Annotated in this window: 54 protein-coding genes, 1 other RNA gene and 1 pseudogene (1 of these 56 running past the window's edge); 30 read left to right on the top strand and 26 right to left on the bottom strand. The window is 65.7% G+C overall.

Features of this window, described 5'->3' with window-relative positions:
• From M3I53_RS29780 to M3I53_RS29800, 5 genes and pseudogenes are all read left to right on the top strand, one after another.
• Positions 1 to 161, top strand: a pseudogene (locus M3I53_RS29780) (group II intron reverse transcriptase/maturase); the annotation flags it as partial.
• Positions 162 to 336: 175 nt separating this feature from the next.
• Complete coding sequence (waaC, locus tag M3I53_RS29785) at positions 337 to 1,338, top strand: lipopolysaccharide heptosyltransferase I (protein WP_254319395.1); 1,002 nt, start codon at positions 337 to 339, stop codon at positions 1,336 to 1,338.
• Between the two features lie 239 nt (positions 1,339 to 1,577).
• On the top strand, positions 1,578 to 2,462 hold the full coding sequence (locus M3I53_RS29790) for a Kdo hydroxylase family protein (protein ID WP_254319396.1): 885 nt from the start codon (positions 1,578 to 1,580) through the stop codon (positions 2,460 to 2,462).
• Between the two features lie 85 nt (positions 2,463 to 2,547).
• Positions 2,548 to 3,873: a lipid IV(A) 3-deoxy-D-manno-octulosonic acid transferase gene (waaA, locus tag M3I53_RS29795; RefSeq protein WP_254319397.1), complete on the top strand. Its 1,326-nt coding sequence runs from the start codon at positions 2,548 to 2,550 to the stop codon at positions 3,871 to 3,873.
• 455 nt (positions 3,874 to 4,328) lie between these two features.
• A complete protein-coding gene (locus M3I53_RS29800; protein WP_254319398.1) occupies positions 4,329 to 6,332 on the top strand; it encodes an acyltransferase family protein in 2,004 nt (667 codons plus the stop codon).
• 27 nt (positions 6,333 to 6,359) lie between these two features.
• Here the strand turns inward: M3I53_RS29800 and ureG are convergent, their stop codons facing one another.
• The 7 genes from ureG to M3I53_RS29835 all read right to left on the bottom strand — a co-directional run bounded on the left by ureG (position 6,360) and on the right by M3I53_RS29835 (position 11,877).
• On the bottom strand, positions 6,360 to 7,010 hold the full coding sequence (gene ureG / locus M3I53_RS29805) for an urease accessory protein UreG (RefSeq protein WP_254319399.1): 651 nt from the start codon (positions 7,008 to 7,010) through the stop codon (positions 6,360 to 6,362).
• A 14-nt stretch (positions 7,011 to 7,024) separates the two neighbouring features.
• The gene (locus tag M3I53_RS29810; RefSeq protein WP_254319451.1) at positions 7,025 to 7,705 is read right to left on the bottom strand and encodes an urease accessory protein UreF; all 681 of its coding nucleotides are present in this window, start codon (positions 7,703 to 7,705) and stop codon (positions 7,025 to 7,027) included.
• The gene (ureE, locus tag M3I53_RS29815) at positions 7,692 to 8,336 is read right to left on the bottom strand and encodes an urease accessory protein UreE (protein ID WP_254319400.1); all 645 of its coding nucleotides are present in this window, start codon (positions 8,334 to 8,336) and stop codon (positions 7,692 to 7,694) included. Before ureE ends, M3I53_RS29810 begins: the two co-directional genes overlap by 14 nt.
• 9 nt (positions 8,337 to 8,345) lie before the next feature.
• Positions 8,346 to 10,052: an urease subunit alpha gene (gene ureC / locus M3I53_RS29820; RefSeq protein ID WP_254319401.1), complete on the bottom strand. Its 1,707-nt coding sequence runs from the start codon at positions 10,050 to 10,052 to the stop codon at positions 8,346 to 8,348.
• Between the two features lie 41 nt (positions 10,053 to 10,093).
• Positions 10,094 to 10,399, bottom strand: coding sequence for an urease subunit beta (locus M3I53_RS29825; RefSeq protein WP_254319402.1), 306 nt, complete (start codon positions 10,397 to 10,399; stop codon positions 10,094 to 10,096).
• A gap of 17 nt (positions 10,400 to 10,416) precedes the next feature.
• Entirely contained in the window at positions 10,417 to 10,719 is a 303-nt protein-coding gene (gene ureA, locus M3I53_RS29830) for an urease subunit gamma (protein ID WP_028208480.1), read from the bottom strand.
• Between the two features lie 252 nt (positions 10,720 to 10,971).
• The gene (locus tag M3I53_RS29835; RefSeq protein WP_254319403.1) at positions 10,972 to 11,877 is read right to left on the bottom strand and encodes an urease accessory protein UreD; all 906 of its coding nucleotides are present in this window, start codon (positions 11,875 to 11,877) and stop codon (positions 10,972 to 10,974) included.
• A gap of 552 nt (positions 11,878 to 12,429) precedes the next feature.
• Between M3I53_RS29835 and M3I53_RS29840 the strand changes: the two genes are divergently transcribed.
• Positions 12,430 to 13,971, top strand: coding sequence for a Fic family protein (locus tag M3I53_RS29840; RefSeq protein WP_254319404.1), 1,542 nt, complete (start codon positions 12,430 to 12,432; stop codon positions 13,969 to 13,971).
• A gap of 218 nt (positions 13,972 to 14,189) precedes the next feature.
• Here M3I53_RS29840 and urtE read toward each other — a convergent pair whose 3' ends face one another.
• The 7 genes from urtE to M3I53_RS29875 form a co-directional block, all read right to left on the bottom strand.
• Entirely contained in the window at positions 14,190 to 14,885 is a 696-nt protein-coding gene (gene urtE, locus M3I53_RS29845) for an urea ABC transporter ATP-binding subunit UrtE (protein WP_254319405.1), read from the bottom strand.
• A gap of 26 nt (positions 14,886 to 14,911) precedes the next feature.
• A complete protein-coding gene (urtD, locus tag M3I53_RS29850; RefSeq protein WP_254319406.1) occupies positions 14,912 to 15,793 on the bottom strand; it encodes an urea ABC transporter ATP-binding protein UrtD in 882 nt (293 codons plus the stop codon).
• Complete coding sequence (gene urtC, locus M3I53_RS29855) at positions 15,790 to 16,983, bottom strand: urea ABC transporter permease subunit UrtC (protein ID WP_254319407.1); 1,194 nt, start codon at positions 16,981 to 16,983, stop codon at positions 15,790 to 15,792. Before urtC ends, urtD begins: the two co-directional genes overlap by 4 nt.
• Position 16,984: 1 nt before the next feature.
• The gene (gene urtB, locus M3I53_RS29860) at positions 16,985 to 18,634 is read right to left on the bottom strand and encodes an urea ABC transporter permease subunit UrtB (protein WP_254319408.1); all 1,650 of its coding nucleotides are present in this window, start codon (positions 18,632 to 18,634) and stop codon (positions 16,985 to 16,987) included.
• Positions 18,635 to 18,748: 114 nt separating this feature from the next.
• Positions 18,749 to 20,053, bottom strand: coding sequence for an urea ABC transporter substrate-binding protein (gene urtA, locus M3I53_RS29865; protein WP_254319409.1), 1,305 nt, complete (start codon positions 20,051 to 20,053; stop codon positions 18,749 to 18,751).
• A gap of 421 nt (positions 20,054 to 20,474) precedes the next feature.
• Positions 20,475 to 20,798: a rhodanese-like domain-containing protein gene (locus M3I53_RS29870; protein ID WP_254319410.1), complete on the bottom strand. Its 324-nt coding sequence runs from the start codon at positions 20,796 to 20,798 to the stop codon at positions 20,475 to 20,477.
• A gap of 72 nt (positions 20,799 to 20,870) precedes the next feature.
• Positions 20,871 to 21,524 (bottom strand): protein-L-isoaspartate O-methyltransferase, encoded by a 654-nt coding sequence (locus M3I53_RS29875; protein ID WP_254319411.1) that lies wholly within the window; start codon positions 21,522 to 21,524, stop codon positions 20,871 to 20,873.
• Positions 21,525 to 21,808: 284 nt separating this feature from the next.
• Here M3I53_RS29875 and M3I53_RS29880 point away from each other — a divergent pair, with 284 nt between their 5' ends.
• The 8 genes from M3I53_RS29880 to M3I53_RS29915 all read left to right on the top strand — a co-directional run bounded on the left by M3I53_RS29880 (position 21,809) and on the right by M3I53_RS29915 (position 29,650).
• Positions 21,809 to 22,900 carry a LacI family DNA-binding transcriptional regulator gene (locus M3I53_RS29880; protein ID WP_254319412.1) on the top strand — a complete coding sequence of 364 codons (1,092 nt, stop codon included), beginning with the start codon at positions 21,809 to 21,811 and terminating at the stop codon, positions 22,898 to 22,900.
• Positions 22,901 to 23,068: 168 nt separating this feature from the next.
• A complete protein-coding gene (locus tag M3I53_RS29885; protein ID WP_254319413.1) occupies positions 23,069 to 24,556 on the top strand; it encodes a sugar ABC transporter ATP-binding protein in 1,488 nt (495 codons plus the stop codon).
• The gene (locus tag M3I53_RS29890; protein WP_254319414.1) at positions 24,537 to 25,559 is read left to right on the top strand and encodes an ABC transporter permease; all 1,023 of its coding nucleotides are present in this window, start codon (positions 24,537 to 24,539) and stop codon (positions 25,557 to 25,559) included. Before M3I53_RS29885 ends, M3I53_RS29890 begins: the two co-directional genes overlap by 20 nt.
• A gap of 101 nt (positions 25,560 to 25,660) precedes the next feature.
• On the top strand, positions 25,661 to 26,629 hold the full coding sequence (locus tag M3I53_RS29895; protein WP_254319415.1) for a substrate-binding domain-containing protein: 969 nt from the start codon (positions 25,661 to 25,663) through the stop codon (positions 26,627 to 26,629).
• A gap of 14 nt (positions 26,630 to 26,643) precedes the next feature.
• Positions 26,644 to 27,693 (top strand): sugar phosphate isomerase/epimerase, encoded by a 1,050-nt coding sequence (locus M3I53_RS29900; RefSeq protein WP_254319416.1) that lies wholly within the window; start codon positions 26,644 to 26,646, stop codon positions 27,691 to 27,693.
• A 25-nt stretch (positions 27,694 to 27,718) separates the two neighbouring features.
• On the top strand, positions 27,719 to 28,867 hold the full coding sequence (locus M3I53_RS29905) for a Gfo/Idh/MocA family protein (RefSeq protein WP_254319417.1): 1,149 nt from the start codon (positions 27,719 to 27,721) through the stop codon (positions 28,865 to 28,867).
• A gap of 175 nt (positions 28,868 to 29,042) precedes the next feature.
• Positions 29,043 to 29,366 carry a type II toxin-antitoxin system RelB/DinJ family antitoxin gene (locus M3I53_RS29910; protein ID WP_254319418.1) on the top strand — a complete coding sequence of 108 codons (324 nt, stop codon included), beginning with the start codon at positions 29,043 to 29,045 and terminating at the stop codon, positions 29,364 to 29,366.
• Entirely contained in the window at positions 29,363 to 29,650 is a 288-nt protein-coding gene (locus M3I53_RS29915) for a type II toxin-antitoxin system RelE/ParE family toxin (RefSeq protein WP_254319419.1), read from the top strand. Before M3I53_RS29910 ends, M3I53_RS29915 begins: the two co-directional genes overlap by 4 nt.
• A gap of 30 nt (positions 29,651 to 29,680) precedes the next feature.
• Here M3I53_RS29915 and M3I53_RS29920 read toward each other — a convergent pair whose 3' ends face one another.
• Both M3I53_RS29920 and M3I53_RS29925 read right to left on the bottom strand, forming a co-directional pair.
• The gene (locus M3I53_RS29920; RefSeq protein WP_254319420.1) at positions 29,681 to 30,847 is read right to left on the bottom strand and encodes an ABC transporter substrate-binding protein; all 1,167 of its coding nucleotides are present in this window, start codon (positions 30,845 to 30,847) and stop codon (positions 29,681 to 29,683) included.
• A gap of 92 nt (positions 30,848 to 30,939) precedes the next feature.
• Entirely contained in the window at positions 30,940 to 31,881 is a 942-nt protein-coding gene (locus M3I53_RS29925; RefSeq protein WP_028210583.1) for a CysB family HTH-type transcriptional regulator, read from the bottom strand.
• 248 nt (positions 31,882 to 32,129) lie between these two features.
• Between M3I53_RS29925 and M3I53_RS29930 the strand changes: the two genes are divergently transcribed.
• The 6 genes from M3I53_RS29930 (at position 32,130) to cobA (ending at position 38,371) form a co-directional block, all read left to right on the top strand.
• Complete coding sequence (locus M3I53_RS29930; RefSeq protein ID WP_254319421.1) at positions 32,130 to 33,800, top strand: nitrite/sulfite reductase; 1,671 nt, start codon at positions 32,130 to 32,132, stop codon at positions 33,798 to 33,800.
• Between the two features lie 30 nt (positions 33,801 to 33,830).
• A complete protein-coding gene (locus M3I53_RS29935) occupies positions 33,831 to 34,376 on the top strand; it encodes a DUF934 domain-containing protein (protein WP_254319422.1) in 546 nt (181 codons plus the stop codon).
• On the top strand, positions 34,373 to 35,140 hold the full coding sequence (locus M3I53_RS29940; RefSeq protein ID WP_254319423.1) for a phosphoadenylyl-sulfate reductase: 768 nt from the start codon (positions 34,373 to 34,375) through the stop codon (positions 35,138 to 35,140). The genes M3I53_RS29935 and M3I53_RS29940 overlap by 4 nt, the downstream gene beginning before the upstream one ends.
• Before the next feature lie 99 nt (positions 35,141 to 35,239).
• Positions 35,240 to 36,202 (top strand): sulfate adenylyltransferase subunit CysD, encoded by a 963-nt coding sequence (gene cysD, locus M3I53_RS29945; protein ID WP_069265465.1) that lies wholly within the window; start codon positions 35,240 to 35,242, stop codon positions 36,200 to 36,202.
• A 25-nt stretch (positions 36,203 to 36,227) separates the two neighbouring features.
• A complete protein-coding gene (locus tag M3I53_RS29950; RefSeq protein ID WP_254319424.1) occupies positions 36,228 to 37,544 on the top strand; it encodes a sulfate adenylyltransferase subunit 1 in 1,317 nt (438 codons plus the stop codon).
• Between the two features lie 53 nt (positions 37,545 to 37,597).
• Positions 37,598 to 38,371, top strand: coding sequence for a uroporphyrinogen-III C-methyltransferase (gene cobA, locus M3I53_RS29955; protein WP_254319425.1), 774 nt, complete (start codon positions 37,598 to 37,600; stop codon positions 38,369 to 38,371).
• Between the two features lie 75 nt (positions 38,372 to 38,446).
• Here the strand turns inward: cobA and M3I53_RS29960 are convergent, their stop codons facing one another.
• Genes M3I53_RS29960 through lptF form a run of 3 tightly spaced genes read right to left on the bottom strand, consistent with a single transcriptional unit; the run spans position 38,447 to position 41,142 of the window.
• Entirely contained in the window at positions 38,447 to 38,824 is a 378-nt protein-coding gene (locus M3I53_RS29960) for a sirohydrochlorin chelatase (RefSeq protein WP_254319426.1), read from the bottom strand.
• A gap of 53 nt (positions 38,825 to 38,877) precedes the next feature.
• On the bottom strand, positions 38,878 to 40,026 hold the full coding sequence (lptG, locus tag M3I53_RS29965; protein ID WP_254319427.1) for an LPS export ABC transporter permease LptG: 1,149 nt from the start codon (positions 40,024 to 40,026) through the stop codon (positions 38,878 to 38,880).
• A 15-nt stretch (positions 40,027 to 40,041) separates the two neighbouring features.
• Positions 40,042 to 41,142, bottom strand: a complete 1,101-nt coding sequence (gene lptF, locus M3I53_RS29970; RefSeq protein WP_254319428.1) for an LPS export ABC transporter permease LptF — start codon at positions 41,140 to 41,142, stop codon at positions 40,042 to 40,044.
• 134 nt (positions 41,143 to 41,276) lie between these two features.
• On the opposite strand from lptF, the gene M3I53_RS29975 reads away from it, so the two are divergent.
• The 3 genes from M3I53_RS29975 to M3I53_RS29985 are packed head-to-tail and all read left to right on the top strand — an operon-like array spanning position 41,277 to position 43,718.
• The gene (locus tag M3I53_RS29975) at positions 41,277 to 42,788 is read left to right on the top strand and encodes a leucyl aminopeptidase (protein ID WP_069265459.1); all 1,512 of its coding nucleotides are present in this window, start codon (positions 41,277 to 41,279) and stop codon (positions 42,786 to 42,788) included.
• 52 nt (positions 42,789 to 42,840) lie between these two features.
• A complete protein-coding gene (locus M3I53_RS29980; RefSeq protein ID WP_254319429.1) occupies positions 42,841 to 43,257 on the top strand; it encodes a DNA polymerase III subunit chi in 417 nt (138 codons plus the stop codon).
• Positions 43,258 to 43,316: 59 nt separating this feature from the next.
• Positions 43,317 to 43,718 carry a DUF2486 family protein gene (locus M3I53_RS29985; protein ID WP_254319430.1) on the top strand — a complete coding sequence of 134 codons (402 nt, stop codon included), beginning with the start codon at positions 43,317 to 43,319 and terminating at the stop codon, positions 43,716 to 43,718.
• A 60-nt stretch (positions 43,719 to 43,778) separates the two neighbouring features.
• Here the strand turns inward: M3I53_RS29985 and M3I53_RS29990 are convergent, their stop codons facing one another.
• Together M3I53_RS29990 and ilvD are read right to left on the bottom strand one after the other, a co-directional pair.
• Positions 43,779 to 44,138 carry a c-type cytochrome gene (locus tag M3I53_RS29990; protein WP_254319431.1) on the bottom strand — a complete coding sequence of 120 codons (360 nt, stop codon included), beginning with the start codon at positions 44,136 to 44,138 and terminating at the stop codon, positions 43,779 to 43,781.
• Between the two features lie 122 nt (positions 44,139 to 44,260).
• Positions 44,261 to 45,934, bottom strand: a complete 1,674-nt coding sequence (gene ilvD, locus M3I53_RS29995) for a dihydroxy-acid dehydratase (RefSeq protein ID WP_254319432.1) — start codon at positions 45,932 to 45,934, stop codon at positions 44,261 to 44,263.
• 173 nt (positions 45,935 to 46,107) lie between these two features.
• On the opposite strand from ilvD, the gene M3I53_RS30000 reads away from it, so the two are divergent.
• Both M3I53_RS30000 and lgt read left to right on the top strand, forming a co-directional pair.
• Positions 46,108 to 47,067 carry a LysR family transcriptional regulator gene (locus tag M3I53_RS30000; RefSeq protein ID WP_254319433.1) on the top strand — a complete coding sequence of 320 codons (960 nt, stop codon included), beginning with the start codon at positions 46,108 to 46,110 and terminating at the stop codon, positions 47,065 to 47,067.
• Between the two features lie 234 nt (positions 47,068 to 47,301).
• The gene (lgt, locus tag M3I53_RS30005) at positions 47,302 to 48,225 is read left to right on the top strand and encodes a prolipoprotein diacylglyceryl transferase (protein WP_254319434.1); all 924 of its coding nucleotides are present in this window, start codon (positions 47,302 to 47,304) and stop codon (positions 48,223 to 48,225) included.
• A 100-nt stretch (positions 48,226 to 48,325) separates the two neighbouring features.
• Here the strand turns inward: lgt and M3I53_RS30010 are convergent, their stop codons facing one another.
• The 5 genes from M3I53_RS30010 to M3I53_RS30030 all read right to left on the bottom strand — a co-directional run bounded on the left by M3I53_RS30010 (position 48,326) and on the right by M3I53_RS30030 (position 50,727).
• Positions 48,326 to 49,060: an SIMPL domain-containing protein gene (locus M3I53_RS30010; RefSeq protein WP_254319435.1), complete on the bottom strand. Its 735-nt coding sequence runs from the start codon at positions 49,058 to 49,060 to the stop codon at positions 48,326 to 48,328.
• Between the two features lie 122 nt (positions 49,061 to 49,182).
• On the bottom strand, positions 49,183 to 49,641 hold the full coding sequence (locus tag M3I53_RS30015) for an EVE domain-containing protein (RefSeq protein ID WP_254319436.1): 459 nt from the start codon (positions 49,639 to 49,641) through the stop codon (positions 49,183 to 49,185).
• Between the two features lie 113 nt (positions 49,642 to 49,754).
• A non-coding RNA gene (ssrS, locus tag M3I53_RS30020) (6S RNA) lies at positions 49,755 to 49,936 on the bottom strand.
• 126 nt (positions 49,937 to 50,062) lie between these two features.
• Positions 50,063 to 50,377, bottom strand: a complete 315-nt coding sequence (locus M3I53_RS30025) for a cell division protein ZapA (protein WP_042268772.1) — start codon at positions 50,375 to 50,377, stop codon at positions 50,063 to 50,065.
• Complete coding sequence (locus M3I53_RS30030) at positions 50,374 to 50,727, bottom strand: ATPase (RefSeq protein WP_254319437.1); 354 nt, start codon at positions 50,725 to 50,727, stop codon at positions 50,374 to 50,376. Before M3I53_RS30030 ends, M3I53_RS30025 begins: the two co-directional genes overlap by 4 nt.
• A 389-nt stretch (positions 50,728 to 51,116) precedes the next feature.
• Here M3I53_RS30030 and M3I53_RS30035 point away from each other — a divergent pair, with 389 nt between their 5' ends.
• The 5 genes in view from M3I53_RS30035 to cobC are tightly spaced (at most 41 nt apart) and all read left to right on the top strand, a layout consistent with a single transcriptional unit that may run on beyond the window.
• On the top strand, positions 51,117 to 52,184 hold the full coding sequence (locus M3I53_RS30035; protein WP_254319438.1) for an iron ABC transporter permease: 1,068 nt from the start codon (positions 51,117 to 51,119) through the stop codon (positions 52,182 to 52,184).
• On the top strand, positions 52,181 to 53,014 hold the full coding sequence (locus tag M3I53_RS30040) for an ABC transporter ATP-binding protein (protein ID WP_254319439.1): 834 nt from the start codon (positions 52,181 to 52,183) through the stop codon (positions 53,012 to 53,014). Before M3I53_RS30035 ends, M3I53_RS30040 begins: the two co-directional genes overlap by 4 nt.
• Positions 53,015 to 53,055: 41 nt before the next feature.
• Complete coding sequence (cobT, locus tag M3I53_RS30045) at positions 53,056 to 54,120, top strand: nicotinate-nucleotide--dimethylbenzimidazole phosphoribosyltransferase (RefSeq protein WP_254319440.1); 1,065 nt, start codon at positions 53,056 to 53,058, stop codon at positions 54,118 to 54,120.
• A 10-nt stretch (positions 54,121 to 54,130) separates the two neighbouring features.
• On the top strand, positions 54,131 to 54,907 hold the full coding sequence (locus tag M3I53_RS30050) for an adenosylcobinamide-GDP ribazoletransferase (protein ID WP_254319452.1): 777 nt from the start codon (positions 54,131 to 54,133) through the stop codon (positions 54,905 to 54,907).
• Positions 54,892 to 55,127, top strand: partial view of an alpha-ribazole phosphatase gene (gene cobC / locus M3I53_RS30055; RefSeq protein WP_254319441.1) — the 5' portion only. It continues 355 nt past the right edge of the window; only the first 236 of its 591 coding nucleotides appear in the window; it begins with the start codon at positions 54,892 to 54,894; its stop codon lies beyond the right edge, outside the window. Before M3I53_RS30050 ends, cobC begins: the two co-directional genes overlap by 16 nt.

The following is a 55,127-nucleotide window of genomic DNA, read 5'->3' on the forward strand; positions in this document are numbered from 1 at the left end:
CGACCATCTACCGGGAACTGCGTGCGCTGGGAGCACTGCCCGCTGTGGCGCAACAAGTGGCGGCGAACAGCCATCGCTGGTGGCGTAACAGCGGCCAGCTGCTGAACAGCGTGCTGACCCTCGCCTACTTCGATCGGCTGGGCGTGCCACGACTCTCATAACCTCAACTCCCCGAACCGCCCGGTGCGGACCCGCATGCCGGGTGGTGTGGCAGGGGCGCAGCCAGTTGGCTGTCCCCTATGCCGATCCTTTCCGCGCATTTCCCCGGATTTTCTTTGCATTTGCGTGCGGCGCGCTAAAATTGCCCACCTTTTTAATCTGTCCGGCCCAAGAGCCTTGAGCGTGCAAAAGATCCTTATCGTGCGCGTGTCGTCGCTTGGCGACGTCGTCCATAACATGCCCGCCATTGCCGACATTCGGCGACGGTACCCCGACGCGCAGATCGACTGGCTCGTCGAAGAGAGCTTCCAGTCGCTCGTCGAGCTCGTGGAGGGCGTGCGCCGCGCGATTCCGTTTTCGCTGCGCCGCTGGCGCAAGGGTCTCCTCTCGGGCGCCAACTGGCGCGAGATCGGCGCGTTCCGGCGCGCGCTCGCGGCCGAGAAGTACGACCTCGTGATCGACTGCCAGGGGCTCATCAAGACGGCCTGGGTGGCGAGCTGGGCCCGCGGGCCCCTCGTCGGCCTCGGCAACCGCACCGATGGCGCGGGCTACGAATGGCCGGTGCGCTTCTTCTACGACCGGTCGATTCGCATCGAGCCGCGCACCCACGTAGTCGAGCGCACGCGCCAACTGGTTGCGGGCGCGCTCGATCTCGCGCCGCCGTCGCCCACCGACGAGATCGACTTCGGCCTCGATACCTATCGCGCCGCGCAGGCGCTCGCGAGCGTCGGGCTGAACCTGCCGGTGCCCTATGTGGTGTTCGTGCACGCCACGTCGCGCGCCGACAAGCAGTGGCCGGACCAGCACTGGATCGAGCTGGGCCAGGCGCTCGTGCGGCGCGGCGCGTCGCTCGTGCTGCCTTGGGGCAGCGAGGCCGAGCGCGCCACGAGCGAGCGCCTCGCGCGCGAATTCGGCGAAGCGGCTATCGTGCCGCCCAGGCTCTCGCTGCCTGCCGTGGTGGGTCTCATTGACGGCGCCGCGGCCACGGTGGGCGTGGACACGGGCCTCGTGCACATCGCGGCGGCGCTCAAGCGTCCGACCGTCGAGTTGTACAATTTCGCGACCGCCTGGCGCACGGGCGGCTACTGGTCGCCGAACGTCGTCAATCTGGGTACGGCAGGGCAGCCGCCAACGCTTGCCCAGGTGAAGGGCACGCTGGCGGGCTTCGGGCTGCTGTAGCGGCGCACCGCCGCAGCGCAGGCGCCTGAAAGACGGAGCGGCTGCGGCGCGTCAAGGCGCAGCATGGAGGCCGCGGGTATAAGAATCGGCGCGCACGAGGGTGCACAGACTTGCACAAGCGCGCGCCAGGGCCTGGCCGGCAAGGGCCGCGCGCGAACAACAAGGCGAGCAACAGGGCACGCCACGCTCGCACCGTGCCACACGGCAGGCAATCAGATCCATCGCTTCCAGGGGCGACAATGAACGAATCCCAGATCATCGAAATCACTTCCGCCGACTGGCACGGCCAGCAGCTCTCGCAACCGCGCGAGACGCTGCTCGATGCCGTCGAGCAGGGCAAGGTGCTGTATTTTCCGCACCTGGCCTTCGCGATCGAAGGCGGCGAGCGCGCGCTGCTCGACCCCGCGATCGCCGACCCCAAGCGCAAGAACATCAGCCTCGACCCGAACGGCGGCGCGCTGCACGGCGTGCTCGGCGACACCGTTACGCAGTCGGCCGTGCGCGCGTTGATCGCGCGTTACCAGACCTGCGCGCGCACGCTGGTGGACGGCCTCTTTCCCGAGTACATCGGCAAGCTGCGTGTGGCGCCCACTAGCCTGCGTCTGCACCAGGTGGAAACGCGCCAGACCTCGTGGCGCAAGGACGATTCGCGTCTGCACGTGGATGCGTTTCCCTCGCGCCCGAACTACGGCGAGCGCATCCTGCGCGTGTTCACCAACGTCAACCCCAACGGCGTGCCGCGCGTGTGGCGCGTGGGCGAGCCGTTCGAGGACATGGCAAAGCGCTTCTTGCCGAACATCAAGCCGCAGTTTCCGGGCTCGGCGTGGCTGCAGAACCTGCTGCATATCACCAAGTCGCCGCGCAGCGAGTACGACCATCTGATGCTCAACCTTCACGACGGCATGAAGGCCGATCTCGGCTATCAGCAGTCGAGCCCGCAAGAGACCATCGGCTTCCCGCCGGGCAGCGTGTGGGTGTGCTTCTCCGATCACACGTCGCATGCCGTGATGTCCGGTCAGTTCATGATGGAGCAGACCTTCTTCCTGCCGGTGAAGGAGATGGTGCATCCCGAATGGGCACCGCTCGGCATTCTCCAACGCCTCAAGCGCAAGGAACTGGTTTGAATCCACGCGCGATGAGCCTGCCGATCTACGCTTCCTGCCGCGCGGCCGCGGCGTTTCGCATGACCCTGGCCGACGCGGAGGCCCGATGCTGAGAGCGATCTATCGCGCGGCCTGGTGGCTCATTGCCCCGCTCGCGGTGCTGAGGCTGTTCATTCGCTCACGTCGCGAACGCGGCTATCGCGAGCATATCGGCGAGCGTTTCGGTTTTTCTGCCGGGCGCTTGCCCGAGGACGACGCGCCGCTCATCTGGGTGCATGCCGTCTCCGTAGGCGAGACCCGCGCGGCGCAGCCGCTCGTCGACGCGCTGCTGGCGGCGCGCCCCGACGCGCGCGTCCTGCTCACGCACATGACGCCGGGCGGCCGCGCCACCGGCGAGCAGCTTTTCGGCAATCGCGTGCTGCGCTGCTATCTGCCATACGACATGCCGCGTGCGGTGCGGCGCTTCCTGCACGCATGGCGACCGTCGCTCGGTCTCGTCATGGAAACCGAGGTCTGGCCCACGCTCATCGACGAATGCAAGCACGCCGACGTGCCGCTCGTGCTCACCAACGCGCGCATGTCGGCGCGCTCGTTCAAGCGCGCGGCGAAGTTCGGCGCGGGCGCACGCGAGGTATTCGGCGGCTTCACGCGCGTGCTCGCGCAAAGTCCATCCGACGCGGAGCGCCTCACCGCGCTCGGCGCGCGCAACGTGGCTGTGCTCGGCAACCTCAAGTTCGACATGGCGAGCCCGCCGGCGCTGATCGCGCGCGGCCGCGACTGGCGGCGCGCGATCGGCGAGCGGCCGGTGTGGGTGGCGGCGAGCACCCGCGAAGGCGAAGAGGAGCTCGTGCTGCAGGCCTTCGCGGCACTGACTCAATCAAATGCGGTGCCGGATGCGCTTTTGATCCTCGTGCCGCGCCACCCGCAGCGCTTCGACGAAGTAGCCGCGCTCGTGGAGCGCAAGAACTTCAAGCTCGAACGGCGCTCGCGCTGGGCGCCGGCCGCGGCTGCGGCTGCCGCGGCTTCCGCGCATGTGGGCGTGCGCTTGCTGCCACAGGACGTGAGCGTTCTGCTCGGCGATTCGATGGGGGAGATGGGCGCCTACTACGCTGCCGCCGATCTCGCGTTCATCGGCGGCAGTCTCTTGCCGCTCGGCGGGCAGAACCTGATCGAAGCGTGCGCCGTGGGCGTGCCGGTGTTGATCGGGCCGCACGTGTTCAACTTCACGCAGGCCACCGCGGACGCCACGGCCGCGGGCGCGGCCCTGCAGGTTCAGGACCCCACCGATCTCACGCGGGCCTTGCGCGAACTCTTCAACGACAAGTCGCGCCGGGTCGCAATGGGCGCGGCTGCGGCGGCATTCGCTTCGCGCCATCGCGGCGCGACGGCGCGCACGGTGGATGTTGTGCAGGCGCTCGTCTCCGATGTTTGAATTCGTGCGCGATAGAGCATGCGCACGTCGCTCAACGACAACTTGGCCACTGCTGAAAGAGTGTTGTTTGTTCTGCGCGGGTGTCGTCAAAACGACCGCTCGGGGCTATTGCACGAAGCGGAGGAGAGCAGCGCCAATGCAAGCGCGAGCCGGTAGGAAAGCGCCTTCGTGTGTTATTTGGGGTTAGATTTTTGAAAGGGACAAAAGCGGATACATGAAGGGCTATTTATAGACGCCTGAAGGGTGGCGTATAGACACATGAAAGGGTGGGTTCATCGCGTCCCTTCACGCACAGCGATGCGTACGTATGCGCACATACGCTCGGGCCAGAGCGCAGGTGTACTGGGTTCACGTGGTTGATTGCGTTCGAGCCACGTCTGCGTAAGGAACGCATTGCTGAATATCGGTATCGCTGGCGTTCGCCTCACCGATATGCAGTCACCGAAGGCCAGTTCATGCCACCGACGATTACCCCGCAAGTGCTGCCGGTGCCGTCAGCGACGGAGTTCATCGACAGTTCGCCCAATCGAGCGGCGACCCGCAGCTTAGCGACGCATGGATATCGCCCACACGTCGACGGCCTGCGAGCGATCGCGGTCATGGCAGTGATTCTGTTTCATGCGTTCCCAAGCCGGATGGCAGGCGGATTTATCGGGGTCGATGTTTTTTTCGTCATATCCGGATATCTCATTACCACCATCATTCTCACCAATCTCGAGCGCGACAAATTCAGTATTGCTGATTTTTACGGCAAGCGCATCCGCCGGATATTCCCTGCACTTCTTCTCGTATTGTTCTTTTGCGCGGTGACCGGATGGTTCGTGCTGCTGCGAGACGAGTACCCGCAACTCGGGAAGCACATCGTCGGTGGGACTTCCTTCGTCCAGAATTTTGTCTTGTGGGGTGAGAGCGGCTACTTCGATAGCGGCCACGAGGCCAAGCCATTGTTGCATCTCTGGAGCCTTGCGGTTGAAGAGCAATACTACATATTCTGGCCCCTGCTACTGAGCTATGCGTGGACGCATCGCTGGCGCTTCCCGGTCGTGAATGGCGCGATCCTCGCGATGTCCTTCGGCGTCAGCGTATGGCTGGCCTCGCGGGACCCCGTTGCTGCCTTCTACTCGCCGCTTTCCCGCTTCTGGGAACTCATGGTTGGCGGCTCGCTTGCCTATATCGCTTTGCGTCGTCCGGATCTGGTCGGACGATACGCCAACCTGCTCTGTGTAACGGGAGTAGGTCTCCTGTTGTCAGGATTTTTGCTGATCAATCACGAGCGGCCTTTTCCAGGATTTTGGGCATTGTTGCCGACGGTGGGCACATTCCTCGTCATCGCAGCGGGTTCAGGCGCGTGGATCAATCGCACTATTCTCTCGAGTCGCCCCTTCGTGACTTGCGGGCTGATTAGCTACCCGCTGTATCTCTGGCATTGGCCGCTGTTGTCGTTTGCCCATTTCGTCTGGCCGGACAATGGTCATCCCACGAAGATTGCCGTGGTATTGCTATCAGTCTTGCTCGCCTGGCTCACACACCGTTATGTCGAGAAGACGATTCGCTGGCATCGCTCCGCGAATCGAACGGCGCTTCTGCTGGCTCTCTGCCTCGTGCTGATGATGGTTGGCGGCGCGGCGATCAAGGACGCGCTCATCAGCCCCCGCATCGACGCCGTCAACCTCGCTACTCGGACCGGGTGGGACTTCCTGGCGTCAAGAAGTCCAGATGGGCGGCCTCGGGACGGCATCTACCCCTTGCACGAAGAGCGAAAGACTACGACGCTGTTTCTTGGGGATTCGCATGTCGCCCAGTATGCCGAACGAATCTACGCAGACGAGCAGGCCGACCCCTCAAAAAACGGGGCTATCTTTGCTGTCGCTGCGGCTTGTCCTCCCATTCCACACGTTTTCGATCGCGACCTACCCGTCGATTCAGAATGCTGGTCGGTTCGGCGCGAGGCGCTGGCGGAGGCCGCGAGTAGCCGAATCACCACTGTCGTGATCGGCGGTTATTGGAGCTACTACTTCAACGCCGCGGGCTATTACCTGGCCAGCGGTCAAAAGGAGTTGAGTCTGGCCACGCCAGAAGGAAGAGCGGCCGCATTCGTCGAGCTCGATCGGGAAGTGAGGGAACTGCAGGCGCAGAACAAAAAGGTCTACGTGCTGCTCGACAATCCGATAGGTGACCCGTTCGACCCCCATGTATTTTTGTCGAGAATCGGGCGTTTCGACCCACGCGAGGCGCAGCAACGCGTGAAAATCGATGGCCTCCAACAAAGCGTTCGCAAGGAACTGATCGCGCTGGCCGAGCGCGATCATGCCTCGATCATCGACCCCGACGCGCGCCTGTGTGTGGATGAAGCATGCATCCGGGTGACGGGAAAATGGTCAGCCCTCTATGAGGACAGATCACACCTGAATCCCGACTGGATCGTGAAAAACGCCGACTACCTCGATCCGTCAATCTGAGGGATCGGTGCGGTTACGCCGATGTGTTCAAGCGTTTTGCGTAACCAGAAGGCCCCGTTTTTCGATAAAAGCGATCACCTCACCAAGCCCCTCGAGCGCCTTCAGATTGCACATCACGAAGGGCCGCTCGCCGCGCATCTTTTTCGCGTCGGAGGCCATGATGTCGAGGTTCGCGCCCACGAGCGGCGCGAGGTCGGTCTTGTTGATGACGAGCAGGTCCGACTTCGTGATGCCGGGGCCGCCCTTGCGCGGAATTTTTTCGCCGCCCGCCACGTCGATCACGTAGATCGTGAGGTCCGAAAGCTCGGGGCTGAAGGTGGCCGCGAGATTGTCGCCGCCCGATTCGATGAAGACGATGTCCGCATCGGGAAAGCGCGTGAGCATCTGGTCGACGGCTTCCAGGTTGATCGACGCGTCTTCGCGGATCGCGGTGTGCGGGCAGCCGCCCGTTTCCACGCCCATGATGCGCTCGGCGGGCAGCGCGCCCGCAACGGTCAAGAGGCGCTGGTCTTCCTTCGTGTAGATGTCGTTGGTAATGGCAACGAGGTCGTAACGCTCGCGCATGGCCTTGCAGAGCATTTCGAGCAACGTCGTCTTGCCGGAGCCGACCGGTCCGCCCACGCCGACGCGCAGCGGCGGCAGCTTCTTCGTTCGTTTGCTGGGTGCGTGCGAATTCATGGTTCGTGTGTGTGTCAGGAGCGGAAAAGCCGCGAGTACTGCGATTCGTGGCGCGCAGAAAGCACGCCGAGTTGCGGCGCGAAGGTGTTGAGCGCCTCGGGCGGCGTCGCGAGAGCGCGCGCCACGGCTTTCTCGATTTCGGGCCGTAGCGCGACGATGATGCGCTGCCCGGCGAGCTGGCCAAGCGGCACTGCCTTGAGCGCGGCGGCCGTCTGGTTTTCGATCCAGCTGAACGCGTAGGCGGCGAGCGCGGCGTGCGGCGCGGCCTCATGGGCCCATGCGGCGAATGCGAAGGCCGTGGGTTGCGCAAGGGGCGTCATGCGCTCCAGCGTGGCACGCCGGTCAGCGTCGCCCCATTCGAGCTGGGCGCAGAGTTGGCGCAGCGACCAGCCCATCTGTGCGGTCTCGCGCCGCAATTCCGCCGACTCGCGGCTCGCGACGAATTCCTCGTTTGCCACGATCAGCGCGGGCGCGTCGTGCGTGCGCCAGCGTTCCATCTGGTGCGCCACAAAAGGCAGCTCGCCGCAAGCGAGCACGTTCGCGAGGCCGCCCGCTATCCAGTGTTCGGCATCGTCGGCGTTCGCGACGAGTTGCGCATCGATTGCGGCTTCGAGTCCCTGCGAGTAGCTGAACGCGCCGATGGGCAGCGCCGGCGAAGCCAGATGCAGCAGGGCGGTCAGCTCAGCGATGTTCATGGCTGTGGTCGTGCGCGTGGCCGTCGCAGTGACCGTGATCGTGTCCGCAATCGTGGTCATGCGGAGGATCGTCGCCATGGGCGTGATTGTGCGCACCGTGCGCGTGGTCGTGCGAATGTCCATGGTGCTCGTCGTACACGCGTTGCGCGAGCGCGTAGTCGTCGGCGAACGTTTCGTCGTGGCCGTGGCGGTGGCCACCGCCGTATGCGCCCGATTCCGGCTGGAACGGCGACTCCACGCGCTCGACCTGCGCGCCCAGGCGCTTGAGCATGTCTTCGAGCACGGGGTCCGCTTCGAGCTTGAGTTCGTCCGCGCCCACCTGCACCGGCGTATGGCGATTTCCGAGGTGATACGCGGCGCGCGTGAGCGTGAGGCGGTCGGGCGCGCGGACACGCAGTACGGACTCGGCCGCCGCGATCACGCGCACGAGGCCGCCGTCGTCGGCCACGAGCAGATCGCCGTCGCGAAGCACCGTGCCGCGCGGCAGCACCACGCCCACTTCCTCGCCCGTGTCGAGCGTGGCCGCGAGGCGGCTCTTGCAACGCGCATCGTAGGGCAGCGTGAGCGTAGGCGCCCGCTTCACAAGAACGGGCGCGAGCTTCGCGGTCAGTCGTTTGTCGATCGTGCGCATGGCTAAACTTTAGAACAGGAAGTAACGCTGTGCCATCGGCAGCACCGTGGCGGGCTCGCAGGTGAGCAACTGGCCGTCGGCTATGACCTGGTACGTTTCGGGATCGACGCTGATCTTCGGCTGCCAGGCATTGTGAATCATGTCGGCCTTCGTCACGCTACGGCAGTTGCGTACCGCCACCACACGCTTTTGCAGGCCGTAGCGCTCGGGCATGCGTTTGTCGAGCGAGAGCTGCGAAACGAAGGTGAGCGATGTTTGTGCGAGCGCGCGCCCGCGCGTGGCGAACATCTCGCGGTAATGCACGGGCTGGGGCGTGGGAATCGAGGCGTTCGGGTCGCCCATCTGCGCGAGCGCGATCATGCCGCCCTTGAGGATCAGCGAAGGCTTGATGCCGAAGAACGCCGGTTCCCAGAATACGAGGTCGGCCCATTTGCCGGGCTCGAGCGAGCCCACTTCGTGCGCGATGCCGTGCGTGAGCGCCGGATTGATCGTGTACTTCGCCACATAGCGCTTCACGCGGAAGTTGTCGTGGCGCGCGTTGTCCCCGGGCAGAGCACCGCGCTGCACCTTCATCTTGTGCGCGGTCTGCCACGTGCGGATGATGACCTCGCCCACGCGGCCCATCGCCTGGGAATCCGAAGAAAGCATCGACAGCGCGCCGAGATCGTGGAGGATGTCCTCGGCGGCGATGGTCTCGCGGCGGATGCGCGACTCGGCAAACGCAATATCCTCGGCAATCGACGGGTCGAGGTGATGGCACACCATCAGCATGTCGAGATGCTCGTCGAGCGTATTGATGGTGTACGGGCGCGTGGGGTTCGTCGACGAGGGCAGCACATTCGCTTCGCCGCACACCTTGATGATGTCGGGCGCGTGGCCGCCGCCCGCACCTTCGGTGTGGTACGTGTGGATCGTGCGACCCTTGAAGGCGGCCACCGTCGCTTCCACGAAGCCCGACTCGTTGAGCGTGTCGGTGTGGATGGCCACCTGCGTATCGGTCGCGTCCGCCACGCTCAGGCAGTTGTCGATGGCCGCGGGCGTCGAGCCCCAGTCCTCGTGCAGTTTCAGGCCGATCGCGCCCGCGGCGATCTGTTCTTCAGCGGGTTTCGGCAAACTCACGTTGCCCTTGCCGAGGAAGCCTAGATTGATCGGCCAGCCGTCCGCGGCCTGCAGCATGCGCTCCATATGCCACGGGCCCGGCGTGCAGGTGGTGGCGTTGGTGCCCGTGGCCGGGCCAGTGCCGCCGCCCAGCATGGTCGTCACGCCCGAGGCGAGCGCTTCGTCGATCTGCTGCGGGCTGATGAAGTGGATATGCGTGTCGATGCCGCCCGCCGTGACGATCTGGCCTTCGCCCGCGATCACTTCGGTCGCGGCACCAATCGGAATTGTCACGCCCGGCTGCACGTCGGGATTGCCCGCCTTGCCGATCTTCCAGATGCGCCCGTCCTTGATGCCGATGTCGGCCTTCACGATGCCCCAGTGATCGACGATTACGGCGTTCGTGACCACGGTGTCCGCGACTTCCGCGTGCGTTCGCTGCGACTGGCCCATGCCGTCGCGGATCACCTTGCCGCCGCCGAACTTTACTTCGTCGCCGTAGACGGTGTAGTCGCGTTCGATCTCGATGATGAGTTCGGTATCGGCGAGACGCACGCGGTCGCCGGTCGTGGGGCCGAACATCTCCGCGTAGGCGCGGCGGCCGATCTTCAATGTCATGTCGGATTCCTGATGAATTCGCCTGAATTCGCTGGCCGCGCTCAGAGCGGGCCCATCACCTGGCCGTTAAAGCCGTACACGGCGCGCTCTCCCGCGAGCGCCACGAGTTCCACGGTGCGTTCCTGCCCCGGCTCGAAGCGCACGGCCGTGCCCGCCGCAATGTTCAGCCGAAAGCCGCGCGCGGCTTCGCGCTCGAACGAGAGTGCGGCGTTGACCTCGTAAAAGTGGAAGTGCGAGCCGATCTGCACCGGTCGGTCGCCAGTATTGGCCACCTTGACCGTGACGGTCTCGCGGCCCGCGTTGAGTTCGATTTCGCCGTCGTCGATCAGCATTTCGCCGGGGATCATGGCTGGCTCCTCCCGGCTCAGGGGATCGGATGGTGGACAGTGACGAGCTTGGTGCCGTCGGGGAAGGTCGCTTCGACCTGGATGTCGGGGATCATCTCGGGAACGCCTTCCATCACGTCGTCGCGTGTGAGGAGCGTGGTGCCGTAGTGCATGACCTCGGCGACAGTCTTGCCGTCGCGGGCCGCTTCCATGAGCGCTGCGCTGATGAAGGCGACGGCCTCCGGGTAGTTGAGCTTGAGGCCGCGCTCGCGGCGCCTTTCGGCGAGCAGCGCGGCGGTGAAGATCAGGAGCTTGTCTTTCTCGCGTGGCGTGAGCTTCATCGCGTCATCGTATTGGGTCGGTTGGGGCAACTCTGTCGACCCAGCTTACGGGAGCGAGGTTACGCGCAGCTTGCAACCTCGCGCGCGGCGCGCACGAATCGATGCAAGCTCACAGCAAGGTGTGTGCCAATGAAAGGGGACAGCGTGGCTGCACCAATTGGGAGGTGCTTGTGCACCGCGTTGGCATTGCTGCGCTGCGTTACCGTGCGCAAAAACGCCGATGCGCACCGCTGAGGTGCGTCCAACGGATGCTCAGGTCGTCCACAAGCGCAGCGGCGCGGCCTTTATGCCGTGCACGAACGGCCGCAGAGCCGTCCAGCACTGCGCGAGCGTGTTCTGCAGCGGTTCCATCGAACGCCCGACCACGCGCACGAGCACCACGCCCGGTGCGATGCAGGTCGCGCCCGAGCGCAGCGCGTCGTCGAAAGGCAGGATGGCGGCGAGGTCTTGTGCGAGCGCCTCGTTGCACGCGGGGCCGATCGCCCACAGCACGCCGAAAGCGGGGTAGCCAGCGAGCCCTTGCGGCGCGTCGCGCAGCGGGTCGTTGGCGTCGATGAGGGCGCGCTCGAGCCAGAGCAGTTGATCGTCGGTTTCGTCTTCCGAGGCAGCGCGCGTCACGCGCGTGAGCGCTCGCACCATGCCCGCCGACCAGCGTTCGCCCGCGGCCTGGCGGCCCAGTTGCGTGGCGTCCCAGCCGATGGCCGTGGCCCCCGCGCCGAGCGTGAGCGCGAATTCGAGTTCGGCGTGGGCGTGATCGAACACGAGGTTGTTCTCCGGCAGCCAGTCGAGCTTAGCGCCCGTGCCCACGCGCACGTTAATGCGCTGGCGCGCCACGCGCCCGTTCGACTTGTACCACTTGGTCGCGCCCGGCGTCGTGAGCACGGCGTGAGCACCATCGCCCACCTTCACGTCGATGTCGAGCCGGTCGCCGCCCGCGATGCCTGCGGGCGGATGCACGATCACCGCGTGACAGATCGCTTCGCCTTCGGGGTAGAGCGGCCGTTGCACGCGCAACGGCCCCGCGTGCAAGCGATGCGTGAGTGCGGTGCGCATGCCCTGGCGCTCGAAGCCGAGCTCGAGTTTTGCGGCCCATTCCTGATGCGCGGTGCTGCAAAACGTGGTGTTGGCGAGTGCAGCGTGATCGACGTGGAGCGACATGCGTGGCGAGGGGGACGGGGCAATGGCGTGGAGGATAGCATGCGCTCGCGAGCGCTGATCAGGGGCTGGGCAAGCGTGCGTGTCAAGACCGCTTGCATGTCACGCCGGCGGCTCAGCGCTCAGACGGATGACGTCCTGGACGTCCAGAACGCGAAAAGCTCGCGCGATCCTGGTCATCAGGAACGGGGCAGCACTCTCACCTGTCGGTAAGTCGTAGCCGAGGCGCTCGAGCATCGTGCCAGTCACGGCGCGATTGCAATGCGTTGACTGACTGCAGCAGTTCAGGAGGCGGCGGCATTGCGCAGCTCAGCCGCGCAAATTCCGTTTCGCGCAACGCGGGGCGGCGCGGGAAAAAGAGTCACAGGGTGCGAGGTCGTGCAAGCTCGAGCATTTCAGCATTGCCAGGCGCGGCTTTTCTTGCCGCCCCTGTGCAACGGTGGCGGGGAGGTCGCGCCTATCAACAGGGGTGGCGCGACGATTTTTCGAGTATTCGTCGTTAAAAATGGCCATTTGCGATAATATTTCGAGATATCTGAACGTTTTTCGAGTCGCATGGCCGAACTGGAACCCGTTGGCTACCAACATCTCATCGAGCACCTGAACCTGGAACCACAGGTTCGGCCGCTTGAGGCGCCCGCTTATCTCAATGGTTCTGTGAACCAGAAAGTGCGCGGCCACAATGGATTCTGGTATCCGCGCAAGACCGCGGTGGAGCAAACACTTATTGGGCACGTCGAATTCGCGCTTCGCAATGAGGGGGTGAACCTTGAGGTGCTTGAGGCGGTGGTTGAGCATCTGCCGGAGGCGGAACTTCTACGCCGGTGGTCCGAGTCGCCGAACAGTGCGTTCGTACGAAGGGCGTGCTTCTTCTGGGAGTGGCTAACCGGCGGCAATCTGGTGGTCGACAAGAGCCCTACAGGCGCCTACGTCGATGCACTGCCAGAGGCTGACTACTTCACGGCGGATTCCGCGCACGCAATCCGGCACCCGAAGTTCCGGGTGCGAGACAACCTGCCTGGCACGCGCGATTTCTGCCCGCTCGTGCGGCGCGTTGCACTGGCGGGCGGACCCTCTCTGGACGACTTGCTGGATGAGGCGAGTCTGACACTGGAGCAGGTCACCGACGCAGCACTCTACGAACGCGCGGTCCGCTACCTGTTCCTTTCCGAGACGCGCAGCAGCTACAGCATCGAACGCGAAACGCCCAGCGGTAACAAGGGCGAGCGCTTCGTCCAGCTTCTTGCCCGGGCCGGCGAGGAAGAGCGCATTACCGAGGAGTGGCTCGTCGAGTTGCAGAACGTCATCGTCAGGGACACCTACGCTCAGGAGGCATCGTACCGGGCGAAACAGAACTGGCTCGAGGATGGAACGGGGCGTGTCACGTTTTTCCCGCCGCCGCCCGAAGACCTTCCGCGCGCCATGCGAGGATGGGAGGCGTTCATCAACGAGCAGTCCGGCGCTGGCGGATATCGGTGCCCCAACGTGCTCGTGCGGTCCGCCTGCGCGGCCTTTGGGTTTGTCTACCTGCATCCCTTTCTGGATGGGAACGGGCGTATTCACCGCTTCCTTATCCACCATGTGATCAACGGTGCCCGGCGATTGAAGGGCGGGGCCATCGTGCCGGTTTCAGCGGTCTTCAAGCGCCACGAAGACTTGTACCTTGACGTGCTAAATGGGTTCTCCCGCCCGACCACGCGGCTCTGGCGCTACGCGCCCGGCGAGGACGCGCCGCACGTCGTTTCGTCACCCGGAGGGCGACCCTACCGGTTCTTCGACGCGACGGGGGAAGTCCGTTTCCTGCACCGCATGCTCATCGACGCCGTGAGGACCGAGTTGCCACGCGAACTGCACTGGCTAAGTGGCTTCGACGCCGCGTTTGAGCAGCTGAACGGCGAATTCAATCTTCCCCGCCCAGACCTGTCGGCGCTCATCCGCATGGTGCAATCGAACAACGGAAAGCTGTCGTCGAACAAACGCAAGACGTACCCACATCTGCCCGATGAGGTCATTGCCCGGATCGAAGAGGTGGTGCGCGAGGCTTTCAACCCGGCATCGGCACGCCCCAGCAGTGACGGCGAATCCGGGCAGCGCTGAGAGCCGGAGCACCGTGGTGCGCCTCCCGACGCGACAGTTTTTCGAGGAAGAAGCGCCGATGGCCAGGTGGAATGAAGAAATTTCGGGCAAAACGACAGAATTTCGCATGGGAACAGCGATGTCGACGCGAACGGGCTTCCCAATGACCGCTCGCATGTTCCGGACCCCGTGGGTCCCAAGGGTATGCCTGGACGGTCGGTACGCGCTGCGTTCAGGCTTCATACCGCGATCAACTCCCGCACCCCATCCGCATCCATGCTCGCGCCGGCGCCGCCGGCCACGATCTCGCCGCGGCTCATTACCCAGTAGCGGTCCGCGATGGCCTTGGCGAAGTCGTAGTACTGCTCGACCAGCAGCACCGTCATGTGCATCTCTTCCACGAGCCGGCGCAGCGTGCGGCCGATGTCCTGGATGATCGAAGGCTGGATGCCTTCCGTAGGCTCATCGAGAATGAGCAACTGCGGATCGCTCATCAACGCGCGGCCGATGGCGAGTTGCTGCTGCTGGCCGCCCGAGAGGTCGCCGCCGCGCCGCGTCTTCATCTCTTTGAGCACGGGAAAGAGTTCGTAGAGATGCGCGGGGACGCCCTTAGGCATGCGCTTCTTGCTCGCCGCGCCCACCAGCAGATTCTCTTCGACGCTCAAGCGCGGAAAGATATCGCGCCCTTGCGGCACGTAAGCGAGGCCCTGCGCCACTCGGGCATACGTGGGCAGCTTCGTGAGCGCTTCGCCGCGCCAGGCGATCGCGCCGTTCTTCGTCGGCACGACGCCCATCAGGCAGCGCAGCAGCGTGGTCTTGCCCACGCCGTTGCGCCCGAGCAGCACGGTGAGTTCGCCCTCGGGCACCGTCATCGAGACGTTGCGCAGGATGTGGCTGCCGCCATAGTACTGATTCAGCGATTCGATGGTTAGCATGGCTGGCTGATCTATTCAAAACGGCCCTAGCGGCCGAGATACGATTCGATGACCGCTTCGTCGCGCTTCACCTCGTCGAGCGTGCCGTGCGCGAGCACGCTGCCTTCGGCCATCACCGTGACGCGGCCGGTTTGCCCCGCGAGCGCCGCGACGAACTCCATGTCGTGCTCGACCACCATCATCGAGCAGCTGCCGCGCAGGCGGTTGAGCAGCGTCGCGAGCTCCATGGTTTCGTCGTCGGTCATGCCGGCGGCGGGCTCGTCGAGCAGCAGCAGTTGCGGCCTTTGCATGAGCAGCATGCCGATTTCGAGCCGCTGCTTCTGGCCGTGCGATAGCTCGCCCGCGAGGCGTCGCGCGTCGCTCTCCAGCCGGATCATCTCGAGCGTTTCCTCGATCTTCGCCTGCGCCTCGCGGCCAAGGCGCGCCCGCAGCGTGGCGAACCAGCCCTTGTCGGCCTTCATCGCGAGTTCGAGGTTCTCCCATACGGGATGCTGCTCGAACACCGTGGGCTTCTGGAACTTGCGGCCAATGCCCGCGCGCGCGATGGCCGGCTCGTTCATGCGCGTGAGGTCGAGCGTCTGCCCAAGGAACACCTTGCCCGAATCGGGCGCAGTCTTGCCGGTGATGACATCCATCATCGTGGTCTTGCCCGCGCCGTTCGGCCCGATCACGCAGCGCAGCTCGCCCGCGTCGATCACGAGCGAAAGCTTGTTGAGCGCGCGAAAGCCGTCGAAACTCACGGTCACGTCTTCGAGATACAGGATCGTGCCGTGCGAGATGTCGATCGCGCCGGGTTCGACCACGTGCCCGAGTTCCGCCACGCCGGAGAGGGCGAGTTCGTCGTGCTTGAGGGCGTCGTCGAAGGGGTTGTGGTTGAGCGGGTCGCTGATCACGCTATGTCCGTTCATGGGCGTTCGCTCCGCGTGGTGATCCGCTTCCGGATGAGTTCGATGAGTCCCACGATGCCGTTGGGCAGCAGGAGCGGCACGAGCACGAACATCAGGCCGAGGAAGAATAGCCAGTACTCGGCGAAATGCGCCGTGAAAAAGCTCTTTGCGCCGTTCACGGCGAATGCGCCGATGATCGGCCCGATGAGCGTGCCGCGTCCGCCCACGGCCACCCAGATCGCCATTTCGATCGAGTTGCCCGGCGACATCTCGCTCGGGTTGATGATGCCGACCTGCGGCACGTAAAGCGCGCCCGCGATGCCGCACAGGACGGCCGAGACGGTCCACACGAACAGCTTGTAGCCAAGCGGGCTGTAGCCGAGAAACATGAGGCGCGTTTCGCCGTCGCGCACGGCGCTCACGACACGCCCGAGCTTCGAGGTGACGACGGCGCGCGCGCCGAGAAACGCAAGCACGAGCACGGCGAACGTCAGAAGAAACAGCACGGTGCGCGTGCCCGGATGCGTGATCGGCATGCCCGCGATTCGCTTGAAGTCGGTGAAGCCGTTGTTGCCGCCGAAGCCCGTTTCGTTGCGATAGAAGAGCAGCATCGCGGCGAACGTCATGGCCTGCGTGATGATCGAGAGGTACACGCCTTTCACGCGCGAGCGGAACGTGAAGAAGCCAAACACCCAGGCGACCACGGCGGGCACGAGCACAACGAGCACAAGCGTATACCAGAGGTGCTGCGTGCCTTGCCAGTACCACGGCAGCGCATGCCAGTCGAGAAACACCATGAAGTCGGGCAGGTCGCTGCCGTACTTGCCGTCGTGACCGATCTCGCGCATGAGGTACATGCCGATGGCGTAGCCGCCCAGCGCGAAGAAGAGGCCGTGCCCGAGGCTCAGAATGCCGCAGTAACCCCACACGAGATCGAGCGCAAGTGCAGCGATCGCATAACACATGAGCTTGCCGCCCAGCGTCATCGCATACGCGGAAAGATGCAGCGCGCTCGCTTGCGGCAGCACCAGCGCGCAAAGCGGCACGCCCACGCCGATGGCGAGAATCAGCACGATGAGCGCGAGCCACGCGCGCGGCGAGAGCAGGGCCGGCCGCGCCGGCAAGCCGAGCGCGAATGTTTCGGCGCCGTCGCCGGAAGGTCGCGAGGCGCCCAGCGTGTGACGCGTGGAAGAGGAAGTGACGCTCGTCATGTCATGCCTCCGCGCTGCGGCCCTTGAGGGCGAACAGACCCTGCGGACGCTTCTGGATGAAGAGCACGATCAGCACGAGCACGGCGATCTTCGCGAGCACGGCGCCCCAGAACGGCTCGATGGCCTTGGAGACGAGCCCGAGACCGAAGCCGCCGATAACGGTGCCCGCGATCTGCCCGACGCCGCCCAGCACCACGGCCATGAACGAATCGATGATGTAGCTCTGGCCGAGATCGGGACCGACGTTGCCGATCTGCGAGAGCGCGCAGCCACCAAGGCCTGCCACGCCCGCGCCGAACGCGAAGGCCCACGCGTCAACACGCGCGGTGCGCACGCCCACGCAGGCGGCCATGCGGCGGTTTTGCGTGACCGCGCGCACGAACAGGCCAAGACGCGTCTTCGTGAGGACGGTCCACGCGATGCCCACGACGATCAGCGAGAACGCGAGGATCGCGAGACGGTTGTACGGCAGGATGAGGTTGGGCATGACGCTCACGCCGCCGCTCATCCAGGAGGGGTTTTCGACCTGCACGTTCTGCGCGCCGAAGATCATGCGCGTAGCCTGAATGAGGATGAGGCTGATGCCGAACGTCGTGAGCAGCGTTTCGAGCGGGCGGCCGTAGAGGTGGCGGATCACGAGCCGCTCGATTGCCGCGCCCACGAGCGCTGCGGTGACGAACGAAGCGGGAATCGCGAAGAGCGGATACCAGTCGAACGCGCCGGGCGCGTAGCGCTGCACGAGCGTTTGGACGACATAGGTTGCGTACGCGCCGATCATCAGGAACTCGCCGTGCGCCATGTTGATGACGCCGATGAGCCCATAGGTGATGGCGAGGCCGAGCGCGGCGAGCAGCAGCACGCTGCCGAGCGACAGGCCCGCGAACAGCGTGCCGGCGATCTCGCTGCGGCGCTGGATGGCGTCGAGCGCGTCGATGCCTTGCTGCACCGCTGCGCGCACTCCGGCATCGGGCTCGTTGTACGCGCCGCTCGCATTCTTCGCGACGAGTGGGCGCAGCAGTTCGTACATGTCGAGGTCGTGGCGCGCCGCGACGAGCTTCGCCGCCTCGAGGCGCGTGGCCGCGTTCGGATCGTGCAGCGCGGTCATGGCCCAGAGCGTGTCGAGACGGCGCTTGAGCGCCGGGTCGGTTTCCTTCGCGCGCGCGGCGTCGATCATCGGCTTCATGGCCGGGTCGGGGTTCTTCAGCAACGCGGTGATGGCAGCGCGGCGCGTTTCCTGCTCGGGCGAGGCGAGTTGCAGACCCGAGACCGCGCCTGCGACCTTCGAGCGCAACAGGTTGTTCAGCGTGATGGGCTGCGCGCTCGACGCGATGTTTGCGGCGACAGGCTGGCCCGAGGCGGCGTCGCGCGCGCCTTGTCCATCGGCGCCATCCTGCACCAGCACTTCGCCCGAATCGGTTGCCGTGACGTTGTCGTCGGCGAGTGCCTTGAGGATCGCAAGCGAAGCGGCGTCGTGCGTTGCGATGAGCTTGTCGATGGCCGCGGACTTCGCGTCGAAATCGTCGCCGCCCAGCGGGGCGACGTCGGCCGCATCCAGTGCGTGCGCGCATGTGCATAGCGCCGTGAAGAGCGCAGCCGCGGCGAGCGTGTGGCGCAAGCCCGCGCGCGCATACCTCGGGAGTGAGAGAGCCATGGTGCTTTCTTTTTTGGTGCGGACCACAGCGCAACACGCTGCCGTTACGCCGCGGCCCGTGAACAGGGCACGCGAGCGCGCTACCTTGCGGCGCAGCGCTCGCGAAAGACAACGTCAGGCCACGCGCGAGCGGCGCAGGAACGCGGGCAGCGCGTTCGAGGTGACCACATCCGGCTTGCCTGCGTTGCCGGCGATGAACGGGCTCCACGGCTGCGCGCGCACGGCGGTCTTCGTTTTCCACACGACGTTGAACTGGCCGTCGCCGCGAATCTCGCCGATCATCACCGGCTTGTGCAGGTGGTGGTTGCCGTCCATCGTGAGCGTGAAGCCCGAGGGCGCCGCCACGGTCTGGCCGATCATCGCCACGCGGACCTTGTCCACATCGGTGCTCTTCGCCTTTTCCACGGCCTGCTTCCACATATGGATGCCTACGAAGGTGGCTTCCATCGGGTCGTTGGTCACGCGTTTGCTGCCGCCGGGCAGGTTGTTCGCCTGCACCCAGGCTTCGAACTGCTCCTTGAACTTCGTGTTGTTCGGGCCTTTCACCGACATGAAGTAATTCCACGCCGCGAGATGCCCCACGAGCGGCTTCGTGTCGATGCCGCGCAACTCTTCCTCGCCCACGGAGAACGCGACCACGGGCACGTCGGTCGCCTTGATCCCCTGGTTGCCGAGCTCCTTGTAGAACGGCACGTTCGAGTCGCCGTTGATGGTCGAAACAACCGTGGTCTTGCCGCCTTGCGAGAACGTCTTGATGTTTGCGACGATGGTCTGATAGTCGCTATGGCCGAACGGTGTGTAGACCTCCTGAATATCGCTGTCTTTCACGCCCTTGGAGTGCAGGAAGGCGCGCAGGATCTTGTTGGTCGTGCGCGGATACACGTAGTCGGTGCCGAGCAGGAAGTAGCGCTTCGCGCCGCCGCCTTCGGCGCTCATCAGGTATTCCACCGCCGGGATGGCCTGCTGGTTGGGCGCCGCGCCCGTGTAGAACACGTTGCGCGACATCTCTTCCCCTTCGTATTGCACGGGGTAGTAGAGCAGGCCGTTGAGTTCCTCGAACACCGGCAGCACCGACTTGCGCGACACCGAGGTCCAGCAGCCGAACACGCAGGCCACCTTGTCCTGCGTGAGGAGCTGGCGCGCCTTTTCGGCGAAGAGCGGCCAGTTCGAGGCCGGATCGACGACCACGGGCTGGATCTGACGCCCCATCACGCCGCCGTTCTTGTTGATGTCTGCAATCGTCATCAACGCGGTGTCTTTCAGTGAGGTCTCCGAAATGGCCATCGTGCCCGAGAGCGAGTGCAGGACGCCGACCTTGATCGGCCCGCTGCCGGTGTCCGCGTGCGCGAACGGCACGCGCCCCGCAGCCGCGAGTGCGCCCGACATCGTCCCGAGTTTCAACAGACTGCGACGTTTCATTTTTGTGCCTCTTGTCCGTGAGTGAGTCGTGGGCCGTGGCGCGTGGTCGTTTATCGTCTTGCGCGCCGCCCGGTGTGTGTGGCGTGTCTTGCGCATAACCTTCTGCAAGCGTTGTGCCAGCGCGCAGGTCAAGCGCCAGGCTTGCCCCATAAGGCGCGCGGCGATGCTGGGCGCATCGGCGGTGACGCAACGGGCGGGCGATTGTGGTGCAGCGAGACGCATGTTCGGGCGCGCTGCATCGTCCCAGTGCGCGCATGCATGAAGCGGGACGAACGGTGCGGCAGGGCGCGCTGCATCGTTGTGCATGAGGGGCGTGCGGGTGGGCGCACGCAGTGGACCGAGGCGAATGGTCCAGAAATGACAAAGGGCGCGGCCGGAGCCGCGCCCTTCGCGCCGTTTCGTTACGCGGGCGTGCGCCTGCTCAGTACGTCGGCACCTTGGGGTCTACCTGACGCGACCAGGCGTCGATGCCGCCTTGCAGGTTGAACACCTTCGTGTAGCCGCGCGACTCGAGGAACATCGCCACCTGGGCGCTGCGCGCGCCGTGGTGGCAAATGCAGACGATCTGCGCCTCGTCGTCCAGTTCCTCGCTGCGCGCGGGGATCTCGCGCATGGGGATCGACATGCTGCCGGCGATCTTTGCCGTTTCGATTTCCCACGGCTCGCGCACGTCGAGCAGTACGGGAGTCTCGCGCGAGGTGTCGGCAAGCCATTCGGCGAGGGCGGGGGCGGTCAGATTCTGCATGGAACACTCAATCGGGTAAGTAAGCCGGGCTGCTGTGCAAGGGACCCGGCGATGCGGCAGGTTGGCGGCGCCTTAGAACTTGAAGCGCGGCGGATGCACGGCGTTCTGCAGCGGCTCGACATACGTTTCGAACACGCCGGCAATACGGAACTGCTTTTCGTCGATGCGCGTGATGATCTGCGCTTCCATGACCGGTGCGCCGCCCACGAAAGCGGCCAATCGCCCGCCCACCTTGAGCTGCTCGAGCAGTTCCTGCGGCACGACCGGCAGGCCGCCCGAGACGCAGATCACGTCGTACGGCGCATTTGCGGCCCAGCCGCGTGCGCCGTCGCCGACCACGACTTCGGCGTTCAGCACGCCGTTCTTGACGAAGTTCGCGCGCGCGAATTCGGCGAGTTCCGTGTCGATCTCCACGCTCAGGACCTTCTGCGCCCGGTGCGCGAGCAGCGCCGCCATGTAGCCGGAGCCCGCGCCGATTTCGAGCACGCTCTCGTGCTTCTTCACCGCGAGTTCCTGCAGCACGCGCGCTTCGACGCGCGGCGCCATCATGTGCTGTCCGTTCGGCAGCGGCACTTCGAGGTCGGCGAACGCGAGGGCGGTATAGGCCTCGGGGACGAAATGCTCACGCTTGACGATCGAGAGCAGGTTCAGCACGTCCTGGTCGAGCACTTCCCAGGGGCGAATCTGCTGTTCGATCATGTTGAAACGCGCTTGTTCGATGTTCATGGTGACTCGGCGTTGTGGTCGGGATCGGTTCGGGTCGAAGCCCGGCAAAAAAGGGCGTCGGGCAATCGGAGAATTGTAGCAAACCGGTTACTGGCCTGGCCGCGCCGCCGGCAGCCCAGGGAATTCCGAAGGGCACTGACGCATCGGTGTTTGTCCTGGCTTCGTGAACCTTGCGGTTTTGCGGTTTCCGTACCAAAAATGTAATCGATTACATTTTGATGCGGCCAGACGGTTCACGACGCGGCCGCCGCAGGCTTCCGGAACCGGTCACCATCGCCTCGCCCATGTCCACTCGCTCGTCCAGAACGTCGCAACTGCGGCCGCAGCCGCAAGCCGAAGACGCCATCGCCATCGCCGAGACCGCCGGGCGTGGCGGCTCGATCGCGGCAGTGGCGCAGCGCGCGGGCGTCTCGGTCGCGACGGTTTCGCGCGTGCTCAATGGCCATGCGAACGTGCGCGCCGCCACGCGCGAGCGCGTGCTTGCCGAGATCGAAACGAGCGGCTACCGCGTCAACGAACTCGCGCGCAACCTGCGCACGGCCGAAAGCCGGCTGCTCCTGACGATGGTGCCCGACTTCGGCAACCCGTTTTACGCGGGGATCGTGCGCGGCATCGACAGCGTCGCGCGCCAGCATGGGTTTTTCCTGCTGCTTTGCGACACCGGCGCCGACGCCGGCCGCGAGCGCGGCTACTTCGACCTGCTGCGCCGCCATCGCGCGGACGGGGCGATCTGCCTCGACCCGGCGACCGTGCAGCACGCCAACCAGTCGATGGCCGCCGAATCGACGGCGCTGCCGTGGGTGGCCTGCTGCGAGTTCGATCCCGACGTGGGCGTGCCGTATGTGGGCATCGATAACTACCGGGCCGCGCACGACGCCGTGCGTCATCTGATCGCGCGGGGGCGGCGACGTGTCGCGCTCATCAACTCCGACGAGCACTATCTCTACGCGCAGCAGCGCCGCGACGGCTGGCGCGATGCGCTCGGCGAAGCGGGCATCGCGATGCGTGACGCCTGGCGCGTGAACGTGAACTGCCTCGACTACGACGCGGGCGCGCAGGCCGCCGCCGCGCTCATGCAGTTGCCGCCCGGCGAGGCGCCCGACGCGATCTTCGCGGTGTCGGACACGCTCGCGGTAGGCGTGGTCAACGGCCTGCGCGGTGCGGGCCGGCGCGTGCCGCACGACGTCGCCGTGGTCGGCTTCGACGATATCGCGCTCGCCGCGCAGATCGACCCGCCGCTCACGACGATCGCGCAGCCCATGCGGGAACTGGGCGAGACGGCCGCGCGCCTGTTGCTGCGGCGTTTCGCCGACCCGCACGCGAGCGTGCCGGGCGTGCTGCTGCCGCATCGGCTGGTGGTGCGCGAGAGCGGGTGAAGCCAGAAACACAAGCGGATACATAGCAGGGGAGACCAGCGGTGTTCTGCTGTGCATGGGACCGGAGTAAGGGCTAAAGCCCTAACTCCGGTCGACAGGCGGGCGGTGTTAAGCCGCTCGCCGCAACCCGCAAAGCCACAAGCGCCAGTACTGGAGGAGCGCACGCGCATGAGCGTCGCCGTGAAGTTCAACGACATCCGCAAGGACTTCGGTCCCGTGCGCGTGCTGCACGGCGTGAGCTTCGAGCTCGCGCCGGGGCGCATCCACGGGCTGCTCGGCGAGAACGGCGCGGGCAAGTCGACGCTCATGAAGATCCTCGCGGGCTACGAAAACGCGAGCGCGGGCGAGATGCTGGTGGACGGCGTGGCGCGCCGCTTCGACGGTTCGCGCGAGGCCGAAGCCGCCGGCATCGTGCTGATCCACCAGGAGTTCAACCTGGCCGAGCACCTGACGATCGCGCAGAACATCTTCCTCGGCCACGAGAAGCGCAAAGGCTGGCTCGTCGACGACGCCGCCATGCGCCGCGAAGCGCGCGAACTGCTCGCGCAGGTGGGGCTTTCGCGCGACCCGGACGTGAAGGTGCGCGACCTGATCGTCGCCGAGAAACAGCTCGTGGAGATCGCCAAGGCGCTGTCGCGGCACGCGCGCCTGCTCATCATGGACGAGCCCACGGCCACGCTCACGCCCGCCGAAACCGCACGCCTTTTCGCGCTGATGACGAAGCTGCGCGCCGCGGGCACGACACTCGTCTACATCTCGCACAAACTCGACGAGGTGGAGACCATCACCGACGACGTGGTCGTGATGCGCGACGGCCGCTTTGTCGCCGCGAGCGCGACGGCGGGGCTCGCGCGCCAGCAGATGGCGAACCTGATGGTCGGCCGCGACGTCTCCGACATGTTTCCGGAGAAAGGCGCGGCGCCCGAGATTGCCCCCGTGGCGCTGCGCGTGACGCATCTGAGCGTGCCGGGGTGGGTCGAGGATCTGGGCTTCGAGGTGCGCGCGGGCGAGATTCTCGGCTTCGCAGGACTCGTGGGCGCGGGGCGAAGCGAGGCGTTCGAGGCGATCGTCGGCTTGCGCCACAAGCACGCGGGCGAGATCGAGATCGACGGCCGCGCGGTGACGCTGCGCCATCCGCGCGACGCAATGCGCCACGGCCTTACGTACCTGAGCGAAGACAGAAAAGGACGCGGCCTGCACATGAATCTCACGCTGCAGGACAACCTTACGCTCATGACGCTCGAGCGCTACGGCCATCCGCTGCTCGATCTGAAGGCGGCCCGCCGCGCGCTGGAGAAGGCGGTGCGCGAATTCGGCATCCGCACGGGCGACCTCGACAGCCGCGCGCGCATGCTCTCGGGCGGCAACCAGCAGAAGCTCGCGCTCGCCAAGTTCCTGCAGCCCGACCCGCGCGTGATCGTGCTCGACGAGCCCACGCGCGGCGTGGACGTGGGCGCGAAGCGCGACATCTATTTTCTGATCCAGCGGCTCGCGGCCTCGGGGCGCGCGGTCGTCGTAATCTCGTCCGAACTGGTCGAGCTGATCGGGCTCGCGCATCGCGTGGCCGTGATGCGCGCGGGCCGGCTCGTCGCCACACTCGGGCACGAACATCTGAACGAAGAGGAGCTGATCGCTCATGCAACCGGCACCCACTGACGCGGCGTCCGAAGGCCGTGGCGCGCGCTCGGCCGCGGCGCGATTCGTGCACCGGCTCGCGAGCGTCGGACCGCTCATCGGCCTGATCCTGCTGTGCGTGCTCGGCACGCTGCTCAACCGCGATTTCGCCACCGCCGGCAACCTGCTCAATGTGCTCACGCGCACCTCGTTCATCGGCATCATTTCCGTGGGGATGACGTTCGTGATCATTTCGGGCGGCATCGATCTGTCGGTCGGCTCGATGGCCGCACTGATCGCGGGCGTGATGATCTGGGTGATGAATACGCTGGCGGCGAGCGAACACGCGTTTGCACCCCTGGCCATCGTCGCGATCGGCATTGCGATCGCGCTCGTGCTCGGCGCGGTGTTCGGGCTCGCCCATGGCTTGCTGATCACGCGCGGGCGCATCGAGCCTTTCATCGTCACGCTCGGCACGCTCGGCATCTTCCGCTCGGTGCTCACCTGGCTTGCCGATGGCGGCGCGCTCACGCTGCAGAACAATCTCGTCGACTTCTACGGGCCGGTCTATTACGCGAGCCTCTTCGGCATTCCGGTGCCCGTTTGGGTGTTCGCGCTCACGGCGGCGGGCGGCGCGCTCATTCTCAACCGCACGGCGTTCGGGCGGCACGTGCAGGCGATCGGCTCGAACGAGCTGGTCGCGCGCTATGCGGCGATTCGCGTCGATCGCGTGAAGTGCGCAACCTACGTGCTGCTGGGCGTGTGCGTGGGCGTGGCGACCGTGCTCTATGTGCCGCGCCTCGGCTCCGCCACGCCGACTACGGGCTTGTTGTGGGAACTGGAGGCGATCGCCGCCGTGGTGGTGGGCGGCACGGCGCTCAAGGGCGGCGAGGGGCGCGTGGCGGGCACCGTGGTCGGCGCGGTGCTGCTCTCGGTCATCGCCAATATTCTCAATCTCACGAGCATCATCAGCGTGTATCTGAATGCGGCGGTGCAGGGCGTGGCGATCATTGCGGTGGCCTTCCTGCAGCGCGGCAGACGGTAAGAATTTCGAAGCAGATCTGGCAGGGCGGTGGGGAAGTCGAAGGAGGCAGCGAAAACTCAACGCAAGAACGGGCGCGGGCCCGCACGATAGGAGACAGCATCATGAAGAAGATGATTCGAACGATGTGTGCGGGCGCGCTGGCGCTTGGCATAGCGGCGACGTTCGGTGCGGGCGCGGCGCGCGCCGACGACAAGGTCACGCTGGGCGTGGCGATTCCCACGGCCGACCATGGCTTCACGGGCGGCATCGTCTGGTGGGCGAACGAGGCGAAGAAGGACCTCGAAAAGGCGCACCCGGACCTCAAGGTCATCGTCAAGACGGCGGCGAACGCGCCCGATCAGGCGAACCAGTTGCAGGACCTCGTGACCGTCAACAAGATCAACGCGCTCGTGATCTTCCCGTACGAATCGGCTTCGCTCACGCAGCCGGTTGCGCAGGTGAAGAAGCAGGGCGTGTACGTGACGGTGGTCGATCGCGGCCTGACCGACACGAGCGCGCAGGATGCCTATGTGGCCGGCGACAACACGGCGTTCGGCAAGATCCCCGCCGAATATCTCGCGAAGCAGCTGGGCGGCAAGGGCGATATCGTCGCGCTGCGCGGCATTCCGACCACGCTCGACAACGAGCGCTGGACCGCGTTCACGTCGGTGCTCAAGGGCTATCCCGGCATCAAGATCCTCGATGCGAAATACGCGAACTGGAACCGCGACGACGCGTTCCGCACGATGCAGGACTACCTGACGCGCTTCAAGCACATCGACGCCGTCTGGGCCGCCGACGACGACATGGCCGTGGGTGTGCTCAAGGCAATCGATCAGGCCAAGCGCAACGACATCAAGATCGTGTTCGGCGGCGCGGGGTCGAAGGAGATGGTCAAGCGCGTGATGGACGGCGATGCGCTCATCAAGGCCGATGTGTCGTATTCGCCGAAGTTTATCTACGACGCGGTCAAGCTCACCGCCGAAGCGCGTTTGCAGGGCAAGTCGCTGCCGCCCACGACGATCATTCCCTCGGTGCTGATCACCAAGGAGAACGCGAAGCAGTTCTACTTCCCTGATTCGCCGTTCTGAGGACGGGGCTTGCGATGAAGACGATCAAAGGCCCAGCGATATTCCTCGCGCAGTTTCTCGGCGACGACGCGCCGTTCGACAGTTTCGCGCACATGGCCGGCTGGGCGGCCCAGCTCGGCTACAAGGGCATCCAGGTGCCCACCGATGCGCGCCTCGTCGATCTCGCGCAGGCCGCGTCGAGCGTGGCGTACTGCGACGACCTGCGCCAGCAGGCCGACGACGCGGGCGTGACGGTCACCGAGCTTTCCACGCATCTGCAAGGACAACTCGTGGCCGTACATCCCGCCTACGACACGCTGTTCGACGGCTTCGCGCCGCCGCAGGTGCGCGGCGATCGCGAAGCGCGCACGGCGTGGGCCGTCGAGCAGTTGATGCTGGCCGCGCGCGCTTCGAAGAATCTTGGGCTCAGCGCGCACGTGACGTTTTCGGGCGCGCTCGCGTGGCCGTACTTCTATCCGTGGCCGCAGCGGCCGGCGGGGCTCGTCGAAGCCGCCTTCGACGAACTCGCGCGCCGCTGGCGGCCGATTCTCGACGCGTTCGATGCAGCGGGGGTGGACGTCTGCTACGAACTGCATCCGGGCGAGGATCTGCACGATGGCGTGACGTTCGAGCGCTTTGTTGCGGCCGTGGGCGATCATCCGCGCGCGAACATCCTCTACGACCCGAGCCACTTCGTGCTGCAGCAGCTCGATTACCTCGCGTTCATCGACCTCTATCACGCGCGCATCAAGGCCTTTCACGTGAAGGACGCCGAATTCCGCCCAACGGGCAAACAAGGCGTGTACGGCGGCTACAGCGCATGGGTGGAACGCGCCGGGCGCTTTCGTTCGCTCGGCGACGGGCAGATCGACTTCGGCGCGATCTTCTCGAAGCTCACGCAGTACGACTATCCGGGCTGGGCGGTGCTCGAATGGGAGTGCGCGCTCAAGCATCCGCACGACGGCGCGCGCGAAGGCGCGGAGTTCATCAAGCGGCACCTCATCCGCGTGGCCGAGCATGCGTTCGACGACTTCGCGGGCAGCGGCGTCGATGCGGCGCAGGTGAGGCGCGTGCTCGGCCTCTGAATGCGATTCTCGCAGGAGCAACGCAATGACTCGAAGACTCAGGCTCGGGATGGTCGGCGGCGGCGAGGGGGCGTTCATCGGCGCCGTGCATCGCATCGCGGCGCGTCTGGATGACAGTTTCGAACTCGTCGCGGGCGCACTGTCGTCCGATGCGGCGCGCGCGCAGTCGAGCGCCGAGGCGCTCGGGCTCGCGCGCAGCTACGCCGACTGGCGCGAGATGGCGAGCGTGGAGGGCGCGCGCGAGGACGGCATCGACGCGGTAGCCATCGTCACGCCGAACCATCTACACGCGCCGGTGGCCCATGCGTTCATGGAGGCGGGCATACACGTGATCTGCGACAAGCCGCTCGCGGTCTCACTCGCCGAGGGCGAAGCGCTCGCGCAACACGCGCGCGACGCGAATCTCGTGTTCGCGCTCACACATACGTATTCGGGCTATCCGCTCGTGCGGCATGCGCGCGAGATGGTCGAGGCGGGCGAGATTGGCGAGGTGCGCATCGTGCAGGTCGAGTATGCGCAGGACTGGCTCGCCAATCCGGTCGAGCGCGGTGGCGCAAACCGCCAGGCGGTGTGGCGCACCGATCCGGCGCTCGCGGGGCCGGCGGGGTGTCTGGGCGACATCGGCACGCATGCTTATCAGTTGGCGGCGTTCGTGAGCGCGCTCGTGCCGGAATCGCTCGCGGCCGACGTGCATACCTTCGTGCCGGGCCGCCGCGTGGACGACCATGTGCAGGCCATGCTGCGCTACGCCAACGGCGCGCGCGGCATGCTGTGGGCAAGCCAGGTGGCGAGCGGCGCGGAGAACGCGTTGCGGCTGCGCGTGTATGGCACCAAGGCCGCCCTCGCGTTCGATCAGGAGGAGCCCAACCTGCTGTGGTTCACGCCGCAGGGCGGCGAGGCGCAGCGGCTCACGCGCGGCCGCGTGACCGGGGCCGCCGCACGGCACGCCACGCGCGTGCCGCCGGGGCATCCGGAAGGGTATCTGGAGGCGTTCGCGCAGCTCTATCGCGACGCCGCCGCGCAGATCATGGCGCGCGAGGCCGGAGAGCCCGCGCCGCCCGCGAGCCGGCTGTTGACGACGGTCGACGACGGCGTGGAGGGACTGCGCTTCATCGAGGCCATGCTCGCGAGCAGCGCGGCGGCCGGCGCCTGGCGCAGCATCGTGAGGCCGTGACTGGCCATTCGGATGAATTGAGCGCGTAGGGCCTGGCAGTGAAACTTGCGGCATGTTTAACCCACTTCAAAGGTCAAGCATGTCCAACGTAATTCATCTGCATTACACTGCGTATTCGACGAAATCGGCGACAAAGTCGGCGACAACGGCTATGACCAAACCAGGGAGTGAGTCGATGAACGCAAATGCATTGGTACAGGTTCGCATCGATCCGGCGCTCAAGCAGCGCGCGGCTGAAGTGCTCGACAACATGGGGCTCACGGTATCGGACGCCGTGCGCATTCTGCTCACGCGTATCGCGAACGAGGGGGCGTTGCCATTTGATTTCGCTGTCGATCCGGTGGCGCATGACGCGTGGTTCCGGGCGAAGGTACGCGAAGCGCTGAAGGACCCGCGGCCGACTGTGGCAGATGAAGAGGTGGAGGCGCATTTCGCGAGGCGGCGCGCGGCCGTGGCCGGCCAGCCGGAGCCCGCACGCAACCGCAAGGCGAAGAGTTGAAGGTTTGCTGGTCACCGCTCGCGCTGGCTGACCGCGAAGCGCTGTTCAACTTCACTGTGACGAGCAACCCGCGCAGAGCGGTTGCGTGGGACGAGCGGATTTCGGCATCCGTTCGACGTCTGCGGCTTTTCCCCAACCTGGGCCGGGTTGGCCGCGTGAGCAGCACACGCGAACTGGTGGTCGAATCAACGCCTCTCGTGCTCGCTTACCGGTACGAGAACGAGGCGCTCACGATATTGCGCGTGCTGCACGGCGCGCGCCGCTGGCCTGACGCTATCGACTGAGCGGCGGCAGGGCGCCGCCGCTCATGGCGCCTATTGCCCCAGGTACACGAACTTGCCCCCGCGTACCGTGCCCATCACGCTCGCGCGCTGGTCGAGGCCCACGTGGTCCGTCGGGCTCGTGTTCACCATGCCGTTGGGCACGACGACTTCGTGAGCGTGCTCCAGCTCGCTGCGCAACGCCACGCGGAACGCCTCGGTGCCCGGCTGCGCGGTCTTGAGGGCGCGCGCAACCGCGTCCTGCAAGCGCGGGTACACGCCGGCCGCGTCGCCTGCGAATTGCGTGACGGTGCCGGGGCCGTACTTCGCCTCGTAGGCATCGACGAAGGCGAGCGCCGCCTTTTGCGCCGGCTGGTCGGCGGGCAGCGTGCGCGCCACCACCACGGGCTGGGTCGGGAACAGGGTGCCTTCCACGTCCTTGCCGCCCAGCTTGATGAATTCAGGCGTGGCAATGCCGTGTGTCTGGTAGATCGGCCCCTTGTAGCCGCGCTCGATCAGCGTGCGCTGCGGCAGCACGGTCGGCGTGCCTGCGCCCGCGATCAGCATGGCGTCCGGCCTGGCCGCCATCAGCTTGAGAATCTGGCCGGTCACGCTCGCGTCGGTGCGGTTGTAGCGCTCGGTCGCCACGATCTGGATGTTGCGTTCCTTCGCATACTTCGTGAATTCGTTGAGCCAGCTGTCGCCGTAGCTGTCCGCAAAGCCGATGAAGCCCACGCTCTTCACGCCGTGCGCGGCCATGTAGCGCGTCATGACGTCGGCCATGGCGGCATCGGTCTGCGCCATTTTGTAGGCCCACACGCGCGCGCCCTGCTGCGGCTCGACCACCGAGCCCGAGCCGACCAGGGTGATCATCGGTGTCTTGCTTTCCGCCACCGGGTCGAGCGCCGCGAGCGCCGCCGGCGTGATGTTCGGCCCGACGATCACGTCCACGTGGTCTTCGTTGATGAGCTTGTGGATGTTGCGTACGGCGGCGCCAGGGTCCGAGCCGTCGTCGAGCACGATGTAGTCGGCCTTCTGGCCCGCGATCGTGTCGGGCCACATCAGCATGGCGTTCTTGCTCGTGATGCCGATGGCGGCAGCGGGTCCCGTGCTCGAGAGGTCGATGCCGACTTTGATGTCGGCGTGGGCAGCCGGAGCGAAAGTGGCGGCGGCAAGGGCGCAAGCCGCGGCGAGCGGGCGCAAAAGCGGGTACAGCTTCATCCGATGGGTCTCCAGGCGAGAAGTGATGTTGTTGGAATGCGGATTTTGTCTGATTTTTCTTCCTGCGCGGCTGAGGTCGCGGCCGCCCGACGCTACAGCTCGTAAGTCTCGTGCTCGCCCTTGAGCGCCTGCTCGATGAGCTTGCGATTCAGGCTCGGTGACAGCAATTCGACTAGCGTATACACATAGCTGCGCAGGTAAGCGCCCTGCTTGAGCGCGACGCGCGTGACGTTGCTGCCGAACAGGTGTCCCACGGGCACCGCGCGCAGGTGGCGGTCGCGCTCGGCGTTAAAGGCGATGTCGGCCATGATCCCGACGCCTAGGCCCAGCTCCACATAAGTCTTGATCACGTCGGCGTCGATGGCTTCCAGCACGATGTCGGGCGAGAGCGCGCGCAGGCGGAACGCGTCGTTGATCTTGGTACGTCCGGCGAACGCATTGTCGTAGGTGATCAGCGGATATTGGGCCAGATCGTCGAGCGAAAGCGGCTTGCGCTCGAGCAGCGGATGGTCGGGCAGCATCACCGCCACGTGATGCCACGTGAAGCACGGCAGCGAAACCAGTTCCTTGTAGCCGGAAATGGCCTCGGTCGCGATGCACAGATCGGCCTGGTCATGGAGCACCATTTCCGCGACCTGGGTCGGGCTGCCTTGGAGGATCGAGAGGTGCACCTTCGGGAAGCGCCGCTTGAACTCGGCGATGGCGGCGGGCAGCGAGTAGCGCGCTTGCGTGTGCGTGGCCGCGATAGTGAGGTTGCCCTGGTCCTGCGCCGCGTAGTCCTTGCCCACGCGCTTGAGGCTCTCCACTTCCTGCAGAATGCGCTCAACCGAGGCGAGGATGATCCGGCCCGGCTCCGTCAGCGAGCGCACCCGCTTGCCGTGGCGGGTAAAAATCTCGACCCCAAGCTCGTCCTCCAGCTCGATGATCGCCTTCGAGACGCCCGGCTGGCTTGTATACAGTGCCTTGGCCGCTTCGGTGAGGTTGAAGTTCTGGCGTACGGCCTCGCGGACGAAGCGGAACTGGTGCAGGTTCATAGTTAATCCTTATAACCTGTTTGCATATCGACCTGATTTTTGAGTCGTTTGAAATATAAGGGGAGTTTATTACCATTCCTCCAACTTTTCCAATATGGATATCTGTTTTGGTCATTAGCAAATGGCCGGCGCGATGGAAGGCGCGGCCGCCTCGCGAGAGGCAGGACAGAGCGGAAAGAGCGAAGTCGAGAAGTCGGAGCGCGGCGTAACCGGAACGCAGCGATTGAACCAAACCCTGGGGTCCCCGAATGTACCAATACGATCAGTACGACCAGACCATCGTCGACGAACGCGTCGCGCAATACAGCGACCAGGTCCGCCGCCGCCTGTCGGGCGAATTGAGCGAAGAAGAGTTCCGTCCGCTGCGCCTGCAAAACGGCCTGTACTACCAGCGCCACGCCTACATGCACCGCATCGCGATTCCGTACGGCAACCTGCGCAGCGACCAGCTCCGCATGCTCGGCACGATCGCGCGCGAGCACGACCGCGGCTACGGCCACTTCTCGACGCGTTCGAACATCCAGTACAACTGGATCAAGCTCGAAGAAACGCCGGAAATCCTGCGCAAGCTGGCTTCCGTGCAGATGCACGGCATCCAGACCTCGGGCAACTGCATCCGCAACATCACCGCCGACCAGTTCGCGGGCGTCGCACCCGACGAGATCGTCGATCCGCGCCCGTGGGCCGAAATCCTGCGCCAGTGGTCGACGTTCCACCCCGAATTCGCGTGGCTGCCGCGCAAGTTCAAGATCGCCGTCTCCGGTACGAAGGAAGACCGCGCCGCCGTGCAGATCCACGATCTGGGCGTCTACCTCGACCGTAACGAAAAGGGCGAAATCGTCGCGAGCATCCTCGCGGGCGGCGGCCTCGGCCGCACGCCGATCGTCGGCGCCATTATCAGGCGCGACCTGCCGTGGCAGCACCTGCTGACCTACTGCGAAGCCGTGCTGCGCGTGTACAACCGCTATGGCCGCCGCGACAACATGTACAAGGCGCGCATCAAGATTCTCGTGAAGGCGCTCTCGCCGGCGAAGTTCGCCGAGCAGGTCGAAGAAGAGTGGCAGCACCTCAAGGACGGCCCCTCGACGCTCACGCAGGAAGAAGTCGATCGCGTCTCGCAGTACTTCGTGCCGCCGGCGTATGAAAAGATCGCCGACACGGATACGTCGTACGAGAAGCATCTGCTGGAAAACCGCGCGTTCGCGCGCTGGGTCGAGCGCAACGTGCGCCCGCACCGCGTGCCGGGCTATTCGTCGGTCACGCTCTCGCTCAAGCCGCGCAACATCGCGCCGGGCGACGCCACCGACGCGCAGATGGAAGCCGTGGCCGACTGGGCCGACGAATACTCGTTCGGCCAGATCCGCGTCTCGCACGAGCAGAACCTGATCCTCGCCGACGTGAAGAAGCGCGACCTGTTCGCGCTGTGGGAAAAGGCGAAGGCGCAAGGTTTCGCGACCGCGAACATCGGCCTGCTTACCGACATCATCGCGTGCCCGGGCGGCGACTTCTGCTCGCTCGCCAACGCGAAGTCGATCCCCATCGCGCTGGCCATTCAGGAGCGTTTCGACAACCTCGATTTCGTCTACGACCTGGGCGACCTGTCGGTCAATATCTCGGGTTGCATGAACTCTTGCGGTCACCACCACGTCGGCAACATCGGCATCCTTGGCGTCGATAAGGACGGCTCGGAGTGGTACCAGGTGTCGCTCGGCGGCGAGCAGGGCAACGGCGCGCGCCTTGGCCGCGTGATCGGACCGTCGTTCTCGGCGGAAGAGATGCCCGACGTGATCCAGAAGGTGGTCGACACGTTCGTCGAGCTGCGCATCGAGGGCGAGCGCTTCATCGACACGTACGACCGCCTCGGCATCGCGCCGTTCAAGGAGCGCGTGTACGCATCGCGCCAGCCGGCCCACGCCTAACGAACGCAACGAGACTACGAGATTCGAGCAATGGCATTGATCATCAAAAAACGCGAGATCGTTGAAGACAACTGGCAAGTCGTGCGTGCGGCCGAAGACGGCGCATTGCCCGAGGTTGGCGCGCTGCCCGCGGGCAAGGTGCTGGTGCCGCTCGCTTACTGGCAAGCGCAGCGCGATGCGCTCGTCGCTGCGCGCGGCAAGGACGAACTCGGCGTGTGGCTCGCGCCGGACAGCGAACCGGCCGATATCGCCGGCGATTTCGACAAGCTCGCGGTGATTGGCGTGGACTTCCCCGTGTTCCGCGATGGCCGCGGCTTCTCGATCGGCCGTCTTCTGCGCGAGCGCTATGGCTACAAGGGCGAACTGCGCGCGATCGGCGACGTGCTGCGCGACCAGCTGCGCTTTCACGAGCGCTGCGGCTTCGATGCGTTCGCCGTGCGGGCCGACAAGGACATCCACGACGCGCTCAAGGCGTTCACCGAGTTCACGGTGCAATACCAGGGCGCCTTCGACGAACCGTCGCCGCTGTTCCGCCGTCGTCTGGCTCAACAAGCGCGACAAGGTTCGGCAGCATGAGCACCGTCGCGAACGAAATCACGGCCGAGCTGCAGGCGAAGATCGGGCGCCTCGACGCGCTGCTCGATTCGATTGCGGCGCGTCACGCCGACGTGAAGCTGGCCAGCAGCCTCGCAGCCGAAGACATGCTGCTCACGCACGCGATTCTTTCGCGCGGCGTGAAAATCGGCGTCTTCTCGCTGAACACGGGCCGCCTGCACGCCGAAACGCTCGGCATGATCGACGTGGTGCGCGAGCGCTACGGCTACGAGATCGAGCAGTTTCATCCGCAACAGGACGCCGCGGACGAATACGTCGCCCAGCACGGCCTGAATGCGTTCTACGAGAGCGTCGATCTGCGCAAGCGCTGCTGCGAAATCCGCAAGGTCGAGCCGCTGAACCGTGCGCTCTCGGGCGTTTCCGCCTGGGTCACGGGCCAGCGCCGCGAGCAGTCGGTCACGCGAGCGGAGCTGCACGAGGAAGAACGCGACGAAGCGCGCAACATCGACAAGTTCAATCCGCTCGCGGACTGGACCGAAGCCGATGTCTGGGCCTACCTGCGCGCCAATGACGTGCCCGTGAACCCGCTGCACGCCCGCGGCTATCCGAGCATCGGCTGCGAGCCCTGCACCCGTGCGATCCGTCCCGGCGAAGACAGCCGCGCGGGCCGCTGGTGGTGGGAATCGCGCGACACGAAGGAATGTGGCTTGCACATCACGTCCGTGTCGGCCATTCCGGTGGTCGCAGTGTCGTCCGAAGTGTCGTCAATCGACCAGGCGAACTAAGATTCAAGTTTGTCGCGCCGTCGTGAAGACCGGCGCGCTACCGAATACTGAGTACTGCGCGCCCCGTAAAAAGGGCGCGAATAAACGAAGGATCCGAACATGAGCACCACGCTCGACTCAGCAGTGAACGCACCGCTCCAGGTCACGGCGAACCGCATGGACCATCTCGACTGGCTCGAAGCCGAGTCGATCCACATCCTGCGTGAACTCGTCGCCGAATGCAGCAAGCCTGCGCTGCTGTTCTCGGGCGGCAAGGACTCGGTCGTCGTGCTGGCGCTCGCATTGAAGGCGTTCGGCCTCGGCGCGAACCGCAAGACCGCGCTGCCGTTCCCACTCGTGCACATCGACACGGGCCACAACTACGAAGAGGTGATCGACTTCCGCGATCGCCGCGCAGCCGAAATCGGCGCGGAACTCGTGGTCGGTCACGTCGAAGATTCGATCAAGAAGGGCACCGTGCGCCTGCGCCGCGAAACCGATTCGCGCAACGCCGCGCAAGCGGTCACGCTGCTGGAAACCATCGAGCAATACGGCTACACCGCGATGATCGGCGGTGCGCGCCGCGACGAAGAAAAGGCGCGCGCGAAGGAACGCATCTTCTCGTTCCGCGACGAATTCGGCCAGTGGGACCCGAAGGCGCAGCGCCCGGAACTCTGGAGCCTGTACAACGCGCGTCTGCACAAGGGCGAGCACCTGCGCGTGTTCCCTATCTCCAACTGGACCGAACTCGACGTGTGGCAATACATCGAGCGCGAGAAGCTCGAACTGCCGTCGATCTACTATGCGCACCAGCGCGAGATCGTGCGCCGCAACGGCCTGCTCGTGCCGGTCACGCCGCTCACGCCGATGAAGGAAGGCGAAGTCAGCGAAATGGCGCAGGTGCGTTTTCGCACCGTGGGCGACATCAGCTGCACGTGCCCGGTGGCGAGCGATGCCGACAACGTCGAGAAGATCATCGCCGAAACGGCCGTGACCGAGATCACGGAACGCGGCGCGACGCGCATGGACGACCAGGCGTCGGAAGCCGCGATGGAACAGCGCAAGAAGCAAGGTTATTTCTAAAGAGCACGCAGAGGAAAGAATAGACATGGTTACGACGCATCAACCTGAAGACCTCGGCGTGCTGCGCTTCATCACGGCGGGCAGCGTGGACGATGGCAAGAGCACGCTGATCGGCCGCCTGTTGTACGACAGCAAGGCTGTTCTGAGCGATCAGCTCTCGGCGCTGTCGCGTGCGAAGAACAAGCGCACGGTGGGCGACGAGATCGACCTGTCGCTGCTCACCGACGGCCTCGAAGCCGAGCGCGAGCAGGGCATCACGATCGACGTGGCGTACCGCTACTTCGCCACGGCCAAGCGCAAGTTCATCATCGCCGACACGCCGGGCCACGAGCAGTACACGCGCAACATGGTCACGGGCGCTTCGACGGCGCACGCCGCGATCATCCTGATCGACCCGACGCGCGTGACGGTCGAGAACGGTGTGACGCAACTGCTGCCGCAAACCAAGCGCCACAGCGCCATCGTCAAGCTGCTGGGCCTGCAGCACGTGATCGTCGCGATCAACAAGATGGATCTCGTGGACTACAGCGAAGCGACGTTCAATCTGATTCGCGAAGCCTATGTCGTGCTCGCGCGCCAGCTCGGCCTCACCGACGTGCGTTTCGTGCCGGTTTCGGCGCTCAAGGGCGACAACATCGTCGCCGCGAGCGAGCGTATGCCGTGGTACGCCGGCGAGCCGCTCCTCGACGTGCTCGAACAACTGCCGCTCGCGCCGGCCACCGGTGAAGCGCTGCGCTTCCCGGTGCAGTGGGTCGCGCGCCAGGACGGTTCCAGCGCCGACGACTTCCGCGGCTACATGGGCCGTGTCGAAGCGGGCGAAGTGAAGCTCGGCGACGCCATCTCGGTGCTGCCGGCCGGCCGCAGCGCAACGGTGGCCGAAATCATCACGCCGGTGCCGGGCGGCACGGCGCAGGTGGATCGCGCGTTCGCGGGCCAGACCGTGACGATCCGTCTTTCGGAAGACGTGGACGTTTCGCGCGGCGACACCTTCGTGCCGGCGGCCGATGCCGCGCAACCCGCGAAGAAGCTCGAAGCGGACCTCTGCTGGTTCGACGACGAGCCGCTTTCGCCGCAGCGCAAGTATCTGCTCAAGCAGACTACGAGCACGGTGTTCGCAAAGATCGGCGCGGTCAAGCAGGTGCTCGACGTGCATACGCTCTCGCACGCCACCGACCGTCACGAACTCGCGATGAACGATATCGGCCGCGTGGCGCTCTCGCTGCAGAAGCCGCTCGTCTGCGATCTGTATGATGCGAATCCTGGCACCGGCGCATTCGTTCTGATCGACGAGGCGACGCATCACACGGTGGCCGCGGGCATGATCCGCGCGTTCTCGGCGTAAGGCGCTGCGCGAGATTGCGGCCGCGCGCGGCCGCAACAATGGATTCGAAGCATATGGGCAAGGTATATCTGATCGGCGCGGGACCGGGCGCAGCGGACCTCATCACGGTGCGCGGCGCACGCCTGCTCGCGAGCGCCGACGTCGTGCTGCACGACGCGCTCGTCGAGCCGGCCATGCTCGAGTACGCGCCGCCAACCGCGAAGTTCATCGCGGTCGGCAAGCGCTGCGGGCAGCGCTCCACAGCGCAGCACTTCATCAACAAGCAACTCGTCGATGCGGCGCGCGAGCACGCCGTGGTCGTGCGCCTGAAGGGCGGCGATCCGATGCTGTTCGGCCGCGCCGACGAGGAAATGCGCGCGCTCGAAGCGGCCGGCATCGCGTTCGAAGTCGTGCCGGGCATTACGGCGGCGCTGGCGAGCGCGGCGACGCTGCAACGCTCGCTCACGCTGCGCGGTGTGGCGCGCAGCGTGGCGCTCGCGACCTATTCGCGCGCGGCGGGCAGCGAGGAGATCCGCGAGCAGGTCAACGCAGATTCGCTCGTCTTCTACATGGGCCGTGACAGCGCGCCCGAGATCGCGCGCCAGCTGCTCGAGGCGGGCCGCGCGGGCGCCACGCCGGTGGCGATCGTCGAAGCCTGCAGCACGGCGCGCGAGCGCACGCTGACGCTGACGCTGGCGAGCCTCGCAGCGGGCGAGGCGCAGGACTGGCTCGACCCGGCGCAGCCGAGCCTGCTCATGATCGGCGATGCGTTCGCCGAACGCTCAGGGCAGGCGCAACACGAAGACGAAGCGCAGGACGACCATCGAGGCCGTCGCGCCGCGGCCTGAGCGCCACGCGAACGAGGCCAGGAAAACAAAACGGGCTCGCTGAAAGGCGAGCCCATTTTTTATGCGTAAGGGGCTCTAGTCGCGGTCGTTTTCGATGCAGTACCGCACGATCGCGTCGAGCACCGCATCGTCCTCGCCGACGGCGCCGGCACAACGCAGGCGCACATCCGGATGCTCGCTCTGACATTGTGCGATCAGCGCGGGCAAATCGCGGCGCACGTGGCCGCCCTGACCAAAGAACACGGGCACGACCGTGATCGTGTCACAGCCTGCCGCGACTTGGCCGGCGATCGCATCCGGCAGGCTCGGCGTCATGAGTTCGAGAAAGGCGAGGCCGACCGGACCCGCGTCGCCGCGCGTGGCGGCAAGCTTCGCGGCGAGCCGCTGGAACGGCTCCTGCCAGCGCGCGTCGCGCGCGCCGTGGCCGAAGAGAATCATGCCATGCGTGCCCATGCTTGCGAGCCTGTGCAGTTAGCGGCCGAACTATCGGCTGAACGCTACCGGCATCAATGCCGGTCGACCCATTTGAGCCCGATCAGCCCGACCACGAGATAGATGAGCCCCGGTGTCGCCGCCGTGAGCGGCGCGGGCCAGGTGTTCAGTGTACCCACGTGCGAGAACAGCGTGTTGACGAGCTGGAAGCTCATGCCGAGCATGATCCCGCCGAACACCTTCATGCCCACCACGCCGGCGCGCGTATGCAGATACGCGAACGGCAGCGAGAGCACGAGCATCACGAACACGGCGAACGGGTAGAGCAGCTTGCGCCAGAACGCGATCTGGTAGCGCTGCGCGTCCTGATGGTTCTCGGTCAGATGCTGGATGTAGCGGAACAGGTTGAACATCGACATGCGGTCGGGCGAAACGAGCAGCACCGAAAGGATGTTCGGCGTGAGCTCCGAGCGCAGCGAGTATTCGGGCGCCGAAGTCTGCTCGGCGCGATAGACCGGATTGAGCGCATCGACCGGCTGGTTCTGCGGCGGCGCCACGCCGATCAGTTGCGTATCGGTCACGTCCTTGAGCAGCCAGTGGCCCGGCGGCTGGAACGTGCCGCTTTTCGCGAGGCGCACGTTGGAGAGCCGGAACTGCGAATCGAATTCGTAGATGCGCACGTTCGTGATGGTCGCATCGGGCAGCAGTTCGCCGACGTTCACGAAGCGCGTGACCTGCTCGCCGTCGGCGCGTGCGCTGAGCGTGTCCTTCACCCACACACCCGACTGGAAGTTGCTCGACACGGCCGAGCCCAACGCCTCGAGACGCACGCGCTCGGAGAGCTGGTCGGTGTAAGGGCCGACGACTTCTCCGATCAGGTAGGTCAGCAGCACGAGCGGCACGCCGATCTTGAGCAGCGAGCGCAGCGCCTGGTTGGTGGCGAGGCCCGACACGCGAAAGATCGTGTACTCGGAATTCGCGGCCATTTGCGCGAACACGTAGATCGCGGCTATGAGTGCCGCGACCGGGATGATCTCGTAGAGCCGCGAGGGCGCCTGGAGCGCCACGCGCAGCACCGCGTACTGGAATTTGTAGTTGCCGTGGCCGACCGAGTTCAGCTCGTTGATGAGGTCGAAGAAGAAGAACAGGCCGGAGAAGGCGAACAGGATGAAGATGAACGTCAGGTAAACCTGGCGAGCGAAGTATTTTTCGTAGATGCGCATCGGTCAGTTTCCCTCTCAGTTGCCAGGAGAGGCGCGCCGGAACATCGCACGTGTAAAGAGCGGCCGGTTGCGCACGCGTATCCAGAAGATGAACACGACGAGCGCGAGCACCACGGCGTGCAGCAGGACGAGACCGACGCCGAAAGGCATCTTCCCTTGCTCGATCTGCGACTGCACGACGTTGAGCAGGTTCGAATAGGTGAGGTAGATCAGCACCGCCATCACGAGATTGATCGTGCGGCTGCGGCGCGGGTTCTGGTAGGCAAGCGGAATGCCGAGCAGCATCAGGTTGATCGCGATGAGCGGCAGACCGGCGCGCCAGGCGAGCTCGCCCAGGTTGTCGTTGGTCGGGTGGCGCAAAAGGCCCGGCGTGGACGTGGTGCTCGCCGAAGGCGTGTTCACCAGCGGCTGGCTCGTGATCTTCACGCCATAACGCTGGAACTCGCTGATGCGAAAGTCCGGGTGGCCGGGCTCGCCGTCGTAGCGGCGGCCGTTTTCGAGCACGACGAAGCGGTCGCCGCCCTTCATGGTTTCGGTGTGGCCCGTCTTCGAGACGATCACGCTCACCTTGCCGTTTTCCGTGCTCGTGACGAACACGTTCTCCACGCGGCCCTGGTCGGGGCTCATGCTCTCGATGAAGAACACGCGGTGCGTGGTGGGCGATTCGCGGAACTGGCCGGGCGCGAGCAGCGATACTTCATCGCGCTGCTGGAAGCGCGCGCGAATCAGCTTGCTTTGCGCATTCGACCACGGCCAGCCGATGAAGGCGAAGAACACGATGAGCACGATGATCGGCGCGGCAAAGGTGGCGACCGGTTTGATCAGGCGCGTGAGGCTCACCCCGGAGGAGAGCCACACGACCATTTCGGAATCCTTGTACCAGCGCGTGAGGACGAACAGGATCGACACGAATAGCGTGACGATGAGCATGACGGCCATGTAGCCGATCACGGTGAGGCCGATCAGCACCAGCACGTCGCGTGGGTCGATTTGACCGGACGCGGCGAAGCCGACGATGCGGATCATCATCGTCGTCAGCATGATCGTGAGCAGAACCATGAACACGGCGCCGGCCGTGTACGCGAGTTCGCGCTGCAGGGAACGTTCGAAGATCATTCTTGATGGGCAGGGCAGGCGGACCTTGCCGGGAGGCGCGCAGCTCGCGCAACCGCCCAGGAGCCGCCGCGGGAAAAATAGCGGATAATTGCGGCTTTCATCCTAAGCCCTGATTTTATCCGAGGACAAGCGCGATGGACTTTAGCATAAAAGCCTGTGACTGGAGCAAAGGCGGGGACGGCCCCTTCCTGACCGGCAAGTCGGATTGTGTCGTTGTCGGCGTGTTCGAGGCGCAGACGCTCTCGGGCGCGGCGTTCGCGATCGACAGCGCCATTGGCGGCGCAATCGCGCGCGTCGTCAAGGCCGGCGACATCGACGGCAAGGCCGGCTCCACGCTGTTCCTGCCGGAAGTGAGCGGCATCGGCGCCTCGCGCGTGCTGCTCGTGGGTCTCGGCAAGCAGGACGCGTTCGGCCAGAAGGCTTACGGCGACGCGGTCAAGGCCGCGTGGCGCGCGATCCTCGGCACGAAGATCGCGCAAGTCACCTTCACGCTCGCGCAATTGCCGGTGAAGGAGCGCACGGGCGACTGGGGCGTGCGCACCGCCATTCTCGCGCTGCGCAACGAGACCTATCGCTTCACGCAGATGAAGAGCAAGCCCGACGTCTCGCAGCGGGCCCTCAAGCGCGTGGTCTTCAGCATCGACGCCGCCGAAGAGAAAGCGGCGAAGCTCGCGGCGAAGCAGTCGGTCGCGCTCGCCAACGGCATGGACCTCACGCGTGACCTCGGCAACCTGCCGGGCAACGTCTGCACGCCGACCTATCTCGCGGCCACGGCCAAGAAGCTCGCGCGCGACTGGAAGCTCAAGGTCGAAGTGCTCGGCCAGCGCCAGATCGAGACGCTCAAGATGGGCTCGTTTCTTTCGGTAACAAAGGGCTCGGTCGAGCCGCCGCAGTTCATCGTGCTGCACTATCAGGGCGCCAGCGCCAAGGCCGCGCCCATCGTGCTGGTCGGCAAGGGCATCACGTTCGATACCGGCGGCATTTCGCTCAAGCCCGGCGAGGGCATGGACGAGATGAAGTACGACATGTGCGGCGCGGGCTCGGTGCTCGGCACGATCCGCGCGGTCGCCGAAATGGGGCTCAAGCTCAACGTGATCGGCATCATTCCGACCTGCGAGAACATGCCCGCGGGCAACGCTACGAAGCCGGGCGACATCGTCACCACGATGGCGGGCCTCACGGTCGAAGTGCTCAACACCGACGCCGAAGGCCGCCTGATCCTGTGCGACGCGCTCACCTACGCCGAGCGCTTCAAGCCGGCCGCCGTGGTCGACATCGCCACGCTCACGGGCGCCTGCATCATCGCGCTCGGCCATCACAACAGCGGCCTCTTCTCGAAGGACGACGCGCTCGCGGGCGAACTGCTCGACGCCTCGCGCGAAGCGAACGATCCGGCCTGGCGCCTGCCGCTCGACGACGAGTATCAGGACCAGCTCAAGTCGAACTTTGCCGATCTCGCCAACATCGGCGGGCGTCCGGCGGGCAGCGTGACGGCGGCGTGCTTCCTGTCGCGCTTCACCGAAAACTACCCGTGGGCGCACCTCGACATCGCCGGCACGGCATGGAAGAGCGGCGCGGCCAAGGGGGCAACGGGCCGTCCGGTGCCGCTGCTCGCCCAGTTCCTGATCGATCGTGCCGGGCAATGAGGGCAGGAATGGCGATTGCTGCCCCCCTGACGGTGTGTAAAGTGGTGTGGGCATGACGCGCATCGATTTCCACACGAACGTCGGCGACTCGCTGCTGTATGCGTGCCGCCTCGTGCGCAAGGCGTATCAGGCGGGCCAGCAGGCGGTAGTGCTGGCCGAGCCCGCGCGCCTGCGCGCGTTCGACGAAATGTTGTGGACCTTTTCGCCGCTCGACTTCGTGCCGCATTGCATGGCCGACAGCGCGCACGCGGGCGAGTCGCCCATCGTGCTGGCAACGGATCTCGAGCGTGCGCCGCATCATCGTGTGCTGCTCAATCTCGGCGCCGAGGTGCCGCCTCAGTTCGCACGCTTCGAACGCCTGCTCGAAGTGATTGGCGATGCGCCCGACGAACTCGAGTCGGGCCGTGAGCGCTATCGTTTTTATCGCGATCGCGGTTACGCGCTCAACAGCTACAAGCAGGGCGGCTGAGGCCGGACGCGAGAGGCGTACCGGCGTGAGGCCGACTGCCCCGACCGATGGAGGGATACATGTCCGGCATGCACGAATCGGAAGATGCTTCGATTCCGCTCTTGAGCGAGGTGATGGTGTCCGGCAATCCGCTGCGCGCGCACAACGTCGAAGAGGCGAAGAGCGCGACGGCCGCCGCCGTCCAGGCCGCCGTGGCCGAGCGCGAGGAGGGCCTGTTCGCGCACGACGCCGACGCGCTCGTCGAGCGCCTGCGCGGCCGTTGCCTGACCTGGCTTACCGGCGAAGGCCGCGCCGTGATCGAGGCGCGCTGCAGCGCCGCGATGCAGGAACATACGAACTGGCTCGTGGGCCAGGTATCGCGCGAAATCGGTCTCGCGCTCGAAACGGAACTCACGAACTGGGTGAAGGCCGCCGTGCGCGAAGAGCTGGCGGCGCGCGCGGGGCGTCCGCCTTCGGCCTGATTCAGTCGGGCGTGCGGCGGCGAGCGGCCACCTTGCGCCCCCGCCGTCACGCCGTTCGCTTCACTTGAGCGTGAGGATCCAGCTCGCGAGCTGGGCCGCCTGTGCGGGGTTCAGCTGCGTGTTGGCCGGCATCGGCACGGTGCCCCACACGCCGGTGCTGCCTTCCAGAATCTTGTGCGTGAGATAGGCCTGCGCCTCGGGCTTGCCCGCGTATTTCGCGGCGACATCGCGCAGGGCGGGCCCCATGAAATTGCGTGTCACCGAGTGGCAACTCATGCAGTTCTGCTGCTGGGCGAGCGCGGGGCCGGCGGGTCCATGCTGCGCGCGGGCCGGGGCTGCCCCGAGTACGCCGGCAAGGCCGATGGCGAGCGCGGCGGCGAGCGTCGCTGTCTTGTTCTTCGCTTGCGACTTCCGTTTCATACTGGTCTCCGCCCGCGTGTGCGCCGGCTGTGTCGTCGCATTATAAAAGCAAAGGGCGCACGTTCTGGACGTGCGCCCTTTGCTTTACTGCAGGTCGAGACTCGAGTGGCGCGTGGCCCGGCTTAGCCCGTCACCGCGCCCTGGTTCGCCGGGCGCGCGAGCGCCGCGTACTTTGCCATGACACCTCGCGTGTAGCGCGGCGCGGGCTGCTTCCAGGCCGCGCGCCGGCGCGCGAGTTCGGCGTCGTCCACGTTCAGTTGCAGCAGGAGCTTGTGAGCGTCGATGGTGATCGAATCGCCTTCCTGCACGAGCGCGATCGTGCCGCCTTCAAACGCTTCCGGCGCGACGTGTCCGACCACCATGCCCCAGGTGCCGCCCGAGAAGCGCCCATCGGTGATGAGCCCAACCGACTCCCCGAGCCCCTTGCCGATGATCGCCGAAGTCGGCGCGAGCATTTCCGGCATGCCGGGCCCGCCCTTCGGGCCGAGGTAGCGCAGCACGACCACGTCGCCGGCCTGGATCCTGTCCGCGAGGATCGCTTCCATCGCGCTCTGCTCGTCGTCGAATACGCGCGCGGGGCCCGTGATGACCGGATTCTTCAGGCCTGTGATCTTGGCTACAGCGCCCTCGGTCGCGAGGTTGCCCTTGAGGATCGCCAGATGGCCTTCCTTGTACAGCGCCTGGCTGATCGGGAAAATCACCTTCTGGTCCGCGCGTGGCGAGGACGGCACGTCCTTGAGTTCTTCCGCGATGGTCTTGCCCGTGATGGTGATGCAGTCGCCGTGGAGGAGGCCCGCATCGAGCAGGATCTTGAGGACCTGCGGAATGCCGCCGGCCTCGTGCAGGTCGGTGGCGACGTACTGGCCCGAGGGCTTCAGGTCGCAGATCACCGGCACCTTCTTGCGCATGCGCTCGAAGTCGTCGATGGTCCATTCGATTTCCGCGGCATGCGCGATGGCGAGATAGTGCAGCACGGCGTTGGTCGAGCCGCCCGTCGCCATGATCAGCGCCACGGCGTTCTCGATCGACTTCTTCGTGATGATGTCGCGCGGCTTGAGGTCCTGCTTGACGGCCTCGACCAGCACGCGCGCCGATTCCGCCGCCGAGTCGACTTTCTCCTCGTCGGGGTTGGCCATCGTCGACGAATACATGAGCGACATGCCGAGCGCCTCGAACGACGAGCTCATCGTGTTCGCGGTGTACATGCCGCCGCACGAACCGGTGGAAGGGCAGGCGTTTTTCTCGACGCCTTCGAAATCTTCTTCGGTCATGCGCCCCGCGGTGAATTCGCCCACGGCCTCGAACGCCGAGACGATGGTGAGGGCCTTACCTTTCCAGTTGCCCGGGCGGATCGTGCCGCCATACACGTAAATGCCGGGCACGTTGATCCGCGCGAGCGCGATCATGCCGCCGGGCATGTTCTTGTCGCAGCCGCCGATCACGACCACGCCGTCCATCCACTGGCCTTGCACGCAGGTCTCGATGCAGTCCGCGATGACTTCGCGCGAGACGAGCGAGTACTTCATGCCCTCGGTGCCCATCGACATGCCGTCCGAGATCGTAGGCGTGCCGAAGGTCTGCGGGTTCGCGTCGGCGCGCTTGACGGCGTCGACGGCCGCGTCGGTCAGGCGCTGCAGGCCGGCGTTGCACGGCGTGATGGTCGAATGGCCATTGGCGACGCCGATCATCGGCTTGTCGAAGTCAGCTTTCTCGTAGCCCAGCGCGTAATACATCGAACGATTGGGCGAACGGGCGACGCCTTGCGTGATGTGCTTCGAACGACGGTTATAGGGCATGGGGACCTCCGGTGGATTTTGTCTCGGATGCCGGGCGTGGGTTCTGTTTTGGGGGGGGGCGCCGGCACGTCTATCGAAGCATGCGATTTCGCGAGAGCGCTGTCCAATATATTATTCGTGGTCTATTGAGTCGAAAAACATATCAGCATGAAACAGCGCGAGAACCGCCGCCGATGAATCCGACTATCCCCGATCTGCGCCAGCTCCGCTATTTCGTCGCCGTGGCCGAGGAGCAGCATTTTGGCCGCGCGGCGGCGCGACTGTCGATGACGCAGCCGCCGCTCTCGCAGGCCATTCGCGCGCTCGAGGAGACGCTGGGCGTGGAGCTATTCGCGCGCACGCGCCGTTCGGTCGAATTGACGGCCGTGGGCGCCGATCTGCTGCCGGAGGTGAGGCGCCTGCTGGCGAGCGCCGAAGCGCTGCGGCCGCTCGCCCAGAGCCTCGCGCGCGGCGAGGCGGGCGTGCTCGCGCTGGCCTTCGTTTCGACCGCCGACTACGGCTTGCTGCCGCTTTTGCTGCGCGACTTCGGCGCGCGCTATCCGCGCGTGCGCCTGCAGCTCGCCGAGGCCACGAGCGACTTGCAGGTGGAAGAACTGGTGGCGGGGCGCATCGACGCCGGCCTCGTGATCGCCCCTGTGCCGCCGCGCCACGCGGCCCAGCTTGCTTACCAGCCGATCGCACGCGAGCCGCTCGTGGTCGCCATGCCCTCGGCGCTTTCGACGCGCCTCGGCGGCTCTTCAACCGACGACTGGCACGACGAGCCGGTGAGCCTGCGCGATCTCGCCGATGCGCCGCTCGTCGTCTTCCCGCGCCATCTGGCCCCCGGCTTTTACGACGCCATCATGGACTGCTACGGCGCGGCCGGCCTCGCGCCGCTCATCGGCCAGGAAGCGATCCAGATGCAGACGATCGTGAGCCTCGTTTCGGCCGGCATGGGCGTGGCGCTCGTGCCGCAGTCGCTGCGCCATCTGCGGCGCACGGGCGTCGTGTACCGGCCGCTCGCCGGGGCGGTGCCGGCCATCGAAACGGGCCTCGTCTGGCGCTCGGCCGAGGTGAGCCCGGTGCTCGCGGCGTTCATCGAGATCGTGCGCGCGCACGCGGCGACGGCGGGTGGCCCGGCGCGCGAGGGCTAGCCGCAAGCGGGGTGTGCCGCGCAGGTCGTCCGTCACCGTGACACTCGCCGCGCATCCCAAACGTGCATTTTGGTTCGCGCCCCCTCGCGTCGGCGATAATGTCACGCCGTGACACGCCGACGGCGAACCTCGCCGCTTTGCAAACGTCCAACGCGCTTTGCCCGCTTGTGTGAGCGGCGCGCAACTGCTTACAACCCGATTTCAATCGATATCGCCGACAAGACTTCATCCACGATGCTCATCCACCCGAACTTCGACCCCGTCGCCATTCATCTGGGGCCGCTTGCCGTGCGCTGGTACGGCCTCATGTATCTCGTCGGCTTCATTCTGGCGATCGTGATCGGCCGTCTGCGCCTGCGTCTGCCGTACGTGGCCGCGCAAGGCTGGACAGCGAAAGACATCGACGACATGCTGTTCTACGGCGTGCTCGGCACGATCCTCGGTGGCCGCCTGGGCTACGTGCTGTTCTACAAGGCGAGCTGGTATTTCGCGCATCCGCTCGACATCTTCAAGGTATGGGAAGGCGGCATGTCGTTTCACGGCGGCTTCCTCGGCGTGACGTTCGCGATGGTCCTGTTCGCGTGGCAACGCGGGCGCACCTGGCTGCAAGTTACCGACTTCGTCGCGCCGATGGTGCCCACGGGGCTGGCCTTTGGCCGTCTCGGCAACTTCATCAACGGCGAGCTGTGGGGCCGTGTGACCTCGCCCGATTCGCCGTGGGCCATGCTGTTTCCGGGCGCCGCGAACGACGACGCCGCGTGGCTCGCCGCGCATCCGCAACTGGCCGCGCAGTGGCATCTGAACGAAGTGTTCGCCCAGTACCATCTGCTGCCGCGCCATCCTTCGGAACTGTATGAGATCGCGCTGGAAGGCATTGCGCTGTTCATCGTGCTGATTCTGTTCGCGCGCAAGCCGCGCCCCGTCGGCGCGATTTCGGCCCTGTTCCTGATCGGCTATGGCCTCGCGCGCTTCACGGTCGAGTTCGCACGCGAACCCGATGACTTCCTCGGCCTGCTCGCGCTCGGTCTCTCGATGGGCCAGTGGCTCTCGCTGCCGATGATCATCGTGGGGATTGGCTTGATGGCGTGGGCGTATCGCCGCGCCAAACGTGGCAAGGACGGCAACGACCGCGCGCAGGTAGCAGGCGCGAAGAGCTGACACGCACGCGAACGCGCCACGCGTTTTAGCCCATGAAAAAGGCCACGGTGTTCACCGTGGCCTTCTTGCTTGCGTGCCTGAACTGCTTATATAGCGCGCCTTACTTCATCTGCACCGAGCCGGAGACGTTGACCGTCACCGTGGACGTGCCGCCTTCGAGCGGCACAGGCGCCGACATCTTCGCGTCAGCCGAAGCGGCGCGTGCGCTCATCATCATCATGGGGCGCGGCATCACGCCCGAGTGCCCCACGTTCACGTCGCGAATCGTGTAGCTGCTGTAGCCGAACGCGCGCGTGGCCGAGAGCGCCTGATCGCGGAACGAGGCGATGGCCTGGCCCGAAAGCTTTTGCTCGGCGGCGCGTTGCGCCTCGGGCGACAGCGAGAACTGCACGTTGCCCACCTGCATGATCGACGAGAGATCGCCGGCGAGCTTCGACGCCGCCGCGAAATCATGCGACTCGAGCACGACTTCCGTGCGGCCGCGCCAGGCGGAGATGCGCCCGTCGCGATCCGTCGAAGGGAAGATCGAGAACTGGCCCGAGTGCGCGGTTACGCCCGCGACGCCTCTCGCGCGTTGAAGCGCGGAGTCGGCGCGCTGATTGAGCGTCGCGGTGAGCGAGGCGGGATCGTTCGCTTCCTGTTCGTAGAACAGCGTAATGTTGACGACGTCCTGAGGTACTTCGGCGCTCGCCTGCGCGGACAGCGAAAGCACGCCCGAGGGCTGCTGGAAGCGCGCGTCGCTCTGGGCGAACGCGGCGCCCGGCGCGAGCGTCATGGCGAGGGGGAGGGCGGCAGCCAATGCGGCGGCGAGCGTGACAGCGATTTTTCGGTTCATTGAGGCTCCTTGCAGAACTGGCGTCGCGCGAGGCACAGGTGACGACGCGCGACTGTGCGCGATTGTGCTTGAAGTCGCGCACGAATGCTGTATGCGTGCCCGCCCATCGAGGCAGAACCGCATCACATCAGATGTTTCGTGATGAAGTTCCACTCGGCCGTCGTGACCGGCGTGATCGAGAGGCGGTTGCCCTTGGCGAGTACGCGCATGTCCGCGAGTTCCTCGTGCTCGCGCAAGTCGGCGAGCGCAATCAGCGGGCACTTCTTCTTGAATACGACGTCGACGAGCATCCAGCGCGGATTCTCGTGCGTCGATTTCGCGTCGTAGTAAGGGCTTTTCGGATCGAACTGGGTGGGATCGGGGTAGGCCGTGGACGACACCTGCGCGAGGCCCGCGATGCCGGGCTCGGGGCAACTCGAGTGATAGAACAGTACGCCGTCGCCTTGCTGCATGGTGTCGCGCATGAAATTGCGCGCCTGGTAGTTTCGTACGCCGGTCCAGGGCAGCGTGCGCTGCGGCGCGTTTGCGAGGTCGTCGATGCTTGCTTCGTCGGGTTCGGACTTCATCAGCCAATAGCGCATGAGTCGAAGTTCACGTCGAAAGGGGAGAGGGGCGTTCGTGCATGCAGCGTAGAACGTCAACGCACGCCGCACAAAGGAAAACGGCATCGGACTGTGGTCCGATGCCGTTTGAATAGGTCCCCGCCATAGCCGCTAGGCCGGCATCCTGAACCGAGGGTTCAGAATTGGTCGCAGTTAGCAGCACTTCGGGTACATCAGACTGTGTGACGCGCACGCCCGTGCTACAAATTTCCGCAACCGTGCACATGGCATTGGTTCAAGGAATATATGACCTTGGCGAACCAGGCAGGGAAGCTGACTAAACTGGTTGGCAGCGTGTTTAGAAACGCGTTTCTAAACAAATCAACGCTACCTATGAACAACATCATACCGCACGTTGCTGCGTAATACTGCGGCCTACAACCGCGGTGTACATCAGCGCTTATTGCACACCGTACTGGTGAATGACAGCGCCAAGTTGTTCGTTCATTTGGCGCATTGTACGACGGATTTCTTCGGCTGGGAATGCTTCGCCGTGTCGCACGCTCGTTTGCAGGCGCAGCAGTTCCGAGGCGAGCGAGAGCGCCGCCATGACGGCGATGCGATCGGTGCCGCGCACGTTGCTGTGATTGCGGATCTTCGACATTTCGGCGTCCACGCGCGCCACGGCTTCGAGCAGTGCCTGTTCCGTTTCCGGCGAACAGACGAGGCGATAGGTTTGGCCGAGTATCGTCGCTTCGATCTGCTTGGTGGTCATGCATTTTCTCCGTGGCGGGCCGCGTTGCTGTCGTCGCCGGTGCTCTGCGACGGCTCGAGCAGATCGAGCTGGTTGTCGCGCTCGTTACCTGCGCGTGCGCGTGGCAGCTTTTCGAGGATCGCGTTCAGACGCACCTGCGCATCGTCGATCTTGGCCGAGAGGGCATCGCGCTCTGCTTGCAGCGCGGCGCGCTCCTCGCGGACCTGTTCGAGTTCGGTGCGTGTTTCGTCGCATTGCGCACGCAGCTGCGCGAGTTGCTCTTCGAGTGCGAGGCGTGCTTCGTGTTGGCGCTGATTAATCTCGATCAGCCGCCCGATGTTTTGTGAGAGTGTTTCGAGTTCGTTGAGCATGTGCTGCGTCCTCTAAAGACAGGCATTCTAGCGCGGATTAACGCGTATTTTGATAATTGTGTCGTTTCCAGACGTAACAACCCGGCTTCTTACCCGAATCAGGCCCGAAACCCTCTCTACGCGCGCTGCATACGCCGGGCGGGAACGCAATTTGCCGAGGCCGCGCGCGCAGCGCATCGTCTCGATCGTGGTCTGCGCGTTATAACATCACGGATTCGAGGTCTGTTGCCAGTGCTTTCGCGAACGGCTTATGCCATGTCGCTTTTGCCACGAGTCATGCAGAATCTTTCGCCACAAAAATACTGCGCTCTGTCGTGGCCCGCGCATACCGTGCTGTCTTTCTGTGTGAGCTTGATTGAAATCCGCTGCCGAGTTTCCCGATGCGTTCCATGAGCCGCGATGAGTCCCATGCTGTGCCGCCGATGCACGCGCTGCCGCGCCGCTCGATGAGCGCGCGCCGCGCATGCATGATCTGGGGCGCGCTCGCAGCCGTGGCGCTCGTGGTGTTCGCTGCATCGCTCGCAACAGGCAGCGTGAGCGTGACGTTTGCGCAGGCGCTGGCGGCGCTGACTCCTGCACATGACGTGCACGGTGCGCCGGACATGGCGACAGAAATCGTGCGCACGCTGCGCTTGCCGCGCGCGCTGGCGGGTTTTGCATGTGGCGGCTTGCTCGCGCTGGCGGGCGCGCTGCTGCAGGTGTTGCTGCGCAATCCGCTTGCGGAGCCCTACGTGCTCGGCGTGTCGGGCGGCGCTGCCGCATTCGCACTCGTGGCGATGATCGCGGGCGTGGCGTGGTGGGGCGTGCAGGCGAGCGCATGTGCGGGTGCGTTCGTATCGATCCTGCTCGTGCTCGGCCTCGCACGCCGCGAGTTGTGGCGCGGCGAGCCGCAAGACAGCTCGCCACGGCTTCTCCTGACGGGCGCGGTGACGGCGGCGGGCTGGGGCGCACTGATCACACTGCTGCTCACACTTGCGCCCGATACGCGCCTGCGTGGCATGCTGTTCTGGCTCACGGGCGACCTCAATGGCGCGGGCACGCCGTGGCCCGCGCTCGCGACGCTTGGCGTGGTCCTTGCGTGCATCGTGCCTGCCGCGCCAATGCTCAACGTGCTGCTGCGCGGCGACGCTGCTGCGCAGGCGCTCGGTGTACCGGTGCTGCGTCTACGCGTGGGCATTTATCTTGCCGCGTCGCTCGGGGCGGCCGCTGCCGTGACGACGGGCGGCACCATCGGCTTCGTCGGGCTCGTCGTGCCCCACATGCTGCGCCTTGCGTTCGGCAACGACCAGCGCATGCTCGTGCCCGCCGCCGCGCTCGCGGGCGGGGTGGCCGTGATGGGCGCTGACCTCGTCGCGCGGACGGTGGCGGCGCCCGCGCAGTTGCCGGTGGGCGTCGTGACTGCGCTCGCGGGCGTGCCTGTTTTCCTGTGGATGCTGCTCGCAAGGCGTGGACGATGACCGATAACCATCCACCCCTGCTCGCAGTCCACGCGCTCACGTTGCGCGCGGGCGCGCGCACGCTCGTGGAATCGCTCACGCAAAGGTTTGCCGCCGGCGAAATCTGGTGCGTGGCGGGCGCGAATGGCGCGGGCAAGACTACGCTGATCGGCGCCCTCGCGGGCCTGGCCGAGCCCTCGGCGGGACGCGTCGAAGTGGAGGGCGTCGCGCTCTCGCAGTGGCGGCCGGTGCGCCTCGCGCAACGCCGCGCGTTGATGCCCCAGGACCAGCGTGACGCATTCAGCGCGAGCGTGATCGACACCGTGCTGCTCAATCGCTATCCGCATCTTTCGGGCTGGGGATGGGAAGGCGACGTCGATCGCGACGCCGCGCATGCCGCGCTCGCCACGCTCGGCCTCGAAGCGTTCGCCGCGCGCGATGTGCTGTCGCTTTCGGGCGGCGAGCGCCAGCGTGTCGCGCTCGCTGCCGCGCTGTGCCAGGGCGCGCCGCTCCTGCTGCTCGACGAGCCGCTCGCGCATCTGGACCTGCATCATCAGATTGCGTGTCTCGAAGCGCTCTCGCGGTGGGTGCGCAGTGAAGCGCGAGCGGTGCTGTTTTCGTGCCACGATCTCAATCTCGCGCGGCGTTTCGCAACGCACGCGCTCCTGCTCGACGGCCGCGGCGGTTTTCACGCGGGCCCCGTGCGCGACGTGATCACGCCGGAACGTGCGAGCGCCGCATTCGGACACCCGCTCGTGCTGATACGCGAGGGCGCGCACGAGGCGCTTGTACCAGCACTCGTACCGACATTTTCATCACCGCATTCGCCGGGATCGAACGACGTGCGCTAGCGCGCCGCTGTCGCCCGCATCACTTCGAAACGAAACACACCATGACGTCATCGCTTACTGAACTGCTCACCGTCGAACCGCTCGACCTCTCGTTGCGCGACGAACTGCAACGGCTCATCGACACGAAGACCAAACCGCCCGGCAGTCTCGGCCGCCTCGAAACCCTGGCGCGCCAGCTCGGCATGATCCAGGGCACGACGCACCCGAGCGTCGAGCGTCCCGTGATGATCGTTTTCGCAGGCGACCACGGCGTTGCCGCCGAAGGCGTGAGCCCGTACCCGCAGGCAGTGACCGCGCAGATGGTCGCGAACTTCGTGGCAGGGGGCGCGGCGATCAACGTGTTCAGCAGCGTGGCGGGACTCACGCTCGAAGTCGTCAACGCGGGCGTGGCAACGCCGCTGCCGCCGTCGCCCACGCTTGTCGATGTGCCTATCGCGGCCGGCACGCGCAACTTCGCGCGCGAGCGCGCCATGACGCGCGACGAAGCGCTCGCCGCGCTCGCGGCGGGCGCTGAGCGCGTGCGCCATCATGCGGCGCTCGGCACGAACGTCATCGGCTTCGGCGAAATGGGCATTGCGAACACGTCGTCGGCCGCGTGCCTGATGAGCCGGCTGTGCGGCGTGCCGATCGACGAATGCGTCGGGCGCGGCACGGGCCTCGACAATGCGGGTCTCGCGAAAAAGCGCAATGTGCTCGCGGCGGCGCTCGCGCATCATGCCGACGCGCGCGAGCCGCTCGACGTGCTCGCCACGTTCGGCGGCTTCGAGATCGCGATGATGGCGGGCGCGTACCTCGAAGCGGCGCGCTCGCGCATGGCGATTCTGGTGGACGGCTTCATCGCCACTTCGGCGCTGCTCGTGGCCGACTCGCTCGCGCCGAACGTGCGCGACTACTGCGTGTTTGCGCACGCATCGAACGAAGCGGGACACCGCCGCATGCTCGATCACTTCGGCGCGCGCGAACTGCTCACGCTCGACCTGCGTCTGGGCGAGGGCACGGGCGCGGCGCTCGCGGTGCCGCTGCTGCGCGCGGCGGTGGCCTTCCTCAACGACATGGCGAGCTTCGAGTCGGCCGGCGTCGACAATCGCAGTGATCGCCACGCCTGAGCGCCGCGCGATGAATCCGCTTGCGGAACTGCGTTACTTCTTCACTGCGCTGGGCTATTTCACGCGCGTGCCGGTGCCGCGCTGGGTGGGCTTCGAGCCCGCCTGGCTCAACGCGGCGGCGCGTTACTTTCCGTTCGTCGGCGCGTTGATCGGCGCGCTCGCGGCGCTCGTCTATCTCGCCGCGTTGCGCGTGTTTCCGGCGAACGTGGCCGTGCTGCTGTCGATGGCGGTCACGCTCCTCGCGACGGGCGCCTTTCACGAAGACGGTCTCGCCGACTGCCTCGACGCATTCGGCGGCGCGTACTCCCGCGAGGACGTGCTGCGCATCATGCACGATTCGCGCATCGGCGCATTTGGCGCGATCGGTCTCGTGGTGGCGCTCGCGCTCAAGTGGCAGACGCTCGCGGCGCTGCCGCCGGCACGCGCCGCGATGCTGATGATCGCCGGCCACGCCGCGAGCCGCGCGTGCGCGATCAGCTATCTCGTCTCGCTCGAGTATGTGCGTGCCGAGGGCAAGGCCAAGCCCGTCGCGCAGCGCCTGAGCCTGCGCGCGTGGCTGTGCGCGTGCGTGTTCGGCTTGCCGTGGCTGTTCTGGCCGGTATGGTCCGGCGCGCCCGACTGGCGCGCGGGCGCTGTGACGCTCGGCGTGCTCGCCGCGTTGCGCTATGTGCTGGGGCGTTACTTCGTGCGGCGCATCGGCGGCTATACGGGCGATTGTCTCGGCTTCGCGCAACAGGTGTTCGAGATCGCCATCTACCTCGTGGGGCTCGCATGGATCTCGTTCTGATCCGCCATCCCGCGGTGGCGGTGGATGCGGGCGTCTGCTACGGCGCGAGCGATGTGCCGCTCGCGGGCGACGCGACGCAGCAAGCCGCGTTGCTCGTCGGGCGCATCGCGGCGCTGGGCGTGCGCGAACCGCAGCGTATAGAAACGAGCCCGCTCACGCGTTGCGCGAGCGTGGCGGCGGCGCTTGGCCGTCTGCGCGGCCACGCGCCGCAAGCCGAAGC

It is taken from the genome of Paraburkholderia sp. CNPSo 3272 (assembly GCF_024206495.1).
GTDB lineage: Bacteria > Pseudomonadota > Gammaproteobacteria > Burkholderiales > Burkholderiaceae > Paraburkholderia.

Excerpts from the sequence above, each read along its gene's own strand:
- M3I53_RS29790 (WP_254319396.1), top strand. The coding sequence starts at position 1,578 with ATGAACGAATCCCAGATCATCGAAATCACTTCCGCCGACTGGCACGGC.
- waaA (WP_254319397.1), top strand. The coding sequence starts at position 2,548 with ATGCTGAGAGCGATCTATCGCGCGGCCTGGTGGCTCATTGCCCCGCTC.
- M3I53_RS29800 (WP_254319398.1), top strand. The coding sequence starts at position 4,329 with ATGCCACCGACGATTACCCCGCAAGTGCTGCCGGTGCCGTCAGCGACG.
- ureG (WP_254319399.1), bottom strand. The coding sequence starts at position 7,010 with ATGAATTCGCACGCACCCAGCAAACGAACGAAGAAGCTGCCGCCGCTG.
- M3I53_RS29810 (WP_254319451.1), bottom strand. The coding sequence starts at position 7,705 with ATGAACATCGCTGAGCTGACCGCCCTGCTGCATCTGGCTTCGCCGGCG.
- ureE (WP_254319400.1), bottom strand. The coding sequence starts at position 8,336 with ATGCGCACGATCGACAAACGACTGACCGCGAAGCTCGCGCCCGTTCTT.
- ureC (WP_254319401.1), bottom strand. The coding sequence starts at position 10,052 with ATGACATTGAAGATCGGCCGCCGCGCCTACGCGGAGATGTTCGGCCCC.
- M3I53_RS29825 (WP_254319402.1), bottom strand. The coding sequence starts at position 10,399 with ATGATCCCCGGCGAAATGCTGATCGACGACGGCGAAATCGAACTCAAC.
- ureA (WP_028208480.1), bottom strand. The coding sequence starts at position 10,719 with ATGAAGCTCACGCCACGCGAGAAAGACAAGCTCCTGATCTTCACCGCC.
- M3I53_RS29835 (WP_254319403.1), bottom strand. The coding sequence starts at position 11,877 with ATGTCGCTCCACGTCGATCACGCTGCACTCGCCAACACCACGTTTTGC.
- M3I53_RS29840 (WP_254319404.1), top strand. The coding sequence starts at position 12,430 with ATGGCCGAACTGGAACCCGTTGGCTACCAACATCTCATCGAGCACCTG.
- urtE (WP_254319405.1), bottom strand. The coding sequence starts at position 14,885 with ATGCTAACCATCGAATCGCTGAATCAGTACTATGGCGGCAGCCACATC.
- urtD (WP_254319406.1), bottom strand. The coding sequence starts at position 15,793 with ATGAACGGACATAGCGTGATCAGCGACCCGCTCAACCACAACCCCTTC.
- urtC (WP_254319407.1), bottom strand. The coding sequence starts at position 16,983 with ATGACGAGCGTCACTTCCTCTTCCACGCGTCACACGCTGGGCGCCTCG.
- urtB (WP_254319408.1), bottom strand. The coding sequence starts at position 18,634 with ATGGCTCTCTCACTCCCGAGGTATGCGCGCGCGGGCTTGCGCCACACG.
- urtA (WP_254319409.1), bottom strand. The coding sequence starts at position 20,053 with ATGAAACGTCGCAGTCTGTTGAAACTCGGGACGATGTCGGGCGCACTC.
- M3I53_RS29870 (WP_254319410.1), bottom strand. The coding sequence starts at position 20,798 with ATGCAGAATCTGACCGCCCCCGCCCTCGCCGAATGGCTTGCCGACACC.
- M3I53_RS29875 (WP_254319411.1), bottom strand. The coding sequence starts at position 21,524 with ATGAACATCGAACAAGCGCGTTTCAACATGATCGAACAGCAGATTCGC.
- M3I53_RS29880 (WP_254319412.1), top strand. The coding sequence starts at position 21,809 with ATGTCCACTCGCTCGTCCAGAACGTCGCAACTGCGGCCGCAGCCGCAA.
- M3I53_RS29885 (WP_254319413.1), top strand. The coding sequence starts at position 23,069 with ATGAGCGTCGCCGTGAAGTTCAACGACATCCGCAAGGACTTCGGTCCC.
- M3I53_RS29890 (WP_254319414.1), top strand. The coding sequence starts at position 24,537 with ATGCAACCGGCACCCACTGACGCGGCGTCCGAAGGCCGTGGCGCGCGC.
- M3I53_RS29895 (WP_254319415.1), top strand. The coding sequence starts at position 25,661 with ATGAAGAAGATGATTCGAACGATGTGTGCGGGCGCGCTGGCGCTTGGC.
- M3I53_RS29900 (WP_254319416.1), top strand. The coding sequence starts at position 26,644 with ATGAAGACGATCAAAGGCCCAGCGATATTCCTCGCGCAGTTTCTCGGC.
- M3I53_RS29905 (WP_254319417.1), top strand. The coding sequence starts at position 27,719 with ATGACTCGAAGACTCAGGCTCGGGATGGTCGGCGGCGGCGAGGGGGCG.
- M3I53_RS29910 (WP_254319418.1), top strand. The coding sequence starts at position 29,043 with ATGAACGCAAATGCATTGGTACAGGTTCGCATCGATCCGGCGCTCAAG.
- M3I53_RS29920 (WP_254319420.1), bottom strand. The coding sequence starts at position 30,847 with ATGAAGCTGTACCCGCTTTTGCGCCCGCTCGCCGCGGCTTGCGCCCTT.
- M3I53_RS29925 (WP_028210583.1), bottom strand. The coding sequence starts at position 31,881 with ATGAACCTGCACCAGTTCCGCTTCGTCCGCGAGGCCGTACGCCAGAAC.
- M3I53_RS29930 (WP_254319421.1), top strand. The coding sequence starts at position 32,130 with ATGTACCAATACGATCAGTACGACCAGACCATCGTCGACGAACGCGTC.
- M3I53_RS29935 (WP_254319422.1), top strand. The coding sequence starts at position 33,831 with ATGGCATTGATCATCAAAAAACGCGAGATCGTTGAAGACAACTGGCAA.
- M3I53_RS29940 (WP_254319423.1), top strand. The coding sequence starts at position 34,373 with ATGAGCACCGTCGCGAACGAAATCACGGCCGAGCTGCAGGCGAAGATC.
- cysD (WP_069265465.1), top strand. The coding sequence starts at position 35,240 with ATGAGCACCACGCTCGACTCAGCAGTGAACGCACCGCTCCAGGTCACG.
- M3I53_RS29950 (WP_254319424.1), top strand. The coding sequence starts at position 36,228 with ATGGTTACGACGCATCAACCTGAAGACCTCGGCGTGCTGCGCTTCATC.
- cobA (WP_254319425.1), top strand. The coding sequence starts at position 37,598 with ATGGGCAAGGTATATCTGATCGGCGCGGGACCGGGCGCAGCGGACCTC.
- M3I53_RS29960 (WP_254319426.1), bottom strand. The coding sequence starts at position 38,824 with ATGGGCACGCATGGCATGATTCTCTTCGGCCACGGCGCGCGCGACGCG.
- lptG (WP_254319427.1), bottom strand. The coding sequence starts at position 40,026 with ATGCGCATCTACGAAAAATACTTCGCTCGCCAGGTTTACCTGACGTTC.
- lptF (WP_254319428.1), bottom strand. The coding sequence starts at position 41,142 with ATGATCTTCGAACGTTCCCTGCAGCGCGAACTCGCGTACACGGCCGGC.
- M3I53_RS29975 (WP_069265459.1), top strand. The coding sequence starts at position 41,277 with ATGGACTTTAGCATAAAAGCCTGTGACTGGAGCAAAGGCGGGGACGGC.
- M3I53_RS29980 (WP_254319429.1), top strand. The coding sequence starts at position 42,841 with ATGACGCGCATCGATTTCCACACGAACGTCGGCGACTCGCTGCTGTAT.
- M3I53_RS29985 (WP_254319430.1), top strand. The coding sequence starts at position 43,317 with ATGTCCGGCATGCACGAATCGGAAGATGCTTCGATTCCGCTCTTGAGC.
- M3I53_RS29990 (WP_254319431.1), bottom strand. The coding sequence starts at position 44,138 with ATGAAACGGAAGTCGCAAGCGAAGAACAAGACAGCGACGCTCGCCGCC.
- ilvD (WP_254319432.1), bottom strand. The coding sequence starts at position 45,934 with ATGCCCTATAACCGTCGTTCGAAGCACATCACGCAAGGCGTCGCCCGT.
- M3I53_RS30000 (WP_254319433.1), top strand. The coding sequence starts at position 46,108 with ATGAATCCGACTATCCCCGATCTGCGCCAGCTCCGCTATTTCGTCGCC.
- lgt (WP_254319434.1), top strand. The coding sequence starts at position 47,302 with ATGCTCATCCACCCGAACTTCGACCCCGTCGCCATTCATCTGGGGCCG.
- M3I53_RS30010 (WP_254319435.1), bottom strand. The coding sequence starts at position 49,060 with ATGAACCGAAAAATCGCTGTCACGCTCGCCGCCGCATTGGCTGCCGCC.
- M3I53_RS30015 (WP_254319436.1), bottom strand. The coding sequence starts at position 49,641 with ATGCGCTATTGGCTGATGAAGTCCGAACCCGACGAAGCAAGCATCGAC.
- M3I53_RS30025 (WP_042268772.1), bottom strand. The coding sequence starts at position 50,377 with ATGACCACCAAGCAGATCGAAGCGACGATACTCGGCCAAACCTATCGC.
- M3I53_RS30030 (WP_254319437.1), bottom strand. The coding sequence starts at position 50,727 with ATGCTCAACGAACTCGAAACACTCTCACAAAACATCGGGCGGCTGATC.
- M3I53_RS30035 (WP_254319438.1), top strand. The coding sequence starts at position 51,117 with ATGAGCCGCGATGAGTCCCATGCTGTGCCGCCGATGCACGCGCTGCCG.
- M3I53_RS30040 (WP_254319439.1), top strand. The coding sequence starts at position 52,181 with ATGACCGATAACCATCCACCCCTGCTCGCAGTCCACGCGCTCACGTTG.
- cobT (WP_254319440.1), top strand. The coding sequence starts at position 53,056 with ATGACGTCATCGCTTACTGAACTGCTCACCGTCGAACCGCTCGACCTC.
- M3I53_RS30050 (WP_254319452.1), top strand. The coding sequence starts at position 54,131 with ATGAATCCGCTTGCGGAACTGCGTTACTTCTTCACTGCGCTGGGCTAT.